General features: G+C 57.0%; 57 protein-coding genes and 1 pseudogene (2 of these 58 running past the window's edge). 35 read left to right on the top strand and 23 right to left on the bottom strand.

What is annotated here, in order from left to right:
• The 4 genes from lldP to trmL form a co-directional block, all read left to right on the top strand.
• Positions 1-783 carry the 3' end of an L-lactate permease gene (lldP, locus tag LPQ25_RS00845; protein WP_002922413.1) on the top strand. It extends 873 nt beyond the left edge of the window, so 783 of the gene's 1656 nt are visible here — the last part of the coding sequence; its start codon lies beyond the left edge, outside the window; the stop codon is at positions 781-783.
• On the top strand, positions 780-1553 hold the full coding sequence (gene lldR, locus LPQ25_RS00840; RefSeq protein WP_002922415.1) for a transcriptional regulator LldR: 774 nt from the start codon (positions 780-782) through the stop codon (positions 1551-1553). The genes lldP and lldR overlap by 4 nt, the downstream gene beginning before the upstream one ends.
• Entirely contained in the window at positions 1553-2737 is a 1185-nt protein-coding gene (gene lldD, locus LPQ25_RS00835; protein WP_002922420.1) for an FMN-dependent L-lactate dehydrogenase LldD, read from the top strand. Before lldR ends, lldD begins: the two co-directional genes overlap by 1 nt.
• A 92-nt stretch (positions 2738-2829) precedes the next feature.
• Positions 2830-3303 (top strand): tRNA (uridine(34)/cytosine(34)/5-carboxymethylaminomethyluridine(34)-2'-O)-methyltransferase TrmL, encoded by a 474-nt coding sequence (trmL, locus tag LPQ25_RS00830; protein WP_002922423.1) that lies wholly within the window; start codon positions 2830-2832, stop codon positions 3301-3303.
• An 81-nt stretch (positions 3304-3384) separates the two neighbouring features.
• Here trmL and cysE read toward each other — a convergent pair whose 3' ends face one another.
• The 5 genes from cysE to LPQ25_RS00805 form a co-directional block, all read right to left on the bottom strand.
• A complete protein-coding gene (cysE, locus tag LPQ25_RS00825; protein ID WP_002922426.1) occupies positions 3385-4206 on the bottom strand; it encodes a serine O-acetyltransferase in 822 nt (273 codons plus the stop codon).
• Positions 4207-4279: 73 nt separating this feature from the next.
• Entirely contained in the window at positions 4280-5299 is a 1020-nt protein-coding gene (gene gpsA / locus LPQ25_RS00820) for an NAD(P)H-dependent glycerol-3-phosphate dehydrogenase (RefSeq protein WP_002922427.1), read from the bottom strand.
• Positions 5299-5766: a protein-export chaperone SecB gene (gene secB / locus LPQ25_RS00815; RefSeq protein ID WP_002922428.1), complete on the bottom strand. Its 468-nt coding sequence runs from the start codon at positions 5764-5766 to the stop codon at positions 5299-5301. The genes gpsA and secB overlap by 1 nt, the downstream gene beginning before the upstream one ends.
• Before the next feature lie 60 nt (positions 5767-5826).
• A complete protein-coding gene (grxC, locus tag LPQ25_RS00810) occupies positions 5827-6078 on the bottom strand; it encodes a glutaredoxin 3 (protein WP_002922429.1) in 252 nt (83 codons plus the stop codon).
• A 104-nt stretch (positions 6079-6182) separates the two neighbouring features.
• Positions 6183-6614 carry a rhodanese-like domain-containing protein gene (locus LPQ25_RS00805; RefSeq protein ID WP_002922436.1) on the bottom strand — a complete coding sequence of 144 codons (432 nt, stop codon included), beginning with the start codon at positions 6612-6614 and terminating at the stop codon, positions 6183-6185.
• A gap of 245 nt (positions 6615-6859) precedes the next feature.
• Between LPQ25_RS00805 and gpmM the strand changes: the two genes are divergently transcribed.
• Genes gpmM through LPQ25_RS00790 form a run of 3 tightly spaced genes read left to right on the top strand, consistent with a single transcriptional unit; the run spans position 6860 to position 10636 of the window.
• Positions 6860-8404 carry a 2,3-bisphosphoglycerate-independent phosphoglycerate mutase gene (gene gpmM / locus LPQ25_RS00800; protein WP_004152046.1) on the top strand — a complete coding sequence of 515 codons (1545 nt, stop codon included), beginning with the start codon at positions 6860-6862 and terminating at the stop codon, positions 8402-8404.
• A 9-nt stretch (positions 8405-8413) separates the two neighbouring features.
• Positions 8414-9685 carry a murein hydrolase activator EnvC gene (gene envC, locus LPQ25_RS00795; RefSeq protein ID WP_002922458.1) on the top strand — a complete coding sequence of 424 codons (1272 nt, stop codon included), beginning with the start codon at positions 8414-8416 and terminating at the stop codon, positions 9683-9685.
• A gap of 3 nt (positions 9686-9688) precedes the next feature.
• Positions 9689-10636: a divergent polysaccharide deacetylase family protein gene (locus tag LPQ25_RS00790; protein WP_002922459.1), complete on the top strand. Its 948-nt coding sequence runs from the start codon at positions 9689-9691 to the stop codon at positions 10634-10636.
• Between the two features lie 5 nt (positions 10637-10641).
• Here the strand turns inward: LPQ25_RS00790 and LPQ25_RS00785 are convergent, their stop codons facing one another.
• The 3 genes from LPQ25_RS00785 to kbl all read right to left on the bottom strand — a co-directional run bounded on the left by LPQ25_RS00785 (position 10642) and on the right by kbl (position 13830).
• Entirely contained in the window at positions 10642-11430 is a 789-nt protein-coding gene (locus tag LPQ25_RS00785; RefSeq protein WP_002922460.1) for a glycosyltransferase family 2 protein, read from the bottom strand.
• 168 nt (positions 11431-11598) lie between these two features.
• Positions 11599-12624, bottom strand: coding sequence for an L-threonine 3-dehydrogenase (gene tdh / locus LPQ25_RS00780; RefSeq protein ID WP_002922461.1), 1026 nt, complete (start codon positions 12622-12624; stop codon positions 11599-11601).
• Positions 12625-12636: 12 nt separating this feature from the next.
• Positions 12637-13830 carry a glycine C-acetyltransferase gene (gene kbl, locus LPQ25_RS00775; protein WP_002922462.1) on the bottom strand — a complete coding sequence of 398 codons (1194 nt, stop codon included), beginning with the start codon at positions 13828-13830 and terminating at the stop codon, positions 12637-12639.
• Between the two features lie 213 nt (positions 13831-14043).
• Between kbl and rfaD the strand changes: the two genes are divergently transcribed.
• Genes rfaD through LPQ25_RS00750 form a run of 5 tightly spaced genes read left to right on the top strand, consistent with a single transcriptional unit; the run spans position 14044 to position 19074 of the window.
• Positions 14044-14976: an ADP-glyceromanno-heptose 6-epimerase gene (gene rfaD, locus LPQ25_RS00770; RefSeq protein WP_002922463.1), complete on the top strand. Its 933-nt coding sequence runs from the start codon at positions 14044-14046 to the stop codon at positions 14974-14976.
• A 9-nt stretch (positions 14977-14985) separates the two neighbouring features.
• The gene (gene rfaF / locus LPQ25_RS00765) at positions 14986-16044 is read left to right on the top strand and encodes an ADP-heptose--LPS heptosyltransferase RfaF (RefSeq protein ID WP_004196077.1); all 1059 of its coding nucleotides are present in this window, start codon (positions 14986-14988) and stop codon (positions 16042-16044) included.
• A gap of 3 nt (positions 16045-16047) precedes the next feature.
• Positions 16048-17019, top strand: a complete 972-nt coding sequence (rfaC, locus tag LPQ25_RS00760; protein ID WP_004152048.1) for a lipopolysaccharide heptosyltransferase RfaC — start codon at positions 16048-16050, stop codon at positions 17017-17019.
• Positions 17019-17927 (top strand): sugar glycosyltransferase, encoded by a 909-nt coding sequence (locus tag LPQ25_RS00755; RefSeq protein WP_004181525.1) that lies wholly within the window; start codon positions 17019-17021, stop codon positions 17925-17927. Before rfaC ends, LPQ25_RS00755 begins: the two co-directional genes overlap by 1 nt.
• Complete coding sequence (locus LPQ25_RS00750) at positions 17905-19074, top strand: O-antigen ligase family protein (RefSeq protein WP_041937797.1); 1170 nt, start codon at positions 17905-17907, stop codon at positions 19072-19074. Before LPQ25_RS00755 ends, LPQ25_RS00750 begins: the two co-directional genes overlap by 23 nt.
• A gap of 43 nt (positions 19075-19117) precedes the next feature.
• On the opposite strand, the gene LPQ25_RS00745 is transcribed toward LPQ25_RS00750, so the two are convergent.
• Both LPQ25_RS00745 and LPQ25_RS00740 read right to left on the bottom strand, forming a co-directional pair.
• The gene (locus LPQ25_RS00745; protein ID WP_002922472.1) at positions 19118-20197 is read right to left on the bottom strand and encodes a glycosyltransferase family 9 protein; all 1080 of its coding nucleotides are present in this window, start codon (positions 20195-20197) and stop codon (positions 19118-19120) included.
• An 18-nt stretch (positions 20198-20215) separates the two neighbouring features.
• Positions 20216-21178, bottom strand: a complete 963-nt coding sequence (locus LPQ25_RS00740) for a polysaccharide deacetylase family protein (protein WP_002922494.1) — start codon at positions 21176-21178, stop codon at positions 20216-20218.
• 111 nt (positions 21179-21289) lie between these two features.
• Here LPQ25_RS00740 and rfaQ point away from each other — a divergent pair, with 111 nt between their 5' ends.
• The 7 genes from rfaQ to coaD all read left to right on the top strand — a co-directional run bounded on the left by rfaQ (position 21290) and on the right by coaD (position 28224).
• Complete coding sequence (rfaQ, locus tag LPQ25_RS00735) at positions 21290-22366, top strand: putative lipopolysaccharide heptosyltransferase III (RefSeq protein WP_004181527.1); 1077 nt, start codon at positions 21290-21292, stop codon at positions 22364-22366.
• Positions 22363-23490 (top strand): glycosyltransferase family 4 protein, encoded by a 1128-nt coding sequence (locus LPQ25_RS00730; RefSeq protein WP_014906784.1) that lies wholly within the window; start codon positions 22363-22365, stop codon positions 23488-23490. Before rfaQ ends, LPQ25_RS00730 begins: the two co-directional genes overlap by 4 nt.
• Before the next feature lie 2 nt (positions 23491-23492).
• Entirely contained in the window at positions 23493-24587 is a 1095-nt protein-coding gene (locus tag LPQ25_RS00725) for a glycosyltransferase (RefSeq protein WP_004145262.1), read from the top strand.
• A 29-nt stretch (positions 24588-24616) separates the two neighbouring features.
• The gene (locus tag LPQ25_RS00720; RefSeq protein WP_002922498.1) at positions 24617-25606 is read left to right on the top strand and encodes a glycosyltransferase; all 990 of its coding nucleotides are present in this window, start codon (positions 24617-24619) and stop codon (positions 25604-25606) included.
• A gap of 91 nt (positions 25607-25697) precedes the next feature.
• Entirely contained in the window at positions 25698-26972 is a 1275-nt protein-coding gene (waaA, locus tag LPQ25_RS00715) for a lipid IV(A) 3-deoxy-D-manno-octulosonic acid transferase (RefSeq protein WP_004145263.1), read from the top strand.
• A complete protein-coding gene (locus tag LPQ25_RS00710) occupies positions 26972-27748 on the top strand; it encodes a glycosyltransferase family 2 protein (protein ID WP_014906783.1) in 777 nt (258 codons plus the stop codon). The genes waaA and LPQ25_RS00710 overlap by 1 nt, the downstream gene beginning before the upstream one ends.
• Entirely contained in the window at positions 27745-28224 is a 480-nt protein-coding gene (gene coaD / locus LPQ25_RS00705; RefSeq protein WP_002922501.1) for a pantetheine-phosphate adenylyltransferase, read from the top strand. Before LPQ25_RS00710 ends, coaD begins: the two co-directional genes overlap by 4 nt.
• 188 nt (positions 28225-28412) lie before the next feature.
• Here coaD and mutM read toward each other — a convergent pair whose 3' ends face one another.
• From mutM to radC, 4 genes are all read right to left on the bottom strand, one after another.
• Positions 28413-29222, bottom strand: a complete 810-nt coding sequence (gene mutM, locus LPQ25_RS00700; protein WP_004173907.1) for a bifunctional DNA-formamidopyrimidine glycosylase/DNA-(apurinic or apyrimidinic site) lyase — start codon at positions 29220-29222, stop codon at positions 28413-28415.
• A gap of 135 nt (positions 29223-29357) precedes the next feature.
• On the bottom strand, positions 29358-29525 hold the full coding sequence (rpmG, locus tag LPQ25_RS00695; protein WP_002922510.1) for a 50S ribosomal protein L33: 168 nt from the start codon (positions 29523-29525) through the stop codon (positions 29358-29360).
• 20 nt (positions 29526-29545) lie between these two features.
• Positions 29546-29782, bottom strand: coding sequence for a 50S ribosomal protein L28 (rpmB, locus tag LPQ25_RS00690; protein ID WP_000091955.1), 237 nt, complete (start codon positions 29780-29782; stop codon positions 29546-29548).
• 216 nt (positions 29783-29998) lie between these two features.
• Positions 29999-30664 (bottom strand): RadC family protein, encoded by a 666-nt coding sequence (gene radC / locus LPQ25_RS00685; RefSeq protein ID WP_002922589.1) that lies wholly within the window; start codon positions 30662-30664, stop codon positions 29999-30001.
• A 172-nt stretch (positions 30665-30836) separates the two neighbouring features.
• Here radC and coaBC point away from each other — a divergent pair, with 172 nt between their 5' ends.
• From coaBC to LPQ25_RS00665, 4 genes are all read left to right on the top strand, one after another.
• The gene (gene coaBC / locus LPQ25_RS00680) at positions 30837-32051 is read left to right on the top strand and encodes a bifunctional phosphopantothenoylcysteine decarboxylase/phosphopantothenate--cysteine ligase CoaBC (protein ID WP_004188117.1); all 1215 of its coding nucleotides are present in this window, start codon (positions 30837-30839) and stop codon (positions 32049-32051) included.
• A complete protein-coding gene (dut, locus tag LPQ25_RS00675) occupies positions 32029-32487 on the top strand; it encodes a dUTP diphosphatase (protein ID WP_004145270.1) in 459 nt (152 codons plus the stop codon). The genes coaBC and dut overlap by 23 nt, the downstream gene beginning before the upstream one ends.
• A 124-nt stretch (positions 32488-32611) precedes the next feature.
• Entirely contained in the window at positions 32612-33208 is a 597-nt protein-coding gene (gene slmA, locus LPQ25_RS00670; protein WP_002922598.1) for a nucleoid occlusion factor SlmA, read from the top strand.
• A gap of 174 nt (positions 33209-33382) precedes the next feature.
• Positions 33383-34399, top strand: coding sequence for an SMP-30/gluconolactonase/LRE family protein (locus tag LPQ25_RS00665; RefSeq protein ID WP_014906780.1), 1017 nt, complete (start codon positions 33383-33385; stop codon positions 34397-34399).
• Positions 34400-34434: 35 nt separating this feature from the next.
• Here the strand turns inward: LPQ25_RS00665 and pyrE are convergent, their stop codons facing one another.
• From pyrE to LPQ25_RS00640, 5 genes and pseudogenes are all read right to left on the bottom strand, one after another.
• On the bottom strand, positions 34435-35076 hold the full coding sequence (gene pyrE, locus LPQ25_RS00660) for an orotate phosphoribosyltransferase (protein ID WP_014906779.1): 642 nt from the start codon (positions 35074-35076) through the stop codon (positions 34435-34437).
• 110 nt (positions 35077-35186) lie between these two features.
• Positions 35187-35902: pseudogene (rph, locus tag LPQ25_RS00655) on the bottom strand (ribonuclease PH).
• A 96-nt stretch (positions 35903-35998) separates the two neighbouring features.
• A complete protein-coding gene (locus LPQ25_RS00650) occupies positions 35999-37138 on the bottom strand; it encodes an ABC transporter permease (protein WP_015875241.1) in 1140 nt (379 codons plus the stop codon).
• Positions 37125-38042, bottom strand: a complete 918-nt coding sequence (locus tag LPQ25_RS00645) for an ABC transporter ATP-binding protein (RefSeq protein WP_004173902.1) — start codon at positions 38040-38042, stop codon at positions 37125-37127. The genes LPQ25_RS00650 and LPQ25_RS00645 overlap by 14 nt, the downstream gene beginning before the upstream one ends.
• Positions 38035-38961 carry an HlyD family secretion protein gene (locus LPQ25_RS00640; RefSeq protein WP_269465814.1) on the bottom strand — a complete coding sequence of 309 codons (927 nt, stop codon included), beginning with the start codon at positions 38959-38961 and terminating at the stop codon, positions 38035-38037. The genes LPQ25_RS00645 and LPQ25_RS00640 overlap by 8 nt, the downstream gene beginning before the upstream one ends.
• On the opposite strand from LPQ25_RS00640, the gene LPQ25_RS00635 reads away from it, so the two are divergent.
• Positions 38921-39052: a hypothetical protein gene (locus LPQ25_RS00635; RefSeq protein ID WP_014906776.1), complete on the top strand. Its 132-nt coding sequence runs from the start codon at positions 38921-38923 to the stop codon at positions 39050-39052. The genes LPQ25_RS00640 and LPQ25_RS00635 overlap by 41 nt on opposite strands.
• Positions 39053-39089: 37 nt before the next feature.
• Here LPQ25_RS00635 and LPQ25_RS00630 read toward each other — a convergent pair whose 3' ends face one another.
• Positions 39090-40790 (bottom strand): lysophospholipid acyltransferase family protein, encoded by a 1701-nt coding sequence (locus tag LPQ25_RS00630; protein ID WP_014906775.1) that lies wholly within the window; start codon positions 40788-40790, stop codon positions 39090-39092.
• A gap of 500 nt (positions 40791-41290) precedes the next feature.
• Between LPQ25_RS00630 and LPQ25_RS00625 the strand changes: the two genes are divergently transcribed.
• The 3 genes from LPQ25_RS00625 (at position 41291) to LPQ25_RS00615 (ending at position 44144) form a co-directional block, all read left to right on the top strand.
• Positions 41291-42154, top strand: a complete 864-nt coding sequence (locus LPQ25_RS00625; RefSeq protein ID WP_002922636.1) for a YicC/YloC family endoribonuclease — start codon at positions 41291-41293, stop codon at positions 42152-42154.
• 182 nt (positions 42155-42336) lie between these two features.
• Positions 42337-43083 carry an isocitrate lyase/PEP mutase family protein gene (locus tag LPQ25_RS00620; RefSeq protein WP_014906773.1) on the top strand — a complete coding sequence of 249 codons (747 nt, stop codon included), beginning with the start codon at positions 42337-42339 and terminating at the stop codon, positions 43081-43083.
• 2 nt (positions 43084-43085) lie between these two features.
• Positions 43086-44144, top strand: a complete 1059-nt coding sequence (locus LPQ25_RS00615; protein WP_004151500.1) for a bifunctional transcriptional activator/DNA repair enzyme AdaA — start codon at positions 43086-43088, stop codon at positions 44142-44144.
• Positions 44145-44199: 55 nt separating this feature from the next.
• Here the strand turns inward: LPQ25_RS00615 and LPQ25_RS00610 are convergent, their stop codons facing one another.
• Positions 44200-45450, bottom strand: coding sequence for a chloride channel protein (locus LPQ25_RS00610; protein WP_014906771.1), 1251 nt, complete (start codon positions 45448-45450; stop codon positions 44200-44202).
• 275 nt (positions 45451-45725) lie between these two features.
• On the opposite strand from LPQ25_RS00610, the gene LPQ25_RS00605 reads away from it, so the two are divergent.
• Positions 45726-46343, top strand: coding sequence for a trimeric intracellular cation channel family protein (locus LPQ25_RS00605; protein ID WP_002922654.1), 618 nt, complete (start codon positions 45726-45728; stop codon positions 46341-46343).
• 5 nt (positions 46344-46348) lie between these two features.
• Here LPQ25_RS00605 and ligB read toward each other — a convergent pair whose 3' ends face one another.
• Complete coding sequence (gene ligB, locus LPQ25_RS00600) at positions 46349-48025, bottom strand: NAD-dependent DNA ligase LigB (RefSeq protein WP_014906770.1); 1677 nt, start codon at positions 48023-48025, stop codon at positions 46349-46351.
• A 258-nt stretch (positions 48026-48283) separates the two neighbouring features.
• Between ligB and gmk the strand changes: the two genes are divergently transcribed.
• The 7 genes from gmk to fpr all read left to right on the top strand — a co-directional run bounded on the left by gmk (position 48284) and on the right by fpr (position 56113).
• Positions 48284-48907, top strand: a complete 624-nt coding sequence (gene gmk / locus LPQ25_RS00595; RefSeq protein WP_002922664.1) for a guanylate kinase — start codon at positions 48284-48286, stop codon at positions 48905-48907.
• Positions 48908-48961: 54 nt separating this feature from the next.
• Positions 48962-49237: a DNA-directed RNA polymerase subunit omega gene (rpoZ, locus tag LPQ25_RS00590; protein WP_000135058.1), complete on the top strand. Its 276-nt coding sequence runs from the start codon at positions 48962-48964 to the stop codon at positions 49235-49237.
• 18 nt (positions 49238-49255) lie between these two features.
• Complete coding sequence (gene spoT, locus LPQ25_RS00585; RefSeq protein WP_004150214.1) at positions 49256-51376, top strand: bifunctional GTP diphosphokinase/guanosine-3',5'-bis pyrophosphate 3'-pyrophosphohydrolase; 2121 nt, start codon at positions 49256-49258, stop codon at positions 51374-51376.
• A gap of 4 nt (positions 51377-51380) precedes the next feature.
• Positions 51381-52070: a tRNA (guanosine(18)-2'-O)-methyltransferase TrmH gene (gene trmH / locus LPQ25_RS00580; protein ID WP_004181538.1), complete on the top strand. Its 690-nt coding sequence runs from the start codon at positions 51381-51383 to the stop codon at positions 52068-52070.
• Positions 52071-52075: 5 nt separating this feature from the next.
• Positions 52076-54157, top strand: a complete 2082-nt coding sequence (gene recG / locus LPQ25_RS00575) for an ATP-dependent DNA helicase RecG (RefSeq protein WP_004151504.1) — start codon at positions 52076-52078, stop codon at positions 54155-54157.
• Between the two features lie 48 nt (positions 54158-54205).
• Complete coding sequence (gene glpX, locus LPQ25_RS00570; RefSeq protein ID WP_002922903.1) at positions 54206-55216, top strand: class II fructose-bisphosphatase; 1011 nt, start codon at positions 54206-54208, stop codon at positions 55214-55216.
• 150 nt (positions 55217-55366) lie between these two features.
• Positions 55367-56113, top strand: coding sequence for a ferredoxin--NADP(+) reductase (gene fpr / locus LPQ25_RS00565; protein WP_014906769.1), 747 nt, complete (start codon positions 55367-55369; stop codon positions 56111-56113).
• Here the strand turns inward: fpr and LPQ25_RS00560 are convergent, their stop codons facing one another.
• Positions 56114-56192, bottom strand: the final stretch of a protein-coding gene (locus LPQ25_RS00560) for a DUF805 domain-containing protein (RefSeq protein WP_004901418.1). 350 nt of this gene lie beyond the right edge of the window; the window shows 79 of its 429 coding nt (coding positions 351-429); its start codon lies beyond the right edge, outside the window — the gene reads right to left on this strand; the stop codon is at positions 56114-56116.

Here is a 56192-nt window from a genome sequence, read left to right as displayed (position 1 = left end):
ACACGCTACACGGCGGGACAAGTGATCCGCGCCTGGTCGCCGTTCCTGTTCCTGACCGCCACCGTGACCCTGTGGAGCGTGCCGCCATTCAAAGCGCTGTTCGCTCCTGGCGGCGCGATGTATGACTTCGTTATCAATATTTCGGTACCATTCCTCGACAAAATGGTTGCCCGTATGCCGCCGGTGGTTAGCGCCGCAACGCCCTACGCCGCGGTATATAAATTCGACTGGCTGTCGGCAACCGGCACCGCCATTCTGTTCGCCGCCCTGCTGTCCATCGTCTGGCTGCGCATGAAGCCGAAAGATGCGCTGACCACCTTCGCCGGGACGCTGAAGGATCTGGCGCTGCCGATCTACTCTATCGGCATGGTGCTGGCGTTCGCCTTTATCTCTAACTATTCCGGGCTGTCGTCGACGCTGGCCCTGGCGCTGGCCCATACCGGCCACGCGTTTACCTTCTTCTCGCCGTTCCTTGGCTGGCTGGGGGTATTCCTGACCGGTTCGGACACCTCGTCTAACGCCCTGTTCGCCGCGCTACAGGCAACGGCGGCGCAGCAGATTGGCGTCTCCGATATCCTGCTGGTCGCGGCTAATACCACCGGCGGCGTTACCGGCAAGATGATTTCCCCGCAGTCGATCGCCATCGCCTGCGCCGCGGTAGGCCTGGTGGGTAAAGAGTCGGATCTGTTCCGCTTTACCGTCAAACACAGCCTGATCTTCACCTGCATGGTGGGGCTGATCACCACGCTGCAGGCCTACGTTTTAACCTGGATGATCCCGTGATAGTGATGCCTAAACGCCTGGCCGACGACGTGGCGCGTCGCGTCCGGGCGCTGATTGAAGAACAACAGCTGGAGGCGGGCATGCGACTGCCCGCCGAGCGCCAGCTCGCCGCCCAGCTCGGCGTCTCACGCAATTCCCTGCGCGAAGCGCTGGCGATGCTGGTCAATGAAGGGGTGCTGTTGAGCCGTCGCGGCGGCGGCACCTTCGTCCGCTTTCAGCATGAGCCGTGGTCAGAGCAAAACATCGTCCAGCCGCTGAAGACGCTGCTGGCCGATGACCCCGACTACAGCTTCGATATCCTCGAAGCTCGCCACGCCATCGAAGCCAGCACCGCGTGGCACGCGGCGATGCGCGCCACCGACGCCGATAAAGAAAAAATTCGTCTGTGCTTTGAAGCGACCCAGAGTGAAGACCCGGATATCGCCTCGCAGGCGGATGTCCGCTTTCACCTGGCGATCGCCGAAGCCTCGCATAACGTGGTGCTCCTGCAAACCATGCGCGGCTTTTTCGACCTGCTGCACTCCTCCGTTAAGCAGAGCCGCCAGCGCATGTATCAGGTGCCGCCGGTGTTTGCCCGCCTGACCGAACAGCACCAGGCCGTCATGGAGGCGATTGTCGCCGGCGACGCCGAGGCGGCGCGCCAGGCGATGATGGGCCACTTAGGCTTTGTCCACGCCACCATCAAACGTTTTGATGAAGACCAGGCCCGCCAGGCGCGAATTACCCGCCTGCCCGGTGACCACAATGAAAATTCCAGGGAGAACTCGTGATGATTATTTCCGCCGCCAGCGACTATCGCGCCGCCGCACAGCGTATCCTGCCGCCGTTTCTGTTCCACTATATTGACGGCGGCGCCTACGCCGAGCATACCCTGCGCCGCAACGTCGAGGACCTGTCCGATGTGGCCTTGCGCCAGCGTATTTTGCGCAATATGTCGGACCTGAGTCTGGAAACGACATTATTCAACGAGAAGCTGGCGATGCCGACGGCGTTGGCGCCGGTCGGGCTGTGCGGGATGTACGCCCGCCGCGGCGAAGTGCAGGCCGCCGGCGCGGCGGACGACAAAGGCATTCCATTCACCCTCTCTACCGTTTCCGTCTGCCCGATCGAAGAGGTCGCCCCGACCATCAAGCGCCCGATGTGGTTCCAGCTGTATGTCCTGCGCGACCGCGGCTTTATGCGCAATGCGCTGGAGCGCGCCAAAGCCGCCGGCTGCTCGACGCTGGTCTTTACCGTCGATATGCCGACTCCCGGCGCCCGCTACCGCGACGCCCATTCAGGCATGAGCGGCCCGAACGCCGCCCTGCGCCGCTACTGGCAGGCCGTCACCCATCCGCAGTGGGCGTGGGACGTCGGCCTTAACGGTCGCCCGCACGATCTGGGCAATATCTCCGCCTATCTCGGCAAACCGACCGGGCTTGAGGATTACATCGGCTGGCTGGCGAATAACTTCGATCCGTCGATTTCATGGAAAGACCTGGAGTGGATCCGCGATTTCTGGGACGGTCCGATGGTGATCAAAGGGATCCTCGATCCGGAGGACGCCCGCGATGCGGTGCGCTTCGGCGCTGACGGCATTGTCGTCTCCAACCACGGCGGCCGCCAGCTCGATGGCGTGCTCTCCTCGGCCCGCGCCCTGCCGGCAATTGCCGACGCGGTGAAAGGCGACATCACTATTCTCGCCGACAGCGGCATCCGTAACGGGCTCGACGTGGTGCGGATGATCGCCCTGGGCGCCGACAGCGTGCTACTGGGCCGCGCTTACCTGTACGCCCTGGCGACCCACGGTAAGCAGGGCGTGGCGAATCTGCTGAACCTCATCGAGAAAGAGATGAAAGTGGCGATGACCCTCACCGGGGCGAAAAGCATCCGTGAAATCAGCCGTGATTCGCTGGTGCAGAACGCCGAAGCGCTGCAGACCTTCGATGCGCTGAAGCAGAATAACGCCGCGTAATTCTCCACGTTTTCCCTTACGCCGCCCCTCTCCCTCAGGGTGAGGGTTCAACAAATATCTGCTATTCTGCCCCCCGCAATTAAGGGGGCAGTATGCTGAACATCGTGTTATTCGAACCAGAGATCCCGCCGAACACCGGGAATATTATCCGCCTGTGCGCCAACACGGGCTTCAGTCTGCATATCATTGAGCCGATGGGCTTCACCTGGGACGATAAACGCCTGAGACGCGCCGGACTGGACTATCACGAGTTCACTGCCGTGCAGCGCCATGCGGATTACGCGGCGTTTGTCGCCAGCGCGCAGCCGCAGCGTCTGTTCGCCCTCACCACCAAAGGCACGCCTGCGCACAGCGCAGTGAGCTATCAGGACGGCGATTTCTTGATGTTTGGCCCGGAAACCCGCGGTCTGCCGGCCAGCATCCTCGATGCCCTGCCGCCGGAGCAGAAAATCCGTATTCCGATGATGCCGGACAGCCGCAGTATGAACCTGTCAAACGCGGTGTCGGTGGTGGTGTATGAAGCCTGGCGCCAGCTGGGGTATCCTGGCGCGGTCTTGCGCAGCTAACCTGAGCGGTTCCCGGATTACGGCGCGTTGCGCCTTATCCGGGCTACATTTCTGTGCTTAGCAGCGGCAAATGGCAATACATCAAATCCCGTCGCCGTACTCGAAGGTGTGGTGGATGCCGTTGAAATGCTGATCCATATCCATCGCCGGCTTGTCGCTCTCCGGCTTGCCGACGATACGCGCCGGTACGCCCGCCGCGGTGGTGTGCGGCGGAACCGGCTGCAATACCACCGAACCGGCGCCAATCTTCGCGCCACGCCCGACTTCAATATTGCCGAGGATCTTCGCCCCGGCGCCAATCATCACGCCTTCGCGAATTTTCGGATGACGGTCGCCGCTGGTTTTACCGGTCCCGCCGAGGGTGACCGACTGCAGAATAGAGACGTCATCTTCAATCACCGCCGTCTCGCCGACCACAATGCCGGTGGCATGGTCGAGCATGATCCCGCGGCCGATTTTCGCCGCCGGGTGGATATCCACCTGGAAAGAGACGGAGACTTGATTTTGCAGGAAAATCGCCAGCGCGCGTCGCCCCTGAGTCCACAGCCAGTGGCCGATACGATAGGCCTGCAGGGCATGGAAACCCTTCAGATAGAGCAACGGCGTGGAGTATTTATCCACCGCCGGGTCGCGCGTGCGCACCGCCTGAATATCGCAGGCGGCGGAGGCGATCATTTCCGGATCGGCGGCGTAGGCCTCTTCCACCACTTCGCGAATGGCGATCGCCGGCATAATCGGGGAAGCCAGCTTGTTGGCCAGCATATAGCTCAGCGCGCTGCCGAGATTTTCATGCTTGAGTAGCGTTGCGTGGTAAAAACTGGCGAGCATCGGCTCACAGTCAGCCAAAGCCCGGGCTTCGGCTTTAATATTATTCCAGACGATATCCAGTTCTTCACACGGCATTGCATACTCCAGGCGATATAGTAATGACCTGCCAGTTCTGCGCTGGCAGGGTCATTCAGGTGACAAAGGAAAGCTAATTGCTGCTGCGCTCGTCCTTGCGGGCGCGACCCAATAAGGTCAATGCTGCCTCGCGCGCAATTTTTCCGCAATACAATACCTGATAAATTTCCTCGGTTATTGGCATTTCGACACCTAAACGCTGTGCCAGAACGCGAACTTCCTTGGTATTGCGGTAGCCTTCAACCACCTGGCCAATCTTGTCCTGGGCGCTCTGCACGTCCATACCCTGGCCGAGCATCATGCCGAAGCGACGGTTACGGGACTGGTTGTCGGTGCAGGTGAGCACCAGGTCACCGAGGCCGGCCATGCCCATAAAGGTTTCCGGATCGGCGCCCAGCGCCGCGCCGAGGCGGGACATTTCCACCAGCCCACGGGTAATCAGCGCCGTACGCGCATTGGCGCCGAAGCCGATGCCGTCCGACATACCTGCCCCGATGGCAATGACGTTTTTCACCGCGCCGCCGAGCTGCACGCCGATAAAGTCCGGGTTGATGTAGACGCGGAAGCTTTTGCCGCAGTGCAGTAGGCGCTGAAGGTCTTCCGCAAACTGCGGATCCGTGGCCGCCAGCGAAATCGCCGTCGGCAGGCCGGCGGCCAGCTCTTTGGCGAAGGTTGGCCCCGAGATCACCGCCAGCGGAATATCATCGCCCAGCGCTTCACGCGCCACGTCCTGCAGCAGACGGCCGGTTTCGGCCTCCAGGCCTTTGGTGGCCCACACCAGCCGCGCGTCGGAACGCATCAGCGGTTTAATCTGGCGTAACACCTGACCGAATACATGGCTCGGCACCACGACAAGGATGTCGCGGCTGGCGGCCAGCGCGGTGGCCAGGTCGCTCTCAAGATGCAGCGTATCCGGGAAAGGCACATCGGGAAGGAACGCGGCGTTGCAGCGATCGTGTTGCAGCGTCGCGATATGTTTCGGGTCATGGCCCCACAGCACAACGTGGTGGCCATTTCTTGCCAGGGTGATGGCAAGAGCGGTGCCGTAAGAGCCGGCACCGATCACAGTCATTGCAGCATTAAGTGCGTTCATCAGGCATCCTGATGTTGTTCAGCACCTTCGCCAGCCTGCTGCTGCAGATAGTTCATGAACAGCGCGTCGAAGTTCACTGGCGCAAGGTTAAGTTGCGGGAAGGTACCGCGGGAAACCAGGCTGGTGATGCACTCGCGCGCGTACGGGAACAGAATGTTCGGGCAGTATGCGCCGAGGCAGTGCGCCATCTGGGTGCCTTCGATGCCGTCGATGGAGAAAATACCGCCCTGCTGTACTTCACAGAGGAACGCGGTTTCTTCGCCCAGCGCAGCGGTCACGGTCACACGCAGCACCACTTCATAAACGCCTTCAGCCAGCTGGGTGGAGGCGGTATCCAGATCAAGTTTAACTTCCGGCTGCCAGTCTTTCTGGAAAACTTGCGGCGCGTTCGGCGCTTCAAAAGAGATATCTTTGGTATAGATACGCTGGATCTGGAAGGTCATTTCGGTGCTGTTTTGTTCTGACATAGTAAAACCCTTTCGTGTTGTCCTTAAATACGCGCTTCCGCCAGGGAAAGCGCGCAAAAATTAGCGCAAGAGGGGATCAAGTCCACCACGTGAATCAAGCGCATACAAGTCGTCACAGCCGCCAATGTGCTGCGCATCAATAAAAATCTGCGGAACCGTCGTCCGTCCGCTGCGCTGGATCATCTCCTCACGCTTCGCGGCATCGCCATCGATCGGCAACTCATGGAACGTTACGCCTTTGCTGTTCAGCAGCGCTTTCGCGCGGATGCAGAACGGGCAGGTCGCTTTGGTGTAGATCTCAATATTGGCCATGACTTCACTCCTGTTGTTACCCTGAGGGTTTTACGCCGCAGCCTGTGTTCCCTTCACGTCAGGCATGAAGGAGAAAACGCGGCGGCATCACCACGCGAGGTAAGTTATTTGCCGCGTACCAGAGGGAGGTTTTCGCCGCTCCAGCCAGCAATGCCCTCTTTCAGTACAAAGACTTTTTCAAACCCGGCTTTGTTCAGCGCGCTGGCGGGCTCTTGCGCCTGCATGCCGGAACCGTCTACCACAATAATGGGTTGCGATTTGTGTTTTTCCAACTCGCCGACGTTATTGGCTTTGATATCGCTGGGCAGCAGGTTAATAGCGCCGGCAATATGGCCTTTACGGAAATCGTCACGCTGACGCAGGTCGACCACCACCGCATCTTCTTTATTGATAAGACGCGTCGCTTCACCACGGGTGATGACTTTAACTTTCGACATCAGCCCCTTGAAGGTGGTGAACACTACCGCACCCAGCAGCGCGATCCACGCGATGCTCAGGACCGGGTGACGGCCGATGAATTGCATAATTTCTTGCATGGGGGGTTACAACTCCCGACTAAGTGAGAAAAAAACCAGGAAAGGAGTATACCTGTGCCTTGCGGCAATTACAGCCAGTGAGCGCGATGTAATGTATTTTCTGCGGGCGGTGGCGAAAAAAAGCCGCTCTCGCTGACCCGGCGCGGCCCGGCCGCTCCCTTTCTTTGATCTTTCACGGGGATTTAAACGATTCAGCTGTAGTAAAATTACGCAAAATTTCTGTCTTTGAGCATGAGGTTGTCGCAATGTCGGTTTCTAAAAAACCTATGGTACTGGTGATTCTGGATGGCTACGGCTATCGCGAAGACCAACAGGATAACGCCATTTATAGCGCTAAAACGCCGGTAATGGACGCGCTATGGGCCAAACGTCCACATACCCTGATCGATGCATCCGGCCTCGAAGTCGGCCTGCCGGACCGTCAGATGGGGAACTCCGAAGTAGGCCACGTCAACCTGGGCGCCGGTCGTATCGTCTATCAGGACCTGACCCGTCTCGATGTGGAAATTAAAGAACGCACCTTCTTCGCCAACCCGGTACTGACCGCCGCGGTCGATAAAGCGGTTGCCGCCGGCAAAGCAGTACATATCATGGGCCTGATGTCGCCAGGCGGCGTCCACAGCCACGAAGATCACATCATGGCGATGGTGGAGCTGGCGGCAGAGCGCGGCGCTGAGAAGATCTACCTGCACGCCTTCCTCGACGGCCGTGATACGCCGCCGCGCAGTGCGGAAAAAACGCTGGCGACATTCGAAGCCAAATTTGCCGCGCTGGGCAAAGGTCGCATCGCGTCGCTCATCGGCCGCTATTACGCCATGGACCGCGACAACCGCTGGGATCGCGTGGAACAAGCTTATGATCTGCTGACCCTGGCCAAAGGCGAATTCCAGGCCGATACCGCCGTCGCGGGTCTGCAGGCCGCCTACGCCCGTGACGAAAACGACGAATTCGTGAAAGCCACCGTTATCCGCGCCGCCGGCCAGGCCGATGCCGCGATGGAAGACGGCGACGCGCTGATCTTCATGAACTTCCGTGCCGACCGCGCGCGTGAAATCACCCGCGCCTTCGTCAACGCCGACTTCGACGGCTTTGCGCGTAAGAAAGTGGTTAATCTCGATTTCGTGATGCTCACCGAATACGCCGCCGACATCAAAGTCGCCTGCGCCTACCCGCCCGCCTCGCTGGCCAATACCTTCGGCGAGTGGATGGCGAAGCACGATAAAACCCAGCTGCGCATCTCCGAAACTGAAAAATACGCTCACGTCACCTTCTTCTTCAACGGCGGCGTAGAAGAGCCGTTTAAAGGCGAAGAGCGGATCCTGATTAACTCGCCGAAAGTGGCGACCTACGATCTGCAGCCGGAAATGAGCTCCGCCGAGCTGACTGAGAAACTGGTCGCCGCCATCAAAGGCGGAAAATACGACACCATCATCTGTAACTACCCGAACGGCGATATGGTTGGCCATACCGGGGTGATGGAAGCAGCCGTAAAAGCGGTTGAAGCGCTGGATCGCTGCATCGACCAGGTGGCTCAGGCGGTGGAATCCGTTGGCGGCCAGCTGCTGATCACCGCCGACCACGGCAACGCCGAGCAGATGCGCGACCCGGCCACCGGCCAGGCGCACACCGCCCATACCAATCTGCCGGTTCCGCTGATCTACGTCGGTAATAAAGCGGTCAAAGCGGTCAACGGCGGCAAACTTTCCGACATCGCCCCGACCATGCTGTCGCTGATGGGAATGGAAATCCCGCAAGAGATGACTGGCAAGCCGCTGTTCATCGTGGAATAATCCTTCCCCATGAGGGGAAAGGCGATGTATTCAACTACATGGATCGCAGCGGCAGTTCGATCCGTCCTTTACGCCAGCGCGCTCAGCGCTGGCGTATTGCTGTGCGCGTCATCTGCGCATGCCGACGATCGCGATCAGCTAAAGTCCATCCAGGCCGACATCGCCGCCAGGCAGCGGGCGATTAAGCAACAGCAGCAGCAGCGCGCAAGCCTGCTCGCCCAGCTCAAAGCGCAGGAAGAGGCGATCGCCGCCGCGGCCCGCAAACTGCGCGAAACCCAGGATAGCCTGAACCAGCTCAATAAGCAGATTGACGAGATGAACGCCGCTCTCGCGAAGCTGGAGCGCCAGCGCGCGTCTCAGGAGCGGAACCTCGCCGCGCAGCTCGATGCCGCTTTCCGCCAGGGGCCGCATACCGGCATCCAGATGGTGCTCAGCGGTGAAGAGGGCCAGCGCAATCAGCGGATGCAGGTCTATTTCAGCTATTTCAACCAGGCCCGCCAGGAGACTATCGCGGAGTTGAAGAAAACGCGCGAAGAGATGGCGGTGCAAAAGTCGATGCTCGAAGAAAAACAGAGCCAGCAGCAAACGCTGGTCTACGAGCAAAAGGCCCAGCAGGCGAAGCTGGAGCAGGCGCGTAACGAACGGAAAAAGACCCTTTCCGGCCTGGAGTCGTCCATTCAGCAGGGTCAGCAACAATTAAGTGAATTACGGGCTAACGAATCGCGCCTACGCGGTCGTATCGCCCAGGCGGAGGCTGCCGCCAAAGCCCGCGCCGATCGGGAAGCACGCGACGCGCAGGCGGTGCGCGACCGCCAGCAGGAAGCATCGCGCAAAGGCACTACCTATAAACCAACGGAAAGTGAGCGTTCGCTGATGTCACGCACCGGCGGGCTGGGCTCGCCGCGCGGTCAGGCGTTCTGGCCGGTTCGCGGTCCGCTCCTTCATCGATATGGCGAACAGCTGCAAGGTGAACTACGTTGGAAAGGGATGGTTATCGCCGCGTCTGAAGGCACCGAAGTCAGAGCCATTGCCGATGGTCGGGTCATTCTGGCCGACTGGCTGCAGGGCTATGGTCTGGTGGTGGTGGTCGAACATGGCAAAGGCGACATGAGCCTGTATGGCTATAACCAAAGCGCGCTGGTCAGCGTTGGTACCCAGGTGCGTGCCGGCCAGCCTATCGCGCTCGTAGGCAGCAGCGGCGGTCAGGGCCGTCCGTCGCTCTATTTCGAAATTCGCCGCCAGGGTCAGGCGGTCAATCCACAGCCGTGGTTGGGAAGATAAGTTTTGCTTCAATTTCGCGCAATTGCTCTTGCCGTAGCCGGTTCGCTGGCTCTGGCGGCGCCAGCGTTCGCTGGCAAACTCTCCATCGTTATTGACGATTTTGGCTACCGCCCGCAGACCGAGAATCAGGTGCTGGCGCTGCCGGCAACTATCTCCGTCGCCGTGCTGCCGAACGCGCCGCACGCCCGGGAAATGGCCACTAAAGCGCATAATCAGGGCCATGAAGTGCTCATCCACCTGCCAATGGCGCCGCTCAGCAAACAGCCGCTGGAAAAAGACACCCTGCGTCCCGAAATGAGCAGCGAGGAGATCGAGCGCATTATTCGCGAGGCTTACGGCAAAGTCCCTTACGCCGTCGGGCTGAATAACCATATGGGCAGCGCGATGACCTCCAACCTGTTTGGCATGCAGAAGGTGATGCAGGCCCTGGAGCGCTACAATCTCTATTTTCTCGACAGCGTCACCATCGGCAACACCCAGGCCATGCGCGCCGCGCAGGGTACCGGCGTGAAGGTGATTAAGCGCAAGGTGTTTCTCGACGATACGCAGAATGAAGCCGATATCCGCAACCAGTTCAATCGCGCCATCGCCCTGGCGCGGCGCAACGGTTCGGCGATAGCCATTGGACATCCGCATCCGACGACGGTGCGGGTGCTGCAGCAGATGGTCTATAACCTGCCGCCGGATATCACGCTGGTGCGCCCGAGCAGCCTGCTCAACGAGCCGCAGGTCGACAACTCGACGCCAAACTACGCCCAGCCGCCTGCGCAACAAACGCAGCAGAAGCCGCGTAATCCGTTCCATGGCGTGAAGTCTTGCAAACCGAAGCGCCCGCTGGAGCCTGTGAACGCCAGCCGCTTCTTCACTATCCTCAGCGATAGCATCAGCCAGAGCGCGCTGATCCAGTACTATCGCCTCAAATGGCAGGGCTGGGACAACCCCGGCAACTAGACCACTCAGGGGTCCGTTCGCTTTTGCGCGACGGGCGCCTGGTTATCTTCGTGGGCGTACCACGCCTTAAAATATTTCAGAAAGCTGTAAAACGTCGCGTACAGGCCGGTCACCACGCCGACCTTGCCATAGCGCCACGCTCCGCTAAACAGATACCACTTAAAGAAAGCGCCAATGGCGCTGACGATCCCCCGCGTCAGCGAAGGTTTGATCTGCTGGTACTTCACCAGCCGGGTGGTATAGCTGTTCAGCTTATTAAACACTTCATGCAGCGAATAAAAGGTATCGTGGCGAACGAAGCCCGGCAGCCTGACGGAGCTCGCGTGTCCGACCACCTGGTCATCCACCGGCCGATCGTTAAACCGCGCCTGCTGGCGGTTAAAGAGGCGCACCGGATAATCCGGTGAGGAAATGGGGTAGATAGTCCGTACCTGTTTGCCTAGCACAAACCAGTAGCGCGGCAGACGCCAGGCGCAGGTCGGGTCAGGCTCCTCCCCCGCTTTTAGCGCCTGAATGGCCGTCACCACGTCATTATCAAGAATTTCGTCGCTGTCCATGCACAGCACCCAGTCATGGCTGGCCAGCCCGATGGCATAGTTCATCTGCGCGCCGTGGGCTTTATAGGCATGGTGATGGACGGTGAGACCAAACTGCTGACAAATAGCGACGGTTTCGTCGGTACTGCCGGAGTCGACGACGATACATTCATCGGCCACCTTCAGCAGAGGCGGCAGCACCTCCATCAGCAGGCGCGCAGAGTTACAGGTCAGTAAGCATACGGAGAGTTTAAGCATGATAGTTACAAAGTTAAACTGCGACTAAACACACTGTATAAGCGAATAACCGTAAAATCGATGTAGAAATTGTGCGCTTAATATTAAGCAGGCTAAAAATGTTATCCAAATCTAAATTAAGGCGCCCGCAGGCGCCTTTTTTGCTGATTTTTACGCCAGCATGGGGGGTTAGTCCCAGCTCAAAACCACTTTACCGGACTGGCCGGAGCGCATCGCGTCAAAACCTTTCTGGAAGTCATCAATGCCGAAGCGGTGGGTGATGATCGGTGAGAGATCCAGACCAGACTGGATCAGCGCCGCCATCTTGTACCAGGTTTCGAACATTTCGCGACCATAGATACCTTTGATAAACAGCCCTTTGAAGATGACCTTGGTCCAGTCGATGGACATATCCGACGGCGGGATACCCAGCATCGCGATACGGCCGCCGTGGTTCATGGTATCCAGCATGCTGCGAAACGCCGGCGGCGCGCCGGACATCTCCAGACCCACATCGAAACCTTCGGTCATCCCCAGCTCGGCCATCACGTCATTAAGGTTCTCTTTGGCCACGTTCACCGCGCGGGTAACGCCCATTTTGCGCGCCAGCTCAAGACGGTACTCGTTGACGTCGGTGATCACCACGTTACGCGCGCCGACGTGTTTCGCTACCGCCGCCGCCATCACGCCGATCGGACCGGCGCCGGAAACCAGCACGTCTTCCCCGACCAGATCGAAGGAGAGCGCGGTGTGCACCGCGTTGCCGAACGGGTCGAAGATAGACGCCAGGTCATCAGAGATATTGTCGGGGATTTTAAAGGCGTTAAAGGCCGGGATCACCAGATACTCAGCAAAGCAGCCCGGGCGGTTGACGCCCACGCCGATGGTGTTGCGGCACAGATGGGTGCGGCCCGCGCGGCAGTTACGGCAGTGGCCGCAGGTGATATGCCCTTCGCCGGAGACGCGGTCGCCAATCTTAAAGCCGCGCACTTCCTGACCAATCCCCACCACTTCGCCGACATATTCGTGACCGACCACCATCGGCACCGGAATGGTCTTCTGCGACCACTCATCCCAGTTATAGATGTGCACGTCGGTCCCGCAAATGGCGGTCTTGCGGATTTTAATCAGCAGATCGTTATGGCCGACTTCCGGTTCCGGTACGTCGGTCATCCAGATGCCTTCTTCCGCTTTCAGTTTGGATAACGCTTTCATCTCATACCCTTATTAGGCGATGACGCCCAGTTGTTTGCCGATGCGGGTAAAGGCTTCCACCGCACGCTCAATTTGTTCAGGGGTATGCGCCGCCGACATCTGGGTGCGAATACGCGCCTGGCCTTTCGGTACCACCGGATAGAAGAAGCCGGTGACATAGATCCCTTCTTTCTGCAGCTCGCGGGCAAAGTTCTGCGCCACCACCGCCTCACCCAGCATCACCGGAATGATGGCGTGGTCGGCGCCGGCCAGCGTGAAGCCTGCCGCGGTCATTTTTTCGCGGAACAGACGCGCGTTAGCCCACAGGCGATCGCGCAGGTCTGCCCCCTCTTCAACCATCTCCAGCACTTTGATGGAGGCGGCCACGATGGCCGGCGCCAGAGAGTTGGAGAACAGATACGGACGGGAGCGCTGGCGCAGCCACTCAACCACCTCTTTGCGCGCGGCGGTGTAGCCGCCGGAGGCGCCGCCCAGCGCTTTACCCAACGTGCCGGTGATGATATCGACGCGCCCCATCACATCGCAGTATTCGTGGGAGCCGCGGCCGTTTTCGCCGACGAAGCCGACGGCGTGGGAGTCATCGACCATCACCAGCGCATCGTATTTATCCGCCAGGTCGCAAACGCCTTGCAGGTTGGCGATCACGCCATCCATCGAGAACACGCCGTCGGTGGCGATCAGCACGTGACGCGCGCCGGCCTCGCGAGCTTCTTTCAGACGCGCCTCCAGCTCTTGCATATCGTTGTTGGCATAGCGGAAGCGCTTCGCTTTACACAGACGCACGCCGTCGATGATCGAGGCATGGTTCAGGGCGTCGGAGATAATGGCGTCTTCCGGGCCGAGCAGCGTTTCAAACAGGCCGCCGTTGGCGTCGAAACAGGAGGAGTAGAGGATCGCGTCTTCCATACCGAGGAAATCGGCCAGCTTCTTCTCCAGCTGCTTATGCGTATCCTGGGTGCCGCAGATGAAGCGTACCGAGGCCATCCCGAAACCGTGGCTGTCCATGCCGGATTTCGCCGCGGCAATCAGTTCCGGGTGGTTCGCCAGACCCAGATAGTTATTGGCGCAGAAGTTAATCACGTGGCTGTCGCCGACGGTAATGTCCGCCTGCTGCGCCGAGGTGATGATGCGCTCTTCTTTGAACAACCCTTCGGCCCGAGCGGTCTCCAGATTGCTAGTTAACTGTTTGTAGAAATCACCACGCATTGCAACTCTCCAGATTCGGCAAAATTTGGCACATATTACCCAAAGCTATACGCTGATACGAGATGATGCAGGCCTGAATGAATTATTTGCAGCATAAATCACGTCAGCCCAGCACCTTATTCTGCGAATGGCTGTAGGCTTGCTCATGTGGTGATATGATAAGAGCATTCATGTCCGGATTGTCTCCGGGCTCTCAACTTCAAAGGTACAGTTATGATCATCGTTACCGGCGGCGCAGGCTTTATCGGCAGCAACATCGTTAAAGCGCTGAATGACAAAGGCATCACCGACATTCTGGTTGTCGACAATCTGAAAGACGGCACCAAGTTTGTAAACCTGGTTGACCTGAACATCGCTGACTACATGGATAAAGAAGACTTTCTGATCCAGATTATGGCGGGTGAAGAGTTCGGTGAAATCGAAGCAATCTTCCACGAAGGCGCGTGCTCTTCCACTACCGAGTGGGATGGCAAGTACATGATGGACAACAACTATCAGTACTCCAAAGAGCTGCTGCACTACTGCCTGGAGCGCGAAATCCCGTTCCTGTACGCCTCCTCCGCGGCCACCTATGGCGGACGCACCAGCGACTTCATCGAGTCCCGCGAGTACGAACAGCCGCTGAACGTTTACGGCTACTCCAAATTCCTGTTCGACGAATACGTCCGCCAGATCCTGCCGGAAGCCAATTCGCAGATCGTCGGCTTCCGCTACTTCAACGTCTACGGGCCGCGCGAAGGCCACAAAGGCAGCATGGCGAGCGTCGCTTTCCACCTCAATACCCAGCTGAATAATGGCGAAAGCCCGAAACTGTTCGAAGGCAGCGACGGCTTCAAGCGCGACTTCGTCTACGTGGGCGACGTGGCTGACGTCAACCTGTGGTTCTGGGAAAACGGCGTTTCCGGCATCTTTAACCTCGGCACCGGCCGTGCGGAATCCTTCCAGGCCGTCGCCGATGCGACCCTGGCGTACCACAAAAAAGGCAGCATCGAGTACATCCCGTTTCCGGACAAACTGAAAGGCCGCTACCAGGCGTTCACTCAGGCGGATCTGACTAACCTGCGCAAAGCGGGCTATGACAAACCGTTCAAAACCGTTGCCGAAGGCGTAACGGAATATATGGCCTGGCTAAACCGCGACGCGTAAGAAACAAGCATGAAAATATTGGTGGTAGGCCCGTCTTGGGTGGGCGACATGATGATGTCGCAAAGTCTTTATCGTACGCTCAGGGCGCGCTATCCCCAGGCGATTATCGACGTGATGGCGCCAGCCTGGTGCCGTCCGTTGCTTTCGCGCATGCCGGAAGTGAACGAAGCGATCCCGATGCCGCTGGGTCACGGCGCGCTGGCTATCGGCGAACGCCGTAAGCTCGGCCACAGCCTGCGCGAACGTCGCTACGATCGCGCTTACGTGCTGCCGAACTCGTTTAAATCGGCATTAGTCCCTTTCTTTGCCAATATCCCGCTGCGCACCGGCTGGCGCGGCGAGATGCGCTACGGACTGCTCAACGACGCCCGGGTGCTGGACAAAGACGCCTGGCCGCTGATGGTGGAACGCTACGTGGCGCTGGCCTACGACAACGGCGTGATGCGCTGCGCCAAAGATCTGCCGCAGCCGCTGCTGTGGCCGCAGCTGCAGGTCAACGAAGGGGAAAAGTCGCAGGCCTGCAGCGCTTTTAACCTGTCCTACGATCGGCCGATCGTCGGCTTCTGCCCCGGTGCGGAGTTCGGCCCGGCCAAACGCTGGCCGCACTATCACTATGCTGCGCTGGCGAAAAAGCTTATCGACGATGGCTATCAGATTGCGCTTTTCGGCTCGGCGAAAGATAACGAGGCCGGCAAAGAGATCATCGCCGCCCTCAGCAGCGAGCAGCAGGCCTGGTGCCGTAATCTGGCGGGTGAAACCCAGCTGGAGCAGGCGGTCATTCTGATCGCCGCCTGTAAAGCTGTAGTGACTAACGATTCGGGGCTGATGCACGTCGCCGCGGCGCTGGACCGCCCGCTGGTGGCGCTGTATGGCCCGAGCAGTCCGGACTTTACCCCGCCGCTGTCGCATAAAGCGCGGGTTATCCGTCTGATTACCGGCTACCACAAGGTGCGCAAAGGCGATGCCGCCGAAGGCTATCATCAGAGCCTGATCGACATCACCCCAGAACGCGTCCTGCAAGAGCTAAACGAACTGTTAGCGGAAAAAACCGAGCACGAGGAAGCGTAACGGATGCGGGTATTGATCGTTAAAACCTCCTCCATGGGCGACGTGCTGCACACGCTGCCCGCGCTAACCGACGCCGCGCAGGCTATCCCCGGCATCCGCTTCGACTGGGTGGTTGAAGAGGGTTTCGCGCAGATCCCCTCCTGGCATGAAAGCGTCGAGCGGGTGATCCCGGTGGCGATCCGCCGCTGGCGCAAAGCCTGGTTCTCCGCGCCGATCAAAGCCGAGCGTCAAGCCTTTCGCGAGGCCGTTCAGGCGGTAAAGTATGACGCCATCATCGACGCCCAGGGGCTGGTAAAAAGCGCCGCGCTGGTTACTCGCCTGGCGCACGGCGTCAAGCACGGTATGGACTGGCAAACGGCCCGCGAGCCGCTGGCGAGCCTGTTTTACAACCGCCGCCACCATATCGCGAAACAACAGCACGCGGTGGAGCGTACCCGTGAGCTGTTCGCCAAAAGCCTTGGCTACGCGAAACCCCAGACCCAGGGGGATTACGCCATTGCGCGCCATTTCCTGCAGCACGAGGCTAGCGCTGCCGCGCCCTATCTGGTGTTTCTGCACGCCACCACCCGCGACGATAAGCACTGGCCGGAAACCCGCTGGCAGGAGCTTCTCGACCTGCTGGCCGACAGCGGCGTTCACATTAAGCTGCCGTGGGGCGCCCCGCACGAAGAGGCGCGGGCGAAGCGGCTGGCGGAAGGCCGGGAGTATGTTGAAGTGCTGCCGCGCATGAGCCTTGAGCAGGTAGCGCAGGTTCTGGCCGGCGCCCGGGCCGTCGTCTCGGTCGATACCGGGCTGAGCCATCTGACCGCCGCGCTGGATAAACCGAACTTTACGCTCTACGGCCCGACCGACCCGGGGCTGATTGGCGGATACGGTAAAAACCAGCATATCGTGCGGCCGGAAAACAGCGCCAGCACCGGCGATATTGCGGCCAGCCGGATTCATCTTCTCCTGCAAAATCAGGGGCTGCTCTGATGGGATCCCTGTTTAAGCAGATCTACCGCTATACGCGCCCTCGCGCGTATCGCCACAATGAAAATCTGTGGCCTTTTACCCGTATTGCGCGTGCGCCAAGCGGCGAAATCAGCGCGTTACGCTATAAAGGGAAAACGGTGCCGCTGGTCAGCCTGAGCGCGCTGAAAAACAGTATGCAGGGCGAAGTCCTGCTGACCGCCACCGGCCCCTCAACCCGCAATATCGATTTTTCCCTGTTGTCGAAAACGATCCCGGTGATGGGCGTCAATGGCGCCTGGCATCTTGCCGACCGGCTGCACTTTTCGCTCTATACCATCGTCGACATGGAATTTTTCGATAAGAAGCCGGACATTATCCGCGCCATTGTCAGCCAGCCGGATATTTTGCTGTTCACCACCATGCACGGGATCGCCAAAATCGTCGATCGCTATGGGGACGCGCTGCGCTGCCGTTTGGCGTTGATTGAGGACGGTTGCTATAAGATTTACCAGCCGAAAGTCGCCAGCGAAGCGATAAAGCGCACTTACCAGCAGAATGCGGCGATGTGCTTTCATCCTCAGCGCCCGGATATCTGTTTTAGCACCGATATTCGCCAGGGCATCTTTGATGCCGGCACGGTGGTCTACTGGGCGCTGCAAATTCTCGCCTGGCTGGGCTTCAATACTATCCTGGTGAGCGGCCTGGATATGACCAACTTTAACCAGCCGCGATTCTACGAAACACAACAAGAAAAATTGCCTTCTTACCTGGCAACAAAAGTGGATACCCTCGTCATGCCCTCCTTTGCGCATGCCGCGCAGGTACTGCAGCAACGCCAGATTCGGGTGATTAATTTTTCCCCAGAAAGCGCTGTGCCGGATACTATCTTCGAAAAGGTTGCGTTTAATGAGTACTTTAAAAGTGAGTAACTTCGCCAGACAGGGTTACTCGATTGTCTTTCCTTTGTTTTTATTTTTCAGCGCGATTTTTTGCATGTCCACCCGGACCAATAATCTGCTGCATTTATCGATCCTGCTGCTATTGCTGTCGCTGGTACGCCAGGAAAACCGCCAGGCGCTGGCCGGGGTGTTACGCGAGCACTGGCAGACCTGGACGCTGCTGGCGGCTTTCTTTATCTATTACGCCCTCAGTAATGTGTGGGGCCATACGCCGCAGCATATTGACTCGCCGATCACCCACGGCGTGTATCTGACCGGGTATCTGTTGCTGATGACGATGCTGCTCAGGGACGGACGAACCCGCCGACTGGCGATGCTGGCGGTGGTCGGCGGGATCACCGTGCTCTCCCTGTGGACGCTGATTATCGACCATACGCTGGTTCTCACCGAACGAGCGGTCTCCCCCGAGAACCCCGGACCAACGAACGTTATCGACCTTGCCGGTTACTGCGGCATCGGCATTTTAATCTGCGGCATGCTACTGAAAGAAAAAGCCAGCCACTGGCTCTATCTGCCGGTGGTCATCATGCTGGTGATGCTGCTGCTCACCCAAAGCCGCGGGCCGATCATCGCCCTGGTGCTGGCGGTCGGCTGTACGCTGCACCTGCACGTCTTCACCCGCCGCAACCTGCTGATCGCCGCGGCGCTGGCCGTGCTGGTAGCGCTGCTTTTGGTCATGACGCCGGTGGGCGACATGCTGCTCGCCCGTTTCGAGGAGCTGGGCACCCAAAGCGGGCTGCGCCTGAGCATCTGGCACCATACGCTGTCGGAGATGGCCAGCCAGCCGTGGCTGGGGCGCGGTTTCAGCTATGAACTGGATTTCATCAACTACAGCGGCGAGCACATCACCACCACCCACAGCGTGTATATGGGCGCCCTGCTGAAAGGCGGCATCGTGGGGTTACTGCTGCTGTTGGCGATCATTGCCTGCGGGCTATGGCAGGCGTGGCGCAAGCGCCATACCGACAGCCGCTACAGTCTGGCGATCCTGTTTTACGCGCTGGTGTTTATGGCCTCGCAGGGGATGTTTATCATCAGCAATCCCCGGGAAACCTGGGTGCTGTTCTGGCTGCCGCTGGGCATTGCGCTCAGCAAAGGGGTGGCGGAAAAACGCTAACAAAAAGGGCCGTCAGCGGCCCTTTTTATATTAACTTTTTAAATCAACTGCGGGCGGCGACCAGCCGGTCGGCCTGCTCTTTAATCACGGGCCACACCGACTCAATCGCCACATCGGCGACATTCGCTTCTTCACAGACTATCTGCTTCGCCTTGTCATAGCCCGGCGCCCAGATGTGATAGCCGGGCAGCCCGGTATTCTTGAGTTTGCGTTTGTTATAGACCGCCACCATCGGCTTATCGAAAGCCCGGGCAATATGCACGATCGAGGTGTCCGGCGTAATGACTAAATCACAGCTGCGGATCACTTCTACGGCGGAGTTGATGGTGCTGTCGGCGATGTACAGCGCCATATCCAGCCCCAGCTGGCGGATTTTTTCACTGCGCCCCACCATCACGATACAGACCCGGTAAGGCAGAGCATGTAGCCGCTCGACCAGGGTCGCCACCTGGTGACGACAGAAGTCTTTATCCTCGGAGGCGGTAAAAGGGTTAATGGCGATACGCAGTTCGACCTCTCCGGCCTGAGAAAGCAAGCGGGCCACTTTCTCCCGCTCATGGCGGCAGCCGGGGAGATGATAGTGATACGGGCGGTCGTCAACGATGCCAAACAGCTTCACCACCTGCTTATAGCGCAGGGAAATATGGCTGTTGCCGTCAAAAAAAGCGATTGAGTGATCGTAAAGTTTATAGGGCTCTTTATTAAAACCAATCACGCTGGTCGCCCGTAAATCGGCGAGTAATTTAAAGCGTTCATAGCTGGTCACGTCATCAAAATCGATAACCGCATCAAAACCCGCCGCCCGCAACGTATTTAAGGACATGCGGGGCCGATATAAATATACTTGCTGAATGAATTCTGAGCCTGCTAATATTTCGCTGCATATTGGTCCGGTTAACACCGAAACCTGATATCCCCGTTCGGCCAGTATTCTGGCGCAGCCGGTCGTGACCACCATATCACCGACTTTATCATCCAGACGCAATAGCAGCACGCGGCGCACAGCCGCTGGGTCGAAGGCTTTACGCGCCGGCTTATTTCTGTATCGATAGTTAATTAAATTAAATTTAATGCCGCGGAAAAAAGCATTCTTTTTCCGCGTTAATTGTTTAAGGATACGCATACGGTACCTTGAGCTGTGTTAGCGCTGTGTAATTTTCCGCTGGTAATATTCTGCCAGCGTCATGCCCTTCACCTGCGGCGCCAGCCAGCTAAAAAAGGCTTCGAGGTCAGCGTATAAACGCTCAATATCCCGTTCATTCTGGAACGTGGGGCTGCCGCCGGGCATATACTCTGAAGAGTGGAGCATATATTCCACGTAGTCATTGCCCTGCGTCAACGTTTGTTCGACGACTTTTTTCATCGTCTCCACATTGCCGCCCATCGGTCGCAGCCAGTGTACGGAGGGGGAACGCACTTTGCCGCGCAGGCGGTCGTAGCCCTGCTTCACGCTGTTCATCCACGCTGAGTGCTTGTACTGGATGCTCATCGGCACTTCCAGCAGCGGCGAGTGGCCCTCGCGGCTGATGTCATTTTCATCGAGGAAATAGGCATGCTGCGGAAAGCGGCGATAATCGGTCCCGCCATCGCCCTGCGGCGCCCCCTTGGCGGTCTTCCAGTTCACCCGCGGGGTCACCGAGCAATCCACCTGATACCCGTACTCCACCAGCAGACGCGCATAGCGCTCGTCAAAAGCCCAGCGCCCGGCGCGATGGCTAACCATTTTGGTCTGGAAGGTATCCTCCAGCAGACGCGTCATATAGTCGACCTTCTCACGCATCATAGCGTCGCTGTATTCAATAAGATAAGGCTTATGGCGCCAGTCATCTGCGGTCAGCGGCTCGGTCGGCGGGCTGTTCCACGCATGCAGATGCATGCCGACTTCCGCGGTGCCGCGGGCAATCACGTCTCTGGCGAATTCGATATAAAAGGGGTCGATGGCCATTTCATAGTTGGTCAAATAGACCGGTTTAAAGCCATACTTTTCACAAAGCTGCTGAAAACGCGGAAGATAACGCGCATTCTCGGTGGTGATGCTGTCATGTTTTTGCCAGAGGTTATCGCCCTCTGTATCAATCGTGATGAGAAATGCGGGATTGTGCACGAAAACGTCCTCAGGCCATACGTATCGGGTCATGGTAGAGCAATACAACGCTTCTCTCAATCTGTCTGATCCCCTAGAATCGGAACCCTTATCCTGGATGAAGAACAGAGTATGACGCCTGAAACCCTCTCCCGCGGCCCGTTGAACCCGGCGCGGATCCTGGTCATTAAGCTGCGCCATCATGGCGACATGCTGCTGATCACGCCGCTTATTCACGCGCTGAAACAGCAGTACCCCGCCGCCAGTGTGGATGTCCTGTTGTATGAAGAGACCCGGGATATGCTCGCAGCCAACCCCGATATCCACCATATTTATGGTCTCGATCGCCGCTGGAAAAAGCAGGGAAAAAGGTATCAGCTGAAGATGCAATGGCAGCTCATTCAGACGCTGCGCCAGCAGCGGTACGATATGGTGCTTAACCTGGCCGACCAGTGGCCGAGCGCGGTTATCAGCAAACTGACCGGCGCCGCGACGCGGATTGGTTTTGATTTTCCGAAGCGCCGCCACCCGGTCTGGCGCTATTGCCACACCGCGCTGGCCTCCACCCAACAGCACAACCAGCTGCATACGGTACAGCAGAATCTCTCTATTCTCGCTCCGCTCGGTCTCCAGTTGAACGATGCGCCGGCGCGGATGGGCTACAGCGAAGCAGACTGGGCCGCCAGCCGCGCCCTGCTGCCGGAGGACTTCCGGGAACACTACATCGTCATCCAGCCGACGTCGCGCTGGTTCTTTAAATGCTGGCGCGAAGATCGGATGAGCGCCCTGATCAACGCGCTGTCCGCCGAAGGATACGCGGTGGTGCTCACCTCCGGCCCCGATGCTAGAGAGAAGAAGATGGTGGATACCATCATCGCCGGCTGCCCGCAGGCGCGACTACACTCTTTAGCCGGCCAGTTAACGCTGCGCCAGCTGGCGGCGGTGATCGATCATGCCCGGTTGTTTATCGGCGTCGACTCGGTGCCGATGCATATGGCTGCAGCCCTTGGCACTCCGCTGGTCGCCCTGTTCGGCCCCTCGAAGCTGACCTTCTGGCGTCCGTGGCAGGCGAAAGGCGAGGTGATCTGGGCCGGCGACTTCGGTCCGCTGCCCGATCCGGACGCTATCAACACCAACACCGACGAACGTTATCTTGATTTAATTCCTACCGACGCCGTGATCGCGGCGGCGAAAAAGGTACTGGCATGAGTAAATTCAGGCTGGCTCTGGTGCGGCAGAAGTACCGCCCGGACGGCGGCGCAGAACGGTTTGTCTCCCGCGCGCTGGAAGCCCTCGACAGCAGTCATCTGCAACTGAACGTCATCACCCGCGAATGGCAGGGGCCGGTGAAACCGGACTGGCAGATCCATATCTGTAACCCACGTAAATGGGGGCGCATCAGCCGCGAGCGCGGCTTTGCCAACGCCGCGCGCGCGCTCTGGCAGCGCGAGTCCTTCGACCTGGTGCAGAGCCATGAACGTATTCCCGGCTGCGATCTCTACCGCGCTGGCGATGGCGTTCATCGCCGCTGGCTGCAGCAGCGCTCGCGCATTTTACCGGCCTGGAAAAGCCGCCTGCTGTTCGCCGACCGTTACCACCGCTACGTCATGCAGGCGGAGCGCGAGATGTATGAAGACTCACACCTGCGCGGGGTGATCTGCAACGCCGAGATGATCAAGCGCGAGATCATCGAAGACTTTGGCCTGCCGGCGGAGAAGATCCACGTTATTTATAACGCCATTGATAACCAGCGCTTCCTGCCGCCGGACGAAGAGACCTTTGCCGCCTTACGCGCCAAATGGCAGCTGCCGCTGCAGGCGACCTGCCTGATCTACGTCGGCTCCGGCTTTGAACGTAAAGGGCTGGCGGCGGCGATCCGCGCCATCGCCCCTACCGATCGCTACCTGCTGGTGGTCGGCAAAGATAAGGATCAGCCTCGCTATCAGGCGCTGGCGAAGAGCCTGAACTGTGAAGCGCGGGTGCGCTTCTTCGGCATGCAGTCGGAGACATTGCCCTTCTATCAAATGGCCGATGGTCTGCTGCTGCCGACCCTCTACGATCCGTTCCCCAACGTCATCCTCGAGGCAATGGCCTGCGGTCTGCCGGTGATCACCACTACCGGCTGCGGCGGGGCGGAGTTTATCGTCGACGGCCACAATGGTTACGTCTGCGACGCTCTGGATATCCCGGCGCTACAGCAGGCGGTAATGGCCCTGCCCGCGCGCGCGCTGGGCTCCGCGGAAGGCGGTCACGCCCGCGAGCGCATTATGGCCTGCACCAGCGAGCGACTCTCAACCCAGCTGCTTTCTCTTTATCAGGATCTGGTGAATTAACGATGCGCATCTTATTTGTGATTGACGGCTTACCCGGCGGCGGCGCGGAAAAAGTGGTTCTGACCCTGGCGGCACAGTTCCTGCGCGACGGCGATCGGGTGTCGCTCATTTCGCTGCGCGATGTCTGCGAGTACCCATTGCCCGAGGGGCTCGACTACCAGGTAGTTGCCGATCGCTGCCGTAAACCGTGGCGCAAGCTGACCGAGCTGTCCCGCCGCGCCCGCCAGCTGGACGCCGCAGTCGTGCGGGCCGAACAGCAGGGGCAATTTGACCTTGTGCTCTCCAACCTGCACAAAACCGACCGCATCGTCGCCCGCAGCCGGGCGCTGCGCGAGCGTAACGTCTGGTTCTGTCTGCACGGCGTCTTTTCGGCCTCCTATCTCGGGCACCGCACCGGCTTTGACCGCTGGATGAAGCAGCAGAAAATTAAGCGAATTTATCAGGGTCGCAACGTGGTGACGGTTTCCGACGCGGTGGGGCGAGATCTGGTGGAAGAGTTTGCCCTGCGCCCGGCACAGCTGAAAACCATCTACAATCCCTTCGATATCACTGCCCTGCGCGCCGAGGCGGAAGCCGATAGCGAGCGCCCGGACGGTGACTACCTGATTCACGTCGGTCGCTTCCATCCGGGCAAACGCCATGACCGCCTGCTTGAAGCCTATGCGCAGAGCGGCATCGACGCACCGCTGGTGCTGCTAGGCCAGGGAAAACCGGAGCAAGAGCAGCGCCTGCGCCAGCTGGCAAAAACGCTGCACATTGACGATCGGGTGTGGTTCAAAGGCTTTCAGAAAAACCCCTTACCGTGGATCAAAGGCGCACGGATGCTGGTTTTGAGCTCCGATAGCGAAGGATTCGGCAATGTGGTGGTGGAGGCGCTGCTGTTACATACTCCTGTCGCCAGCACCCGCTGCCCCGGCGGCGTCACCGAGATCCTCACCGGCGAACTTGCCCGCGGTCTGGCGGATCTGACCAGTCCGGCGCTGGCTCAGACGATGCAAAGCATTTACCATAACCCGCCGGCCATCGACGATGCCGCGCTGGAAAAATTCAGCGTCGTATCCATTTGTCAGCAGTACCGTCAGCTGCAGCGCACCTGACGCCGTTAGTTAACCAGGATCGAAGATTTATGAGTCAAACGCCTTTATTGAGCATCGTGGCTGCCGTCTACAACGGTGAGAAATTTCTAGCGCAATTCTTTGAGTGCATTGAACAGCAGCAGCTGGACAGCTATGAACTGATCCTGGTGAACGATGGTTCGACAGACAACAGCCTGGCGGTGATCGCCGAATGGCAGGAGCGGCTGCAGAACGTCCAGGTGCTGGAGCAGGAAAACCAGGGCGTCTCGGTCGCGCGCAATACCGGCCTCGCCGCCGCCAGCGGCAAATATCTCGCGTTTCCGGATATCGACGACAAACTCTATCCGGGCATGTATCGCACGCTGCTGGAGATGGCCGAGAAAGAACATCTCGATATCGCTACCTGCAACGGCACCTATGTGTACGAAAAGCGCCGCGAGAGCCACCCGATCTTCCCACTGGATCGCCTGCCCTCGACGGGTGTGCTGCCGGGCCATGTCTGGCTTAAGCAGGCCCTGGACTCGCGGAAGTTTCTGCACGTCACCTGGCTTAATATTTATCGTCACGACTTTATCCGCCAGCATCACTTCCATTTCGAGCCTGGCCTGCGCCATCAGGATATCCCATGGACCACAGAAGCCCTGCTGGCCGCGGAGCGCGTGCAATACACCAGTCAGCAGTTCTATGATTACTACATTCACTCTGAGTCGGTGTCGCATAAGCCGGACAACGACGACACGCTGATGCGTTCGGCGCGCCACTATATGAAGATTCTGGAGATGCTGGAGGCGATTAACCAGCGCTACCCGGATAAAGTACGCCATATCGCCGCCTGTCGCTGGCAGATTGCCAAAGAAGGCCTGGGGATCATCCATACCTTCGATAGCATGAAAGATGAGTCCAAAAAGCATGTTATTATTAACGAATTCTTCGACCGCGGTATCTGGCGGTTAATCTGGAAAAACGCCTGTACTTTCCGTTTACGCTGGCGCCTGGGACGCCGTTATCTGCGTATTAAGCGTTATCGCCACGCGGGATAGACCAAAAACCCGCTGTTTCCGCCAAAGAGATAGCTTTACGCGGGCTAAATGCTTAGAATTTGCCCGCCAAAACAGAGAACGGATAAATAGTTTGGAATTGCTTTATACCACCCTACTTTACCTTATTCAGCCGCTGGTGTGGCTGCGGCTGCTGCTGCGCAGTCGTAAGGCTCCTGCCTATCGCAAACGCTGGGCGGAACGCTATGGCTTCTGTCAGAACAAGGTAGAGCCGGATGGCATTCTGCTGCACTCCGTTTCCGTCGGCGAGACCTTAGCCGCCATTCCGCTGGTCCGCGCCCTGCGCCACCGCTACCCTTCTCTGCCGATCACCGTCACCACCATGACGCCGACCGGCTCCGAGCGCGCCATGTCGGCGTTTGGCAAAGATGTTCATCACGTCTATCTGCCCTACGATCTGCCCGGCGCCATGAACCGCTTCCTGAACACCGTTCAGCCGAAGCTGGTGATCGTTATGGAGACCGAGCTGTGGCCGAATATGGTGGCCGCGCTGCATAAGCGTAAGATCCCGCTGGTGATCGCCAACGCGCGCCTGTCCGAACGTTCCGCCAAAGGCTATGCCAAACTGGGCGGCTTTATGCGCCGCCTGTTGAGCCGCATTACGCTTATCGCCGCGCAGAATGAAGAAGATGGTAACCGCTTCCTCTCTCTGGGGCTGAAGCGCAACCAGCTGGCGGTCACCGGCAGCCTGAAATTCGATATCTCCGTCACGCCAGAGCTGGCGGCCCGGGCGGTGACGCTGCGTCGGCAATGGGCACCGCACCGCAAGGTCTGGATTGCCACCAGCACCCACGACGGTGAAGAACAAATCATCCTCCAGGCGCATAAAAAACTGCTGGAGACTTTCCCGAACCTGCTGCTGATCCTTGTTCCCCGCCATCCGGAGCGCTTCCCTGACGCCCGTGAGATGGTACAAAAGGCTGGGATGAGCTTTACTCTGCGCAGCACCGGCGAGATCCCCTCCTCCAGTACCCAGGTAGTCATTGGCGATACCATGGGCGAGCTGATGCTGCTCTACGGCATTGCCGACCTCGCCTTCGTCGGCGGCAGCCTGGTGGAGCGCGGCGGCCATAACCCGCTAGAGCCGGCGGCGCACGCCATTCCGGTGCTGATGGGCCCGCATACCTTCAACTTCAAAGATATCTGCGCCAAGCTGCAGCAGGACGATGGCCTGATCACCGTTACCGATGCCGATTCGCTGGTCAGGGAGGTGTCCACGCTCCTGACCGATGAAGATTACCGTCTGTGGTATGGCCGTCACGCGGTGGAAGTGCTGCACCAGAACCAGGGCGCGCTGTCGCGTCTGCTACAGTTACTGCAACCTTACCTGCCGCAGCGGAGTCATTAATGTCGAACCGGCTTTCCGTGGTGATGATCGCTAAAAACGCCGCCGACCTGCTGCCGGATTGTCTGGGCTCCGTTAGCTGGGCGGATGAAATTATCGTCCTCGACTCCGGCAGCACCGACAACACCGTTGAGCTGGCCCGCCGCCTCGGCGCCCAGGTCTATACCCATACCGACTGGCGAGGCTATGGCATTCAGCGCCAGCGCGCGCAGGATTACGCCACCGGCGACTGGGTGTTGATGATCGATACCGATGAGCGCGTCACGCCAGAACTCAGGCAGGCTATTCTTAAGGTACTGGACGCCCCCCAGCGCGGCGCCATCTACAGCATCGCCCGCCGTAACTATTTTCTCGGACGCTTTATGCGCCACAGCGGTTGGTATCCCGATCGCGTCCTGCGCCTGTACGAACGCGCCCGTTACCGCTATAACGATAATCTGGTCCATGAATCGCTGGATAGCCTGGGCGCCGAGGTTATTCCGCTGACCGGCGATCTCCTGCACCTGACCTGCCGCGACTTCGCTGGCTTCCAGCAAAAACAGCTGGCGTATGCCGCCGCGTGGGCGCTTGAGCGTCACCAGAAGGGCAAGAAGACCTCGATGGCAGGGATTTTCAGCCATACGCTGGGCGCGTTCCTCAAGACGTTGCTATTGCGCGGTGGGGTGCTGGACGGTAAACAGGGATGGTTACTGGCGGTGGTCAACGCGCAGTATACGTTTACGAAATATACCGAGCTGTGGGCGCTGAGCCACGGCTACTCGGAGAAAGAGTCATCATGAGCACAAAAGCGATCTATCCGGGTACCTTCGACCCCATCACCAACGGTCATATCGATATTGTCACCCGCGCGGCAAGTATGTTCGATAAAGTGGTGCTGGCTATCGCCGCCAGCCCGAGTAAAAAGCCGATGTTCAGCCTTGATGAGCGCATTGCGCTGGCAGAGCAGGCGACGGCCCACCTGGTGAACGTGGAGGTTATCGGCTTCAGTGATTTAATGGCCAATTTCGCGCGCGCGCAGCAGGCCAATATCCTGATCCGCGGCCTGCGGGCGGTGGCGGATTTCGAGTATGAGATGCAGCTGGCTCATATGAACCGCCACCTGATGCCCACCCTTGAGAGCGTGTTTCTGATGCCGTGCAAAGAGTGGTCGTTTATCTCTTCCTCACTGGTGAAGGAAGTGGCGCGCCACCAGGGCGACGTTTCTCACTTTCTGCCAGCTAATGTGCATCAGGCGCTGTTGAATAAGCTGAAGTAACGCATCTGCCGGGACATGAGCCACATTGGCTGGCGCAGCACTGCGCCGCTGGGTCATTCACACCGGCTCTATCCCGGTCTTTGTGCCAGATGGCGCTACGCTGACCTGGACTACAAACGCCCCCGGCCCACCAGATGCGCACCCGCAGGCCCGCTGACCTGGCCGACAAACATTCCTGTTCCTGAGAACTACTTCTGGCACTGACGGCAATAAAAGGTCGCCCGCTGGGCATGTTTGGTCCCGACGACCGGCGTGCCGCAGATCCGGCAGGGTTCGCCCTTGCGGCCATAGACCTGTAGCTCCTGGGCGAAATAGCCCGGCTTGCCATCGCTTTGCAGGAAATCCTTTAACGTGGTGCCGCCCTGCTCTATCGAACGCAGCAGGACCAGCTTAATCACCTTCACCAGCTGCTCACACTCTTCCCGCGACAGCGAGGACGCCAGCCGGTCAGGATGGATCCCGGCGGAGAACAGCGATTCACTGGCGTAGATATTCCCCACGCCCACCACCAGCTTGTTATCCATCAGCCAGGGTTTGATTGCGGTTTTCTTCTTCGCGCATTTTTGCTGGAGATAGTCGGCGTTGAACGCGTCGCTGAGCGGCTCCGGGCCAAGATGGGCCAGTACCGGATGGCCTTCCAGCGTTCTGGTCCACAACCAGGCGCCAAAGCGGCGTGGATCGGTGTAGCGCAACACCTTGCCGTTACTCATGACCAGGTCAACGTGATCGTGTTTTTCAGCAGGCAGCTCTTCGCTCAGGATGCGCAGGCTCCCCGACATCCCAAGATGGACGATGATCCAGCCGTCCGGCAGCTCCAGAAGCAGGTATTTGGCGCGGCGACGCACGCTGAGAACCGGAACGTCGCTCAGGCGATAGATCTCTTCGGAAACCGGCCAGCGCAGCCGTCCGTTGCGCACGACGGCGTGCAGAATGGTTGCGCCAACCAGGTGCGGCTCGATGCCGCGGCGGCTGGTTTCAACCTCTGGTAATTCAGGCATGATTTTCCTCCGTTTACCCGACGTATTGTGCTTCACGGACAGGTGACTGAAAAGGGAGTATGTGAAAGCAATATGGGGGAGTTTTAAAAACAAAAAACCCCGCCGAAGCGGGGTTTTTATACAAGGAGGCTAAAATTATTTGATTTTAGCTTCTTTGTAGATAACGTGCTGACGTACAACCGGATCGTACTTTTTCAGTTCCATTTTTTCCGGTTTGGTACGCTTGTTCTTCGTGGTGGTGTAGAAGTGACCAGTACCAGCGGAAGAAACCAGCTTGATTTTCTCACGAATACCTTTAGCCATGATTTATTTCCTCTAAGTACTTAGTACTTTTCGCCACGGGCACGCAGTTCAGCCAGAACTGTATCGATGCCTTTCTTATCGATTACACGCATACCTTTAGCAGATACGCGCAGGGTGACAAAACGCTTCTCGCTCTCAACCCAGAAACGGTGAGAGTGCAGGTTCGGCAGGAAACGGCGTTTAGTCGCGTTCAGTGCGTGGGAACGGTTGTTACCGGTCACCGGACGCTTGCCAGTAACTTGGCAGACTCGGGACATGTCTATTCTCCAAAAATCAAATTAGCTCGAGCTTCGTATGGGGTATTGGCGCCTCGTCAGGCTTTACAGCCTGGTCATCGCAGTTCAATGTGAACTCTCGACTGCCAGGCCCAAATGCCAAACCCGAGATTCTCAAAGGTGGCGTAGTATACGCTGACTCGGCGATGTGCTCAAGTCCCGAACAGACAAAGATCCCGAAGGATCGCCAGTTCGGGGCTAAATCCAGCCACGTTCGGCAAAAGATACATACGCACCGCGGCCGATAACCAGATGATCAAGCACGCGTATCTCCATGAATCTACAACATTTTATCACCCTTTCGGTAATCAGTCTGTCGGCCTGACTTGGCTCCGGGCTACCGGAGGGATGATTATGCGCAAGGATCACGGCGGCGGCGTTCACTTTGATAGCTTCGCGTACAATTTCTCGCGGATGCACCTCAACGTGGCTAAGAGTACCAGAAAAAAGACGACTATGTTTCAACACCCGGTTCTGATTATCTAAAAAGATCACCATAAAGATCTCGCGCTCCTCTTCCGTCAGCTGGCTTTGTAAAAACTCGCGCGTCATCGAGGGGGTGACCAGCGCGGCCTCCTCGACCAGCTGCGAGCTAAAATAGCGTCGCGCCAGCTCGGCAATGCCCTTCAGTTGCGCATATTTCGCCAGCCCCAGTCCGTCCACAGCAATCAGTTGCGCTTTATCAGCGGAAAGCAGAGCGTAGAGTGAGCCAAAACGCTGTAGTAACGCCTGGGCATAGCTGAGCACATCCTGACGACGCGTGCCGACGCGCAGAAAAAGCGCCAGCAGCTCAACATCCGTTAGCGTTTCGATGCCGTATTGCAGCATCTTCTCCCGTGGCATCAGATTTTCCATTCCGTCCATGCGCCCTCCTGGGTGAATCAGCCTATCCTGGCACAGCCTGACGGCGCTGCCGACCCGCCGATTTTCACCCTGCGTAGCCGCTCGCAAAGTGAATGCCCGGCAGAGGCACGACGGCGGCAGGATTGTGATAAGATGCGCGGATTCTGGTCTACGGCAACAGGAAGACATCATGATGACTCTGGCGGGTAAAAAAATCGTCCTGGGCGTCAGCGGCGGCATCGCGGCGTATAAAACCCCGGAACTGGTGCGCCGGCTGCGTGAACGCGGCGCGGAAGTGCGTGTCGCGATGACGGAGGCGGCAAAAGCGTTCATCACCCCACTCAGCCTGCAGGCGGTATCCGGCTATCCGGTTTCCGACAGCCTGCTCGATCCGGCGGCGGAAGCGGCAATGGGCCATATTGAGCTCGGTAAATGGGCCGACCTGGTGATCCTCGCCCCAGCGACCGCCGATTTAATCGCTCGCGTGGCGGCCGGCATGGCCAACGATCTGGTGTCGACGATCTGTCTTGCCACTCCATCCCCGGTTGCCGTGGTGCCCGCCATGAACCAGCAGATGTATCGCGCGCAGGCCACCCAGCATAATCTGCAGACGCTCGCTACCCGCGGGCTGCTGCTATGGGGACCAGACAGCGGTAGCCAGGCCTGCGGCGACGTCGGCCCGGGGAGAATGCTCGATCCGTTAACTATCGTAGACATGGCCGCGCAGCATTTCGCCTCCCCTGTCAAAGATTTGCAACATCTCAACCTCATGATTACCGCGGGCCCGACCCGTGAGCCATTGGATCCGGTGCGTTATATCACCAACCACAGCTCTGGCAAGATGGGCTTCGCGATTGCCGCCGCCGCAGCGCAGCGGGGCGCGAACGTGACCTTGATCAGCGGGCCGGTATCGCTACCGACCCCGCCGTTTGTGCAGCGCATTGATGTCACTACCGCGCTGGAGATGGAAGCGGCCGTCCAGGCTGGCGCCCAGCAGCAGCACATTTTTATTGGCTGCGCCGCGGTAGCGGATTACCGCGCCGCCGTCATCGCCGAAGATAAAATAAAAAAACAAGGTGATGAATTAACAATAAAAATGGTTAAAAACCCGGATATCGTGGCCGGGGTCGCGGCGCTAAAATCACATCGCCCCTACGTCGTTGGGTTTGCCGCCGAAACGAATAATGTGGAAGAATATGCGCGGCAAAAACGTGCCCGCAAGAACCTCGACCTGATTTGCGCCAACGATGTTTCCCAGCCTAATCAGGGCTTTAACAGCGACAGCAACGCACTACACCTTTTTTGGCAGGATGGGGAAAAGCGCTTACCACTTGAGCGCAAGGAACTCCTGGGCCAATTATTACTCGACGAGATCGTGACCCGTTATGATGAAAAAAATCGACGTTAAGATTCTGGACCCGCGTGTCGGCCAGCAATTTCCGCTGCCGACCTATGCCACCTCCGGCTCCGCCGGACTTGACCTGCGAGCCTGTCTCGACGACGCCGTAGAGCTGGCGCCGGGCGCAACCACGCTGTTGCCGACCGGCCTTGCGATTCATATCGCCGATCCCTCTCTGGCGGCGGTGATCCTGCCGCGCTCCGGCCTGGGTCATAAGCATGGCGTAGTCCTGGGCAACCTGGTGGGCCTTATCGACTCCGATTACCAGGGGCAGCTGATGGTGTCCGTCTGGAACCGCGGTCAGCAGAGCTTTATTATCGAGCCGGGCGAACGTATCGCACAGATGGTCTTTGTGCCGGTCGTTCAGGCGGAATTTAACCTGGTGGAATCCTTCGATGCCACCGACCGCGGCGAAGGCGGCTTCGGTCACTCAGGGCGTAAATAAGCCCAGCAACACGGAATCTGCATCCCAACGCGCATAACGCAATAACATTACCGCAAGCCCTGGTTTGCGGTCGCGTTGTGGATGTCTGCCTGACAAGTGCTTATTTTCAGGGGTATTTTAAAACATGGCAGAAAAGCAAACTGCGAAACGGAATCGTCGCGAAGAAATACTTCAATCTCTGGCGCTGATGCTGGAATCCAGCGATGGTAGTCAGCGTATTACCACCGCGAAACTGGCGGCTTCCGTCGGCGTCTCTGAAGCCGCGCTGTATCGCCATTTTCCCAGCAAAACCCGCATGTTTGACAGCCTGATCGAGTTCATTGAAGACAGTCTGATTACGCGCATCAATTTGATTTTGAAAGATGAAAAGGACACCACCGCGCGCCTGCGCCTGATCGTTCTGTTGATTCTTGGCTTTGGCGAGCGTAATCCTGGGCTGACGCGTATCCTCACCGGGCACGCGCTGATGTTCGAACAGGACCGGCTTCAGGGTCGCATCAACCAGCTTTTTGAGCGCATCGAAGCGCAGCTACGCCAGGTGATGCGCGAGAAAAAAATGCGCGAAGGCGAAGGCTACACCCTCGACGAAACCCTGCTGGCCAGCCAGCTGCTGGCTTTCTGCGAGGGCATGCTGTCGCGCTTTGTGCGCAGCGAGTTCAAATATCGTCCGACGGATGATTTCGACGCCCGCTGGCCGCTGGTCGCCGCACAGCTGCAGTAAATCCTCACATGCAGCCGCCAGGCTGCATGATTCTCCTCGCAATCTGCGTAAGTTTGTCGCAAATCCCAGGGCCATTGGTTGAATTGCCCAATGCGCGTTTCCGCTTTCCTTTCCTACTATCCAGCTTGCTGAACATTTCACCCTCCCCAACACCACCCGACAAGGAGAGATTTGATGGCGACGTCACGGCGGGATTTACTGAAGATAGGCGGGTTGGCAACCGCATCGCTACTGGTCAGTCAAAAAAGCTTCGCAGCATGGGCCCCCTCTGAACGCTATCCGGACCCACGCATCGTGGCCGTCGATGATAGCTTTCGTCGCTATATGCTTGCCAGCGCAAAGGTCGAACGCATCGCCAGCGGCTTCCGCTGGGCGGAAGGCCCGGTCTGGTTCGGCTACATGCGAATGCTGCTGTGGAGCGACATTCCGAATAACGCCATCATGCGCTGGGATGAAGTCAGCGGAGAAACCAGCGTCTTTCGCTACCCGGCCAATTATAGCAATGGTCACGCCCGCGACAGACAGGGGCGCTTAATCAGTTGCGAGCACGACACCCGCCGCATTACGCGTACCGAATACGATGGGTCTGTTACCGTACTGGCCGATAGCTACCAGGGTCATCGCCTCAATTCTCCAAACGATATCGTTGTGAAGTCAGACGGCACCATCTGGTTTACCGATCCGCCATTTGGCATCAGTGGTTTTTACGAAGGCCACAAAGCAACATCAGAATTGCCGCAAAACGTCTATTGTCTGGAGCCGGAAAGCCGCAAACTGAGCGTGGTACTGGGCGACGTAAAAGGGCCAAATGGTTTGTGTTTCTCGCCGGATGAAAAGACCTTATACGTGGTGGAAAGCCGGGCGACACCGAACCGCTTAATTCTGGCGTGGGATGTGGAAGGCAATACGCTGAAAAATAAACGGGTATATCTCGACTGTGGGAACGGTACCGCCGATGGGATCGCCTGCGACGCAGACGGCAATCTGTGGTGCGGATGGGGAAGCGGAAACGAAGAACTCGACGGCGTGCGGATCTTCAACCCTCAGGGTAAGCATATCGGCACCATTAAACTGCCAGAGCGCTGCGCGAACTTGTGCTTTGGCGGCGAACAGCGCAATCGTCTGTTTATGGCGTCCAGCACGTCAATCTATTCGCTGTACGTCAATGCGCAGGGCGCTAAGCTGATATAGCGGAAATCCGGCAGCCGAGGCTGCCGGGCGCATCATCAGACTCCGTAGGCTTCACGATAGGCGCGAACTGACGCCAGGTGTTCCGCCATCTCGGGTTTCTCTTCCAGATAAGTAATCAGCTCTTTCAGAGTGATGATTGAGATAACCTGGCAGCCGTAATCCCGCTCCACTTCCTGAATGGCAGAGATCTCGCCGCGGCCGCGTTCCTGACGATCCAGGGAGATCAGAACGCCCGCCAGCTGCGCGCCCTGGGCCTGGATAATCGCCATGGATTCGCGAATCGCCGTACCGGCGGTGATCACGTCATCCACCAGCATTACCCGGCCCTGCAGCGGGCTACCGACCAGATTGCCGCCTTCGCCATGGGTTTTTGCCTCTTTGCGGTTAAAGCAGTAAGGCAGATCGCGGTCATGATGCTCGGCTAACGCCACCGCGGTGGTGGTGGCGATTGGGATTCCTTTGTAGGCCGGGCCAAACAGCAGGTCAAACTCAATTCCGGAATCCACCAGCGCCTCGGCATAAAAACGGCCCAGCAGAGCCAGATCGCGCCCGGTGTTAAACAGGCCGGCGTTGAAGAAATAGGGGCTCTTGCGCCCGGATTTCAGCGTGAATTCGCCAAACTTAAGAACCTGCTTGCTAAGCGCAAACTCAATAAACTGGCGCTGATACGGCTTCATGGATTCGCTCCTTTGGTACTTTTCATCATTGTCAGACTGCGCGCTCCCCTTCGCAGGTGTGATGAAGGATAAAGCGCAAAAAAAAGGCGACTTCTCAGTCGCCTTAATCATTAATTTTCTAACGCCGCCTTCTGCGTCGTGATAATGGACTCGATCCCCCTCGGGCTAACGCCAGGAGAGTGAGGAGTTCTTCATGGGTAAACGGCTCACCTTCCGCAGTGCCCTGCACCTCAATAATACGGCCATCTTCGGTCATCACCACGTTCATGTCGGTCTCCGCGGCGGAGTCTTCGATGTACTCCAGATCGCAGATGGCTTCGCCATTTACGATACCGACGGAGACCGCGGCCACCATCCCTTTCATCGGATTGGTTTTCAGCTTGCCGGCGGCGACCAGCTTATTCAGCGCATCGGCCAGCGCCACGCAGGCACCGGTAATGGAGGCAGTGCGGGTGCCGCCGTCGGCCTGCAGTACATCGCAGTCGAGAGTAATCGTGAATTCGCCCAGCGCTTTCAGGTCAACCGCTGCGCGCAGCGCACGGGCAATCAGGCGCTGAATTTCCATCGTCCGGCCGCCCTGCTTGCCTTTTGCCGCTTCACGCGCGTTACGCGTGTGCGTAGAACGCGGCAGCATGCCGTATTCAGCGGTGATCCAGCCCTGGCCCTGGCCTTTCAGGAAACGCGGAACGCCTTCGTCAATAGAGGCAGTGCACAGCACTTTGGTATCACCGAATTCGACCAGCACGGAGCCTTCAGCGTGTTTTGTGTAATTACGGGTCAGGGTGACGGGACGCACCTGATTAGCGCTACGGCCTGCTGGACGCATGATAGAAATCTCCGGCTTGAAACGAATGTGAGGGCGCATTATACGAATTTCATGGCAAAAAGCCTATGCCCACTCCAGCCGGACGCGCCGATAATGTCAGTCCAGCGTTTTACGATAAGATTTCAACCCCACACCAATGACAATCACCGCCAGGCCTATCAGCGGCAAGAGGTCAGGCAACAATGCCATTGCTGAATAGCCTTTCAGCATAATGCCCTTAACCAGGCGGATGAAGTAGGTCAGCGGTAAACAGGAGCCAATGGCTTTCGCCCAGTCTGGCATACTAATAAAGGGGCTGACAAATCCGGACAGCATAAGTGAAGGGATGAAATAAAATGACGACATTTGCAGCGCCTGCAGCTGGTTTTGTGCTAAGCCAGAAATACCGATACCAATTGACAGACAAAGAAAGACATAAATTAACAGCACAAAAAATAGTAGGAAGACGCTACCGTGAAGGGGGATATCGAACAACAAAACGGCGGCAATCAGGATTAACGTCGCCTGAAACAGACCAATGATAACAAAAGGCGTTATTTTCCCAATAATGACCTCAAGCCCGGACAACGGAGAGACCAGTAAATTTTCTAACGCCCCGTTTTCTCGCTCGCGGGTAATAGACAGGGCGGTCATCAGGATTAACGTTGTACTGAGTATAGACCCCATAATACCGGGAATAGTATTAAACTGGGTTATCCCCTCAGGGTTAAACATGCGATGAATGATAAGCTCGAAATCATCCTCTTTTTGCACCACACGCATGTCGCCCGGCAAATCGTGCTGAAACATCGACTTCGCCACCTGCACAAGGGCGCTGAGCGCATTCCCCGTGGTGATCGGATCGATGGCATCCCCCTGAATCAATAGTTGTGGCTTTTCTCCACGCAGTAACTTGCGCGTAAACCCTTCAGGGATCGTCACGATAAAAGTGACATCCCCCCGCACAAAGGCTTTCTGCGCCGCCTCTTCTGAATCGACAGGAATCATCGAAAAATACCCGGTATTTTGCGCTTCCGTCACAAAGATTTGACTCATGCGTTCGGTATCATAATTTAGTAAGGCGGTCGGAAGATTATGCGGATCCATATTGATGGCATAGCCAAGAATGATCAGCTGAAAAAGAGGTGTCAGGAGCACCATACTGATGCTGACTTTATCACGGCGTAGCTCGTGAATTTCCTTAATAACCACGCCAATCCACCGCGTAACGGAGAAGCTAAAATTAATTTTTTTCACAATTATTTTTCATCAAGTAGGTAAATGCATCTTCCAGATTGGTATCCACCTTACAGAACTCATAACCCTGTTGCGTAAAGGCAAAAAGCGCGGATTTTAACTTCGCTTCATCTCTGGATGTAATATAAAGCTGATTGCCAAAAATGACCGTTTGCTCAATATCCGGCAAGCGCTGTAGCTGGCTTTCAAGCAGCGTCAGACCGGCGCCGCTGGTTCGCATGGTGATCAAATTCTGGGAGGCTATAATCGACGCAATAGTGCCATTCGCCAGCAGCCGACCATATGAGAGATAGGCAACCTTATGGCAGCGCTCAGCCTCATCCATATAATGCGTGCTCACCAGTATCGAGATCCCCCGGTCAGAGAGCTGGTGCAGCATTTGCCAGAACTCTCGCCGCGCCTTGGGATCCACGCCAGCAGTCGGCTCATCCAGAAATAGCAAAACAGGTTCATGCAACATACAGGCGGCGAGGGCCATTCTTTGCTTCCAGCCCCCAGAAAGCTCCTTAGCCAGCTGGTGCTGTCGGGCAGTGAGGCCTAACTCAGAAAGCGCACGTTCAACCCGATCTCTACGCTGATCGAGGCTATATAACCGCGCAATAAAAAGTAAGTTTTCCCGAATAGTTAAATTTCCCCACATTGAGAAATACTGGGTCATGTAGCCTATCTTTTTTTTTATTTTTTCCCGCTGCGTAAAGATATCCATACCCAGACAAGTACCTTCACCGGAATCCGGCGTAATCAAACCACACATCATTCGAATCGATGTCGTTTTTCCGCTACCGTTCGGACCGAGAAAACCATAGATCTCGCCTTTTGCCACCTGTAAAGAGAAATCCTTTACGACGTGATGCTCGCCAAAATGTTTATTGAGATTTTTTACATCAATACAAAGATTATTCATCGCCAATAATCTCCACATCAAACGGTTGGCCGATTTTCATCCGCCCTGCCTGCTGCAGCGCAGGGATAGCCTCCGCCATAAAAATGAGCTTCTCACGACGTTTCGTACTATAAATAACTGGAGGCGTAAACTCGGCCTCAGGGCTGATATAGTTAATAATGCCAGCAATGGGTTCAGCGCAACCATCGCATATAAGTTTTACCTTAGATCCGATTTTAAATTTACCGAGCTTCGCTTCGGGTATAAAGAAGCGTACTTTTATATTCTCAGGAGGTAACAGACTGATTATTGGTTTACCAGCAGAAGGGCGCTCCCCGGCACGATAAATAATATCGAAGACCTTAGCATTGACCGGAGAAACAATCGTCGTTTGCTGGACATCCCACAGCGCCTTATCCCGTTCGAGTTTTGCCGCGGCCACCATTGAACGCTGCTTGCTAAGCTCATCCTGCCGGGCAGGGAGTTGCCGTGCTTTGAGTTGATTAATTAACTCTTCAACCTGTGCGCCTTTTTGAGTTAATTCATCCCGGATATCCTCCCATTCCGCAAGCGATATGGCATGATTGGCGTAAAGATTACGATATCGCCCAAGCTGCCGCTTTACCTGGGATTCTGCCGATTGTGCTTTTTTAATCTGCGAACGTATAATATCCAACTCTTCAGGCCGTTCGCCAGATTCCAGATTTCGTAATAGAGCGCTCTCTGCTGATAGCTTTTCCTCAGCGCGCAGGAAAATATTATGCGCATCGAAGGACTCAATCTTCACTAACTCCTGTCCTGCGGCGACGTTATCTCCTTTATTGATCAAGATCCGTTCTATTTTTTCGTTACCAGAATATGAAAGGTATACAAATTCTCCATGTGAATAACCGGATAACATGTTATCTGATTTGTTATCACATCCGGTGAGTATCAGCACCGATATCAATATAATAAATACATTTATTGGCTTTCGCATTAAAACGCATCCATACGTATATCATTTCCCTTATCATTACGGTCTGGATTAAGGCACGCTCGCTCCAGGACCGTACAGCCATCGTCAGTTTAATCTTTTAAATAATGCTTAACGTAGCTTTCATTCAATTTATCTATAGAGCTCAGATTTAACCCAGCTATCGAATTAAAAGAATCATCTTTTGTGAATGCAAGAATCGACGATCCGCCCGGGGAGAACCATTTAGCACTCTGTTTAAAAGGCCAGGGAAGTTCATAACCTTCTTCTCTCAGCAGGTGATTAAGCATGCTCCAGTCTGCTCTAAAATCTTCGCCACAAAATGGAGTATCATCCTGTACATTTTCGGCAGTGAACAATGCTATCGGCGTACAAAAATCAGCTGTCGAGGGAAAATATATATTATAGAAACTGATGATGAGTTTCTGTACTTTTTCAGGAAAAGCTCCAGGAATGGTCAGCACACCCAGCAAGTATTTATAGTCCGGATATCTTTTTATAAAGTCAAATATCCCTTGCCATAAATAATCAAGCACCTTACTTTTTTGATAAGGTTTCTGAATAAAACCGCGGCCAATTTCCACACACTTTTCTAAACAGGAATAGGCATTATCATGGTATTTAAACAAGCTGTTGCTATAGAGGCCTGTTACACCATGTTGGGCCAGTTGCTCGCCAACGGGCATAACACGATATGCTCCCAGGATTTCCACATCAGAAGGATCCCACAAAATGATATGATAATAACTTTCATCAAAAACATCGTTATCTCGGTCGTTACCAGTTCCGGCACCAATATCGCGATAACAGCGTTCGCGTAAGCGCCCTAACTCATCAATAATGGGTGAGGTTCGGTTAGTATTACAGCGATATATCACTAGTTTTCTACCGTCTTCAAACTGCCTTAATATTTCGCACTCCTCTATTGCGCTAATTAGCTCCTCTTTACCTGGTTCTAATTCTTGCGGCGCAATCGTATCTAACATAGCCGGGCCATTCTTCGCTATGCTCTGGAGGTGCGTCAAACATACATTTGCCGCGGCAGAAAGATCTTTATTGTATTCTTTAAACGAGGATAAGGCTATTTGCTGTCCTATATTGATTTTCATGGTCTTGCCATGATGGCGGAGAGCTTCACGAATAACCATCATGTTCGACAGTTGCCGCCAGAATGTTGCAGTAAGATAATAAATCTTACTGTTTGCTCCCGTAATATGAATTGGTACCAATGCTGCATTATTTCTCATAGCAAGCTGTAAAAAACCGGGGTTCCACTTATGCTCCTGTAACCCGGAAAGAGACCAGTTAGCCAGCTTACCCGCAGGACATATAATCAATACGCCTCCTTTTCGCAGGTGATCGTTCATCTCGCGGAATTTTTTATGGCTCATCTTACCGGCCATATTCTCAATTCCAATGGTAAGTTCCGATACCTGGGGGAATATAATTGGCAAAACGTGATTGGCTATTATTTTTATATCACTCCTGACTCGGGAGACCGTATGTATTAAGCTAAGTCCATCGATAACCGTCGGATGATTTGAAATAACAACCGTAGCCCCATGCTCAGGTATGTTGTTAAATTGGTGGTGTTCGCTTTCACATTTCAACTCAAGGAGTTCAACAACTGCATTAACCCACTCGACTCCATTTTTATTAACGAGTCGCTCGTTATATATTAAGCGAGAAAATACCTTATTGCCAAATGCCGTCCTGAACAGCCATTTTTTCCAAAAAGGTATGGTTGTATTTGGAAAAAATTCCCTTACGACTCTGTCAAAGATAGCGTCCATATTAAAATCCTTTTTATAGAACTCATCGTAAACGACTATACTAGCGTTCTTTCAGTCGGACAATACCGCATAAAACTTAAAAAGGCCAAAACAAAACAATTAGATATAATTAATACAACAGTATTCTCACCATAAATACAACCACCAAAGTTTTAATAAATTTATAGTAATCAATGCAAAAAAAAACATACATAATGCTTAAAGGTAATACCCTATCTCATTTCTGGTGATTATACTTCCTAAAACTCACAGAATAGTTTTTTTGGCGGTATATGCATTTGTACAAAGGCATCCGAATTCCATGCCCGCATCTAATATCAGAAAATATTAACTACGGATTCCCATAATATATAACCCCACCTACAGCCCCTGGCGAAAATAACTTTGCGGCTATATCCGTTAAAACAATCGTCCTTGAAGTATTTCATCACTATTCCTGTTAAGTCACCGCCCGCACGGCTATAATCCTTGCATTCATTATTACGAAAACAGGAACGCCTATGATCCGCAGTATGACCGCCTATGCCCGCCGTGAAATCAAGGGTGACTGGGGTAGCGCCGCATGGGAGCTGCGCTCGGTAAACCAGCGCTATCTGGAAACGTACTTCCGCCTGCCGGAGCAGTTCCGTAGTCTGGAGCCCGTGGTACGCGAGCGCATTCGCGCCCGCCTGACTCGCGGTAAAGTCGAATGCACCTTGCGTTTTGAACAAGATCCCAGCGCTCAGGGTGAACTCATCCTCAACGAAAAGCTGGCTAAACAGCTGGTAAACGCTGCCAACTGGGTGAAAATGCAGAGCGATGAAGGGGAAATCAACCCGGTTGATATCCTGCGCTGGCCGGGCGTGATGGCCGCCAAAGAGCAGGATCTCGACGCCATCGCCGCCGACATTCTGGCCGCTCTTGACGGCGCGCTGGACGACTTCATCGTCGCCCGCGAAACGGAAGGCCAGGCCCTGAAAGCGCTTATCGAGCAGCGGCTTGAAGGCGTGAGCGGCGAAGTGGCGAAAGTTCGCGCTCATATGCCGGAAATTCTCCAGTGGCAGCGCGAGCGCCTGGTCGCCAAGCTGGAAGATGCGGAAGTACAGCTGGAAAATAACCGCCTTGAGCAAGAGCTGGTGCTGATGGCGCAGCGTATCGACGTTGCCGAAGAACTGGACCGTCTCGAAGCGCACGTTAAAGAGACCTATAACATTCTGAAGAAGAAAGAAGCTGTGGGTCGCCGTCTCGACTTTATGATGCAGGAGTTCAACCGTGAATCGAACACCCTGGCGTCAAAATCGATTAACGCCGAGGTGACCAACTCCGCGATTGAGCTGAAGGTACTCATCGAGCAAATGCGCGAGCAAATCCAGAATATCGAGTAACGCTTTCTCGTTTGTTAATGTATTTCGGTATCCAGGGCCATGATAAATCATGGCCTTTTTATTTATCTCTCTCACGGGCGAATGATAAGAATCTACTTATAAAAAATAGTCGTCCAGTTTTCGGTTGTGGCAAATAAGCACAACGCGGCACAGTCAGGAAAACACTACCGCGAGAGAAAAGAATGGACTTTAATGCGCTTCACCAGCAACACCAACCTTTGTTGCTTGCCAATGTCTGGGATGCCAGCAGCGCTCAGGCTGCTCAGCAGGCTGGTTATCAGGCGCTGGGATCCTCCAGCGCTGCTATCGCCGCAATGTTAGGGTATGAAGATGGCGAAGAGATGAGTTTTGACGAGCTGTTTTATGTCGTCTCACGCATCAAAACCGTTAGCGAACTGCCGTTAAGCGTCGATTTAGAGGCGGGCTACGGCGCGACAACCAGCCACATCATTGACAATATCCGGCGTCTGGCGCATCTCGGCGTGAGTGGAATAAATCTCGAGGATAGTCATGTGGTGGATGGTACGCGTCGTCTTGACGATGCGGAGCGCTTTGCCGTCAAACTGCAGGAAATAACCCGCGCCTGTCCCGGTCTGTTTGTTAATGTCCGCACCGATACCTTTCTTCTCAACGTACAAGATGCGCTGGTTCAGACGCTCTATCGCGGTCAACTCTACGCCAAACACGGCGCATGCGGTTTTTTTGTGCCTTGCGTCACCCGCGCGGAGGATATTATCGCCATCGTTCACCACGTGCGTTTACCCTTAAACGTAATGTGTATGCCTGAGCTGGCTGACTTCAGCACCTTATCGACACTGGGCGTAAAACGAATTTCGATGGGCAATTTTATTTATGCTGCGACGCAGGCCAGACTGAAAGACTTATTATGTCAGGTGCAAACCCAACACTCTTTCTCAGGTGTTTTTTGACCATGAAAATTACCGACAGCATGCAGTGCGATATCTGGTATCAGGCGCTGCTTGAACGCGCGGTGGAATTCACCGGCGTTTTTTTCGTCGGCGTGAAAACCACCGGCGTATTTTGTATCTCGGTCTGTCGGGCGCGAAAACCCCGGCGGGAAAACGTCGAATTTTATAATGACTTTAAATCCGCGCTGGATGCCGGCTTCCGGCCATGCAAAGTCTGTCGCCCGACGGAGAATGCCCGGACGGCCCCCGCCTTTGTTGAACAAGCGCTCCGCCTGCTGCGAGAAGCTCCAAAGGTCCGCCTCAGCGATAGCGAGCTACGTCAGCACGATATTAGCCCGGAACGCGTTCGCCGCTGGTTCCTGCAAAACCACGGGATCACCTTTCAGGCTTTTCAACGGATGCAGCGTTTGAATATGGCGCTTCAGGAATTAAAAGCAGGCCGCTCAACTACCGATGTCGCTTTCGATAGCGGTTACGAGTCCTTAAGCGGCTTCGGCTATACCTGCAAAAAATTGACCGGTTTCGCACCCAGCGCGCAACGCCAGGTTGTTTTAATTCATCGTTTTACCACCCCGTTAGGGCCAATGTTTGTTTGTGCAACGCAACGGGGAATTTGTCTGCTGGAGTTTGTCGACAGACGAGCGCTGGAGTCAGAATTCAGCGACCTGCAGCGGCGGTTCAACGCCAGCATCATCGCAGGTGAAAATGCCCACACCAGGCAGGCGCAACAGGAAATAACGGAGTATTTCGCCGGACAGCGTCAATCGTTCGAGGTGGCGCTTGATACCCCAGGCAGCGAATTCCAGCGAGCGGTCTGGCGCCGTTTACAGCACGTTAGCTTCGGTGAGACGACGCATTATCAATCGATTGCGATGGAGATAGGTAAACCAACGGCCACGCGCGCGGTGGCTGCTGCAAACGGCGCTAACCGCGTCGCGATTATCATCCCGTGCCATCGAATTATCGGCAAAGATGGTTCGATGACCGGTTACGGCGGCGGCATTGCACGAAAAATATGGCTTATTAACCATGAGGCAACCATCAGGGAAAAACGCGGCTGATTTTACTTTCAGGATCAACGGGCCCCTCCCTGACTTTCACCGCGGCTCGGTAAGCCTATTTTTTATCCAGCGCCCGGCAGGTTAAAAACGCCCCTGCCGCGCACAGCAGCGCCGGAGCCAGATAGCTGTGATCCATGTGGGTAAACTCCATCACCAGCGCCACTGCGGTCAACGGCATCTGCATGGAGGCGGCGAGAAACGCGGCCGCCCCCACCACAGCGAAGCTGCTTTTATCACCGCCAGGGAAGCCGAGCTGCCAGAGCGCGCAGAGCAGCAGGCTGACCAATCCGCCCACCGCCAGCCCTGGGGTTAACAATCCACCCTCCGCGCCGCCGCGCAGCACCGCCAGAATCACCACCATCTTCAATACTAACAGGACAGCGACCATGGAGAGAGGTAGCACGTCGCTGAGCGCCAGCTGCATTGGACCCTTGCCATTGCCCGGAAGCTCGGGGAAATAAAGACTCAGGATGGCAAGAAGAGAAAACCCCAGCAGACAGAACACCGGCATCTGCCAGTTACTTCGCGCGCGTGAACGCGCCGCGCTGGTCGCTTTGCGAAAGAGCCAGGCGCCGGTGCCAAGAATCGGGCCCGCCAGAATCGCCCACCAGAGAAAGGTGTGCGGAAGTGCGCTGGAAACAAAATGGTATTGCGATTCATCCCCTAACCCCAGGGTGGCCGTCCAGGCGGCAATCGCCGAGGTCATCATCGCCGCCAGCGTTTTTTCCCAGCTAAACGACAGCAGCATGACCTCAAGGCTGAACAACGCCCCGGCCAGCGGGACGTTATAGACCGCCGCCAGACCCGCGCCCGCCCCACAGGCAATCAGCGTGCGGGTTTCATCTTCCAGCAGGCGCAGCTTACGCGCCACCATCCCCGCCCCCAGCGCGCCCATTTCCCGGGGCGCCACTTCGCGGCCAAGCGGGGAGCCCAGCGCTACGGTGACGATCTGCAGCAGCGCGTGGATCGTCGTGGTGCCCGCGGGCATGGGTACGCAGGGGTTGGCCACCGCCGCCGCAATGGAAACCCGCCTCTGCCCGTAGCGACCAAGCAGCCACCAGCCAAATCCGGCGACGGCGCCGCCGGCCACGATTGCCACGATGCGGCGTGGCCAGGACGACTCCGTGACGCCCTGTAAAAATGACACCGAACCGACGATCTGCCCATAACTGTAACCAAAAGCCAGGTGCTGAATCGCGTGTAAAATTAGTGCCAAAACCATGCCGGACAGACCGGCCAGAATCCCGGTTAATACCACGGCTATCAGGCGGATCAGATGATTTTTATTCCCGGCGGCGACGCTCATTTTCTCAGGCCTTGAAAAGGAAAAATAAAAGAATAAAGGACGAGACCTAAACATTGCGTAATCATAGTCTTTTCGATAGTGATACCCATCGCTTCACTTAGCATTACTTTTTCTAATCAATAAAAATCCCTAAAAAATCAATCAACCTTTAAATCAAGCCATCACAGATACTATTTCCATTAATTTTTCCTGGCGTAAATGATTCGCTTTAGAAAATCTCAATCGTGATCCTGCGCACAAATCGTTAACCTGCCCGCCATTACCTGGGGGGATCTATGCTGCTTCATGTTCTGTATTTAATCGGTATCACCGCGGAAGCCATGACCGGCGCACTGGCTGCCGGGCGCCGGCGGATGGATACGTTTGGCGTCATCATTATCGCCACTGCGACCGCGCTGGGCGGGGGTTCCGTTCGCGATATCCTGCTGGGGCACTATCCTCTTGGTTGGGTGAAGCATCCCGAATATGTCATCATTGTCGCCGTCGCCGCCGTCCTCACGACCATTGCCGCTCCGGTGATGCCGCACCTTCGTCGGCTGTTTCTGGTGCTGGACGCGCTGGGGCTGATCGTGTTTTCCATCATCGGCGCGCAGATCGCCCTGGACATGGGCGAAGGCCCGGTTATCGCCTCTATTGCCGCCGTGATCACCGGTGTCTTCGGCGGCGTACTGCGCGATATGTTCTGCAAACGCATTCCGCTGGTCTTCCAGAAAGAGCTGTATGCCGGGATCTCCTTTGCCGCAGCCGTACTCTATATTGCTCTGCAACATTACGTCAGCAGCCACGATGTGGTGGTGCTGGCTACACTGCTGTTCGGCTTTACCGCCCGCATGCTGGCGCTACGCTGGAAACTGGGGCTACCGGTCTTCCACTACACCCATGACGCCCACTAACCGCCTTAAAATCCGGGGATGCGCTGCCCGCTAAGCCATTGCGCCAGCGCCACCACGTCCGGATGGTGCAGGAAAGCCACCAGCTGGCGGGCTCTGATCTCCCCCACGCCCGGCAGCGTGCGCCATTGCGCTTCACTTTTTGCCGCCAGCAAATGCCAGTTCTCGCTTTCGAGCTGCGCCAGCGCCCCCTGCGGCACCGGGATCCCCATCGCCAGCACCCAGCGGATAAAAGGTCGTTTGCGAACGAGATCAAACTGATGCCAGAGGTGCTGCCCGCGGGCGGCGGAAATCCCTGGCAACGCCTGCAGCTGCTCAACGGTAAGCGCCAGCCAAGAAAAGATATGCGTCATCGGGTTTTGCTGCTGAATGACGCGCCATAAATTTTCCCCCACGCCATCGACATTCAGGGCGGACTTTGATGACAACCAGATCAGCCTGGAAAGAAACTGTTCGCTGCACTCAGGGGTGGCGAAATAGCAGGTTAGCGCATTAAATTTCGCCGGCGGCGGCGTCGGTTTATGGCGCTCGGCCGTCCGCCAGACGACGGCGTCGACCCGAGGAATACCCTGCCCTGCCAGACTGATCTGCAGCTGATCGCCAACCCCAATATCCAGCATCTGCCAGCGGGACACAGAGCCAACGTTAACCCGCTGCACGCGTTTATCATCCAGCCGCTGGGGCTCAAGCTCGGCCACCACGTTGAGTCTGCCGCTGCGGCCGGTACTGAAACGGATCGCCCGTACCTGCATCACCCGCGATGCCGGAGGATATTTCCAGGCTGCCAGCCACTCGCCCTTTCCGGGCGACCAGACTCGTCCCGGCGGCTCGCGTCCTTCGCGCACAATCACACCGTCGCTGACGAAGGGCAGCGGCGAGCGATACCAGCGCTGGCGCCACTGCGCCACCTGCTCGATGCGCGACACCGGATGGGTATATTGTCCGCTGTACTTAAACCCCGCCTGCGCCAGCAGCTGCTGACGACGGCGCATATCCGACGGGCCGTCTGGCCAGGCCCAGATAAAAACGTCCAGTTGACTGAGCGCCGCCGCCGCGTCGGCTCGCATCATCAACCCGGCGACTTTCGCCCGCGCATTCATCCCCCCGGCCCGCTGCTGGACATGGCCGTCCCGGCGCAGAAACAGTTCCCCCTGCAGTACGCTGTCGGCCAGTTCACCGGTCATCACTTTCGCCAGCGCCGGGATCTGCCGCGCTCGGGCGGTCCATGCCTCACCGCGTAGACCATCGCCGCGGCTAATGGCCTGAACCAGACGCCCCTGGCGATAAACGAGAGTCACCGCCACGCCGTCCACTTTAGGCTGTATCCACAGGTCGGATTTATTTTTCATCCAGCGGGCAACGCTGTCCTCATCCGCCAGCTTGCGCACGCCGGTATGGGCCACCGGATGACGCGCATCGCCGGTGGGCGGAGGCAGATCGTCATCCTCAGGCGTCGCGCCCGGAAAGCATTGTCGCCACTGCGCCAGGCGCAGGGTGAGCTGGTCGTAAACGTCATCGCTCACTCCGCTGGCGCCCTGCCGCCAGTAAGCCTCTTTCCAGGCGACAATTTGCTGATGAAGGCGTGATGTCTCCTGCCTTCCTCTGGCCGGCGGCCAGTCCGGACACGTCGCCAGCGCGCTGGCAGAGAACATCCCTAACGCCAGCCACCACCCTCCTTTACGCATTGCAGTCCCCTCCTCCATCACCTGGCGGAGAGTCTGCTGCAGAATGCCGCGAGCCGCGACGGAAGCTTTTTCGCCTTGCGAAGCGCCTTCCAGGATTTACGCCTCTTTGCGGCAACGGCTGGCGAATTCAGGAAAACGGCAGGCAAAATGAAAGAAACAGCGGCAAAAAGTGTGACAATGACTGCGTCACGCCGCGGCGACGTGTATAATAGGCTCGTATGTAGGACCTCTTTCGATAACCACATACAAAAGACACTCATGGCTCAAGGCACGCTTTATATTGTTTCCGCCCCTAGCGGCGCGGGTAAATCCAGCCTGATTCAGGCTTTATTAAAAACCCAACCGTTGTATGACACCCAGGTATCGGTCTCCCATACCACGCGGGCGCCGCGTCCGGGTGAAGTGCACGGCGAACACTATTTCTTCGTGAATCACGACGAATTCCGCTCGATGATTGGCGAAAACGCGTTTCTGGAACATGCAGAGGTCTTTGGCAACTATTACGGCACGTCGCGTAAAGCGATCGAGCAGGTGCTGGCGACCGGCGTCGATGTCTTCCTCGATATCGACTGGCAAGGCGCGCAGCAGATCCGTAAAAGCATGCCCGGCGCGCGCAGTATTTTTATTCTGCCGCCGTCAAAAGATGAACTGGACCGTCGCCTGCGCGGCCGCGGCCAGGACAGCGAAGAGGTGATCGCGAAACGGATGGCCCAGGCCGTTGCGGAAATGAGCCATTACGCGGAATATGATTACCTGATTGTGAACGATGATTTTGACACCGCCCTGAGCGACCTGAAAAATATCATCCGCGCTGAACGTCTGCGCATGAGCCGCCAAAAGCAGCGACATGGCGCTTTAATCACCAAACTATTGGCAGACTGAACCCACATTCAGTATCATGCCCAGTCATTTCTTCACCTGTGGAGCATTTTAAGTATGGCACGCGTAACTGTTCAGGACGCTGTAGAGAAAATTGGTAACCGTTTTGACCTGGTACTGGTCGCCGCGCGTCGCGCTCGTCAGATGCAGGTTGGCGGAAAGGATCCGCTGGTACCGGAAGAAAACGATAAAACCACCGTTATCGCACTGCGCGAAATCGAAGAAGGTCTGATCAACAACCAGATCCTCGACGTACGTGAGCGCCAGGAACAGCAAGAGCAGGAAGCCGCTGAATTACAAGCCGTTACCGCGATTGCTGAAGGTCGTCGTTAATCACACAGCGGGTCGCCCTTGTATCTGTTTGAAAGCCTGAATCAGCTGATTCAAAACTACCTGCCGGAAGACCAGATTAAGCGTCTGCGGCAGGCGTATCTCGTTGCACGTGACGCTCACGAGGGTCAGACACGTTCAAGCGGTGAACCCTATATCACGCACCCGGTCGCGGTAGCCTGCATTCTGGCCGAGATGAAGCTCGACTATGAAACGCTGATGGCCGCGCTGCTGCATGATGTGATTGAAGATACCCCCGCCACCTACCAGGACATGGAACAGCTTTTTGGTAAAAGCGTCGCCGAGCTGGTAGAGGGGGTGTCGAAACTTGACAAGCTCAAGTTCCGCGATAAGAAAGAGGCGCAGGCCGAAAACTTTCGCAAAATGATCATGGCGATGGTGCAGGACATCCGCGTCATCCTCATCAAGCTTGCCGACCGCACCCACAACATGCGTACTCTGGGCTCGCTGCGCCCGGATAAACGCCGACGCATCGCCCGCGAAACGCTGGAAATTTACAGCCCGCTGGCGCACCGTTTAGGTATCCATCACATCAAAACCGAGCTCGAAGAGCTGGGCTTTGAAGCGCTGTACCCTAATCGCTACCGCGTCATTAAAGAGGTGGTCAAAGCGGCGCGCGGCAACCGTAAGGAGATGATTCAAAAGATCCTCTCCGAAATCGAAGGGCGTTTGCAGGAAGCGGGGATCCCCTGCCGCGTCAGCGGTCGCGAGAAGCATCTATACTCCATCTACTGTAAAATGGTGCTCAAAGAGCAACGTTTTCACTCGATCATGGATATCTACGCCTTCCGCGTTATCGTCCATGATGCCGATATCTGCTATCGCGTGCTCGGCCAGATGCACAGCCTCTACAAACCGCGTCCGGGTCGTTTTAAAGACTACATCGCCATTCCGAAAGCTAACGGCTATCAGTCTTTGCACACCTCGATGATCGGCCCCCACGGCGTCCCGGTCGAGGTACAAATTCGTACCGAAGACATGGACCAGATGGCGGAGATGGGGGTAGCGGCGCACTGGGCTTATAAAGAGCACGGCGGCGAAAGCAGCACCACCGCGCAAATCCGCGCTCAGCGCTGGATGCAAAGCCTGCTGGAGCTGCAGCAGAGCGCCGGTAGCTCGTTTGAATTTATCGAGAGCGTAAAATCCGATCTGTTCCCCGATGAGATTTACGTTTTCACCCCGGAAGGGCGCATTGTCGAACTGCCTGCCGGCGCCACGCCGGTGGACTTCGCCTACGCGGTGCATACCGATATCGGTCATGCCTGCGTCGGCGCGCGCGTCGACCGTCAGCCCTATCCGCTGTCGCAGCCGCTCTCCAGCGGTCAGACTGTCGAAATTATCACCGCGCCGGGCGCTCGCCCGAACGCCGCCTGGCTGAACTTTGTCGTCAGCTCGAAAGCGCGCGCCAAGATCCGTCAGCTGCTGAAAAACCTTAAGCGCGACGATTCGGTTAGCCTTGGCCGTCGTCTGCTCAATCACGCGCTGGGCGGAAGCCGCAAACTTGCCGAGATCCCACCGGAGAATATCCAGCGCGAACTCGATCGCATGAAGCTGGCCTCGCTTGACGATCTGCTGGCGGAAATCGGTCTGGGCAACGCCATGAGCGTCGTGGTGGCAAAAAACCTGCAGCAGGGCGAAGCCGCTGCGGCGCCGGTACCGGCTAACGCGTCGAACCACGGTCATCTGCCAATCAAAGGCGCCGATGGCGTGTTGATCACCTTCGCCAAGTGCTGTCGTCCAATTCCAGGTGACCCGATTATCGCCCACGTCAGCCCGGGTAAAGGGCTGGTTATCCACCATGAATCCTGTCGTAACATTCGCGGCTACCAGAAAGAGCCGGAGAAATTTATGGCGGTTGAGTGGGATAAAGAGACCGCTCAGGAGTTCATCACCGAAATCAAGGTGGACATGTTTAACCACCAGGGCGCGCTGGCTAACCTGACGGCGGCGATCAACACCGCGTCTTCCAATATCCAGAGCCTGAATACGGAAGAGAAAGATGGCCGCGTATACAGCGCCTTTATCCGCCTGACCGCGCGCGACCGCGTGCATCTGGCGAATATCATGCGCAAAATCCGCGTCATGCCGGACGTGATTAAAGTCACCCGTAACCGAAACTAGCTTTATGAACTCAAAGCGCTACGAGCGTATCTGCGAGATGCTCGCCAGGCGTCAGCCTGACCTGACGGTCTGCATGGAGCAGGTCCATAAGCCTCATAACGTCTCTGCGGTCATCCGGACCGCAGATGCCGTTGGCGTACACGAAGTGCATGCCGTCTGGCCGAGCAGCCGGATGCGTACCATGGCCTCCGCCGCCGCGGGCAGCAACAGCTGGGTGCAGGTTAAAACCCACCGCACTATCGCAGATGCCGTCGGCCACCTGAAAGGCCAGGGCATGCAAATTCTCGCCACTCACCTTTCCGACAAAGCCATCGATTTTCGTGAAATCGACTATACGCGTCCAACCTGCATCCTGATGGGCCAGGAGAAAACCGGCATCACCCAGGAAGCGCTGGCGCTGGCCGATCAGGACATCATTATCCCGATGATCGGCATGGTGCAGTCGCTGAACGTCTCCGTCGCCTCGGCGCTGATCCTCTACGAGGCGCAGCGCCAGCGGCAGAATGCCGGGATGTACCAACGCGCCAACAGCATGCTGCCGCCACAAGAGCAGCAGCGCCTGCTGTTCGAAGGCGGCTATCCGGTGCTGGCCCGTGTCGCCAGACAAAAAGGTCTGCCTTACCCCCACGTTAACGAGCAGGGCGAAGTGGAAGCCGATGCCGCGTGGTGGGCTACCATGCAGGCTGCGAGGTAAACCCAATGTCAGGCCGCCTGTTAGATGCCGTTCCGCTCAGTTCACTCACCGGTGTGGGCGCTGCGCAGAGCAGCAAACTGGCGAAGATTGGCCTGCATACGGTACAGGATCTGCTGCTGCACCTGCCTTTACGCTACGAAGATCGCACCCATCTTTACCCGATAGCCGAGCTGCTTCCCGGAGTTTATGCCACCGTGGAAGGTGAAGTGCTCAACAGCAATATCACCTTCGGCGGCCGGCGGATGATGACCTGCCAGATCAGCGATGGCACCGGCATCCTCACCATGCGCTTTTTCAACTTCAACGCGGCGATGAAAAACAGCCTCGCGACCGGTCGTCGGGTGCTGGCCTACGGTGAAGCCAAACGCGGGAAGTACGGCGCCGAGATGATCCACCCGGAATATCGCGTCCAGGGCGATATGAGCACCCCGGAGCTGCAGGAAACGTTAACCCCAGTCTATCCGACCACCGAAGGCATCAAGCAGGCGACCCTGCGCAAGCTCACCGATCAGGCGCTTGAGCTCCTGGAAACCTGCGCGATTAGCGAACTCCTCCCGCCGGAGCTGGCGCAGGGGATGATGAGCCTGCCGGAGGCGCTGCGTACGCTGCACCGCCCGCCTCCCTCCTTGCAACTTAGCGAGCTGGAAAGCGGCAAGCACCCGGCGCAGCAGCGTCTGATTCTGGAAGAGCTGCTGGCGCATAACCTCAGCATGCTGGCGCTGCGGGCAGGCGCCCAGCGCTATCACGCCCTGCCGCTCGGCGCCAACGATACCCTGAAAAACCAACTGCTGGCCTCCCTGCCCTTTAAGCCCACCGGCGCGCAGGCGCGGGTTACCGCCGAGATTGAACACGATATGGCGCTGGACGTGCCGATGATGCGCCTGGTGCAGGGCGACGTTGGCTCCGGTAAAACGCTGGTCGCTGCCCTGGCCGCCTTGCGCGCTATCGTCCACGGCAAACAGGTGGCGCTGATGGCGCCCACCGAACTGCTTGCCGAGCAGCATGCCAATAACTTCCGCAACTGGTTCGAACCGCTGGGCATAGAAGTCGGCTGGCTGGCGGGCAAACAGAAAGGCAAAGCCCGCCAGGCGCAGCAGGAGGCTATCGCCAGCGGCGAAGTGCAGATGATTGTCGGCACCCACGCCATCTTCCAGGAGCAGGTGCAGTTTAACGGCCTGGCGCTGGTGATTATTGACGAACAGCACCGCTTCGGCGTGCATCAGCGGCTGGCGCTGTGGGAGAAAGGTCAGCAGCAGGGATTCCACCCGCATCAGCTGATCATGACCGCCACGCCGATCCCCCGCACCCTGGCGATGACCGCCTACGCCGATCTGGACACCTCGATTATCGACGAGCTGCCGCCAGGCCGAACTCCGGTGACCACCGTCGCCATCCCCGACACCCGGCGCAGCGATATTATCGACCGCGTGCGCAACGCCTGTACCCATGAAGGTCGCCAGGCCTATTGGGTCTGTACGCTGATTGAAGAGTCCGATCTGCTGGAAGCCCAGGCGGCGGAAGCCACCTGGGAAGAGCTCAAACTGGCGCTGCCGGAGCTCAATATCGGCCTCGTCCACGGGCGGATGAAACCGGCGGAGAAGCAGGCCGTGATGCAGGCCTTCAAGCAGGGTGAGATGCATCTGCTGGTAGCCACCACGGTGATTGAAGTCGGCGTCGACGTGCCTAACTCAAGCCTGATGATTATCGAAAACCCGGAACGTCTGGGTCTGGCGCAGCTGCATCAGCTCAGAGGGCGCGTCGGGCGCGGCGCGGTCGCTTCCCACTGCGTGCTACTCTATAAATCGCCGCTCTCCAAAACGGCGCAGAAACGTCTGCAGGTCCTGCGCGACAGCAACGATGGTTTCGTCATTGCCCAGAAAGACCTCGAAATTCGCGGTCCCGGCGAGCTGCTCGGCACCCGCCAGACCGGCAACGCCGAATTTAAAGTGGCGGACTTACTGCGCGATCAGGCGATGATCCCCGATGTCCAGCGCATTGCTCGCCACATTCATGAACGCTATCCGCTGCAGGCCCAGGCGCTTATCGAGCGCTGGATGCCGGAAACCGAACGCTATTCCAACGCGTAGCGCGCTTTTGCCGCGCTGCGGGCAACTTTTCTACACAACGAGTGGATTATGAAACGAGAACTGGCCATCGAATTTTCGCGTGTCACCGAAGCCGCCGCGCTGGCGGGCTATAAATGGCTGGGCCGCGGCGATAAGAATACCGCCGACGGCGCAGCGGTTAACGCCATGCGCATTATGCTTAACCTCGTCAATATCGACGGCACCATCGTCATCGGCGAGGGCGAAATCGATGAAGCGCCGATGCTCTATATCGGCGAAAAAGTGGGTACCGGCAAGGGCGATGCGGTAGATATCGCCGTCGATCCCATCGAAGGCACCCGCATGACGGCGATGGGCCAGGCCAACGCCCTGGCGGTGATGGCGGTCGGCGATAAGGGCTGCTTCCTCAACGCGCCGGATATGTATATGGAAAAGCTGATCGTCGGCCCGGGCGCTAAAGGCGCTATCGATCTCAATCTGCCGCTGGAAGAGAACCTGCACAATATCGCCCGCGCCCTGAACAAGCCGCTGGGCGAGCTGACCGTCACCGTGCTGGCGAAACCGCGCCACGACGCGGTCATTGCCCAGCTGCAGCAGCTGGGCGTGCGCGTGTTCGCTATTCCCGATGGCGACGTCGCGGCCTCTATTCTCACCTGCATGCCGGATAGCGAAGTCGACGTACTGTACGGCATCGGCGGCGCGCCGGAAGGGGTGGTTTCCGCCGCGGTGATCCGCGCCCTCGACGGGGATATGCAGGGGCGCCTGCTGGCTCGCCACCACGTGAAGGGCGATAACGAAGAGAACCGCCGCATCGGTGAAAATGAGCTGGCGCGCTGCAAAACCATGGGCATTGAAGCGGGCAAAGTGCTGCGTCTGGATGAAATGGCGCGCAGCGATAACGTCGTCTTCTCCGCCACCGGGATCACCAAAGGCGATCTGCTGGACGGCATCACCCGCAAGGGCAACATGGCCACCACCGAGACGCTGCTGATCCGCGGCAAGTCGCGCACTATCCGTCGTATCCAGTCGATTCATTACCTCGACCGTAAAGATCCGGACATTCAGCAGCACATCCTGTAATACCGCTTTTTCTCTCCCAGGCAACCGTCCGCAGGCGGTTGCCCTGTTCTTCGTTTATATTTGATCAATAGAGCTTTCTTGCGCCTTCGGGGTGGAAATCTGGCTCGTCTGGACCGAAGATAAGGCATCGCTTGGCAACAGGAGAAGACGATGGCGGACTGGGTTAGCGGCAAAGTGACAAAAGTGGAGTACTGGACGGACGCCTTGTTCAGTTTATACGTGCGGGCGCCTGTTCATCCGTTTACCGCCGGGCAATTTACCAAGCTCGGGCTGGAAATCGACGGCGAACGCGTGCAGCGCGCCTACTCCTACGTCAACGCCCCCGGCAATCCCGACCTCGAGTTCTATTTGGTCACCGTCCCGGAAGGCAAGCTGAGCCCGCGTCTGGCGGCGCTGAAGCCGGGCGATGAAGTCCTGGTGGTGAGTGAAGCGGCAGGTTTCTTCGTCCTCGAGGAGGTACCGGATTGCGATACCCTGTGGATGCTGGCGACCGGCACTGCGCTGGGGCCGTACCTGTCAATTTTGCAGGAAGGCAAGGACCTTGAGCGCTTTAACAACCTGGTGCTGGTCCACGCCGTCCGCTACGCCGCGGACCTGAGCTATCTGCCGCTAATGCGCGAACTGGAGCAGCGCTATGCCGGCAAACTCCGTATTCAGACGGTGATCAGCCGCGAAACCGTGGAAGGCTCGCTGACCGGCCGGGTGCCGTTTCTGATTGAAACCGGCGCGCTGGAAGAGGCCGTCGGCCTGCCGATGACCACCGACACCAGCCATGTGATGCTGTGCGGCAACCCGCAAATGGTGCGCGATACCCAACAGCTGTTAAAAGAGACCCGGCAGATGACCAAACATCTGCGTCGCCGGCCGGGCCATATGACGGCGGAGCACTACTGGTAATCAGGCGTCCGCTTTCCAGCGCACGTCCTGGGTCTCCTTGCCGAACTTATTCTCGCCCTGGGTGCCGACAAACGCCCCC

The organism is Klebsiella sp. KPN54798 (assembly GCF_021184225.1).
Lineage (GTDB): Bacteria > Pseudomonadota > Gammaproteobacteria > Enterobacterales > Enterobacteriaceae > Klebsiella > Klebsiella pneumoniae.
The sequence above is the reverse complement of the archived record's forward strand: the minus strand, read 5'-3'. Positions and strand labels throughout refer to the sequence as shown.

What these genes read in the sequence shown, in the direction of transcription:
- LPQ25_RS00730 (WP_014906784.1), top strand. Translation starts at nt 22,363, where the DNA reads ATGAGTAAATTCAGGCTGGCTCTGGTGCGGCAGAAGTACCGCCCGGAC.
- LPQ25_RS00605 (WP_002922654.1), top strand. Translation starts at nt 45,726, where the DNA reads ATGCTGCTTCATGTTCTGTATTTAATCGGTATCACCGCGGAAGCCATG.
- LPQ25_RS00630 (WP_014906775.1), bottom strand. Translation starts at nt 40,790, where the DNA reads ATGGACGCTATCTTTGACAGAGTCGTAAGGGAATTTTTTCCAAATACA.
- LPQ25_RS00665 (WP_014906780.1), top strand. Translation starts at nt 33,383, where the DNA reads ATGGCGACGTCACGGCGGGATTTACTGAAGATAGGCGGGTTGGCAACC.
- LPQ25_RS00745 (WP_002922472.1), bottom strand. Translation starts at nt 20,197, where the DNA reads ATGCGTATCCTTAAACAATTAACGCGGAAAAAGAATGCTTTTTTCCGC.
- pyrE (WP_014906779.1), bottom strand. Translation starts at nt 35,076, where the DNA reads ATGAAGCCGTATCAGCGCCAGTTTATTGAGTTTGCGCTTAGCAAGCAG.
- LPQ25_RS00625 (WP_002922636.1), top strand. Translation starts at nt 41,291, where the DNA reads ATGATCCGCAGTATGACCGCCTATGCCCGCCGTGAAATCAAGGGTGAC.
- coaD (WP_002922501.1), top strand. Translation starts at nt 27,745, where the DNA reads ATGAGCACAAAAGCGATCTATCCGGGTACCTTCGACCCCATCACCAAC.
- lldD (WP_002922420.1), top strand. Translation starts at nt 1,553, where the DNA reads ATGATTATTTCCGCCGCCAGCGACTATCGCGCCGCCGCACAGCGTATC.
- LPQ25_RS00635 (WP_014906776.1), top strand. Translation starts at nt 38,921, where the DNA reads ATGTTATCTGATTTGTTATCACATCCGGTGAGTATCAGCACCGATATC.
- rpmG (WP_002922510.1), bottom strand. Translation starts at nt 29,525, where the DNA reads ATGGCTAAAGGTATTCGTGAGAAAATCAAGCTGGTTTCTTCCGCTGGT.
- LPQ25_RS00805 (WP_002922436.1), bottom strand. Translation starts at nt 6,614, where the DNA reads ATGCAAGAAATTATGCAATTCATCGGCCGTCACCCGGTCCTGAGCATC.
- rfaD (WP_002922463.1), top strand. Translation starts at nt 14,044, where the DNA reads ATGATCATCGTTACCGGCGGCGCAGGCTTTATCGGCAGCAACATCGTT.
- LPQ25_RS00645 (WP_004173902.1), bottom strand. Translation starts at nt 38,042, where the DNA reads ATGAATAATCTTTGTATTGATGTAAAAAATCTCAATAAACATTTTGGC.
- trmH (WP_004181538.1), top strand. Translation starts at nt 51,381, where the DNA reads ATGAACTCAAAGCGCTACGAGCGTATCTGCGAGATGCTCGCCAGGCGT.
- LPQ25_RS00750 (WP_041937797.1), top strand. Translation starts at nt 17,905, where the DNA reads ATGAGTACTTTAAAAGTGAGTAACTTCGCCAGACAGGGTTACTCGATT.
- rfaQ (WP_004181527.1), top strand. Translation starts at nt 21,290, where the DNA reads ATGACGCCTGAAACCCTCTCCCGCGGCCCGTTGAACCCGGCGCGGATC.
- gpsA (WP_002922427.1), bottom strand. Translation starts at nt 5,299, where the DNA reads ATGAACGCACTTAATGCTGCAATGACTGTGATCGGTGCCGGCTCTTAC.
- trmL (WP_002922423.1), top strand. Translation starts at nt 2,830, where the DNA reads ATGCTGAACATCGTGTTATTCGAACCAGAGATCCCGCCGAACACCGGG.
- kbl (WP_002922462.1), bottom strand. Translation starts at nt 13,830, where the DNA reads ATGCGTGGTGATTTCTACAAACAGTTAACTAGCAATCTGGAGACCGCT.
- tdh (WP_002922461.1), bottom strand. Translation starts at nt 12,624, where the DNA reads ATGAAAGCGTTATCCAAACTGAAAGCGGAAGAAGGCATCTGGATGACC.
- slmA (WP_002922598.1), top strand. Translation starts at nt 32,612, where the DNA reads ATGGCAGAAAAGCAAACTGCGAAACGGAATCGTCGCGAAGAAATACTT.
- LPQ25_RS00710 (WP_014906783.1), top strand. Translation starts at nt 26,972, where the DNA reads ATGTCGAACCGGCTTTCCGTGGTGATGATCGCTAAAAACGCCGCCGAC.
- LPQ25_RS00620 (WP_014906773.1), top strand. Translation starts at nt 42,337, where the DNA reads ATGGACTTTAATGCGCTTCACCAGCAACACCAACCTTTGTTGCTTGCC.
- grxC (WP_002922429.1), bottom strand. Translation starts at nt 6,078, where the DNA reads ATGGCCAATATTGAGATCTACACCAAAGCGACCTGCCCGTTCTGCATC.
- ligB (WP_014906770.1), bottom strand. Translation starts at nt 48,025, where the DNA reads ATGCGTAAAGGAGGGTGGTGGCTGGCGTTAGGGATGTTCTCTGCCAGC.
- LPQ25_RS00720 (WP_002922498.1), top strand. Translation starts at nt 24,617, where the DNA reads ATGAGTCAAACGCCTTTATTGAGCATCGTGGCTGCCGTCTACAACGGT.
- gpmM (WP_004152046.1), top strand. Translation starts at nt 6,860, where the DNA reads ATGTCGGTTTCTAAAAAACCTATGGTACTGGTGATTCTGGATGGCTAC.
- radC (WP_002922589.1), bottom strand. Translation starts at nt 30,664, where the DNA reads ATGGACGGAATGGAAAATCTGATGCCACGGGAGAAGATGCTGCAATAC.
- envC (WP_002922458.1), top strand. Translation starts at nt 8,414, where the DNA reads ATGAGGGGAAAGGCGATGTATTCAACTACATGGATCGCAGCGGCAGTT.
- LPQ25_RS00785 (WP_002922460.1), bottom strand. Translation starts at nt 11,430, where the DNA reads ATGCTTAAACTCTCCGTATGCTTACTGACCTGTAACTCTGCGCGCCTG.
- glpX (WP_002922903.1), top strand. Translation starts at nt 54,206, where the DNA reads ATGAAACGAGAACTGGCCATCGAATTTTCGCGTGTCACCGAAGCCGCC.
- mutM (WP_004173907.1), bottom strand. Translation starts at nt 29,222, where the DNA reads ATGCCTGAATTACCAGAGGTTGAAACCAGCCGCCGCGGCATCGAGCCG.
- LPQ25_RS00615 (WP_004151500.1), top strand. Translation starts at nt 43,086, where the DNA reads ATGAAAATTACCGACAGCATGCAGTGCGATATCTGGTATCAGGCGCTG.
- recG (WP_004151504.1), top strand. Translation starts at nt 52,076, where the DNA reads ATGTCAGGCCGCCTGTTAGATGCCGTTCCGCTCAGTTCACTCACCGGT.
- dut (WP_004145270.1), top strand. Translation starts at nt 32,029, where the DNA reads ATGATGAAAAAAATCGACGTTAAGATTCTGGACCCGCGTGTCGGCCAG.
- secB (WP_002922428.1), bottom strand. Translation starts at nt 5,766, where the DNA reads ATGTCAGAACAAAACAGCACCGAAATGACCTTCCAGATCCAGCGTATC.
- coaBC (WP_004188117.1), top strand. Translation starts at nt 30,837, where the DNA reads ATGACTCTGGCGGGTAAAAAAATCGTCCTGGGCGTCAGCGGCGGCATC.
- LPQ25_RS00725 (WP_004145262.1), top strand. Translation starts at nt 23,493, where the DNA reads ATGCGCATCTTATTTGTGATTGACGGCTTACCCGGCGGCGGCGCGGAA.
- LPQ25_RS00755 (WP_004181525.1), top strand. Translation starts at nt 17,019, where the DNA reads ATGGGATCCCTGTTTAAGCAGATCTACCGCTATACGCGCCCTCGCGCG.
- rpoZ (WP_000135058.1), top strand. Translation starts at nt 48,962, where the DNA reads ATGGCACGCGTAACTGTTCAGGACGCTGTAGAGAAAATTGGTAACCGT.
- LPQ25_RS00610 (WP_014906771.1), bottom strand. Translation starts at nt 45,450, where the DNA reads ATGAGCGTCGCCGCCGGGAATAAAAATCATCTGATCCGCCTGATAGCC.
- gmk (WP_002922664.1), top strand. Translation starts at nt 48,284, where the DNA reads ATGGCTCAAGGCACGCTTTATATTGTTTCCGCCCCTAGCGGCGCGGGT.
- cysE (WP_002922426.1), bottom strand. Translation starts at nt 4,206, where the DNA reads ATGCCGTGTGAAGAACTGGATATCGTCTGGAATAATATTAAAGCCGAA.
- rfaC (WP_004152048.1), top strand. Translation starts at nt 16,048, where the DNA reads ATGCGGGTATTGATCGTTAAAACCTCCTCCATGGGCGACGTGCTGCAC.
- rfaF (WP_004196077.1), top strand. Translation starts at nt 14,986, where the DNA reads ATGAAAATATTGGTGGTAGGCCCGTCTTGGGTGGGCGACATGATGATG.
- rpmB (WP_000091955.1), bottom strand. Translation starts at nt 29,782, where the DNA reads ATGTCCCGAGTCTGCCAAGTTACTGGCAAGCGTCCGGTGACCGGTAAC.
- fpr (WP_014906769.1), top strand. Translation starts at nt 55,367, where the DNA reads ATGGCGGACTGGGTTAGCGGCAAAGTGACAAAAGTGGAGTACTGGACG.